This window comes from Streptomyces sp. JK94, assembly GCF_053613315.1.
This window is the reverse complement of record NZ_JBSICH010000005.1, coordinates 55,047-108,658: the sequence shown is the minus strand read 5'-3', so window position 1 is coordinate 108,658 and position 53,612 is coordinate 55,047. Positions and strand designations below refer to the sequence as shown.

General features: G+C 72.3%; 41 protein-coding genes, 2 tRNA genes and 1 pseudogene (1 of these 44 only partly in view). 29 read left to right on the top strand and 15 right to left on the bottom strand.

Features of this window, described 5'->3' with window-relative positions; translation table 11 throughout:
- The first annotated feature begins 141 nt into the window (after window positions 1-141).
- From ACVV2G_RS04860 to moeZ, 5 genes and pseudogenes are all read left to right on the top strand, one after another.
- Window positions 142-1,854 (top strand): DUF3492 domain-containing protein, encoded by a 1,713-nt coding sequence (locus tag ACVV2G_RS04860; RefSeq protein WP_453841316.1) that lies wholly within the window; start codon window positions 142-144, stop codon window positions 1,852-1,854.
- Between the two features lie 590 nt (window positions 1,855-2,444).
- Window positions 2,445-3,626 carry a hypothetical protein gene (locus tag ACVV2G_RS04855; RefSeq protein WP_453841323.1) on the top strand — a complete coding sequence of 394 codons (1,182 nt, stop codon included), beginning with the start codon at window positions 2,445-2,447 and terminating at the stop codon, window positions 3,624-3,626.
- Between the two features lie 107 nt (window positions 3,627-3,733).
- Window positions 3,734-4,780, top strand: coding sequence for an SDR family oxidoreductase (locus tag ACVV2G_RS04850; RefSeq protein WP_453841315.1), 1,047 nt, complete (start codon window positions 3,734-3,736; stop codon window positions 4,778-4,780).
- Window positions 4,781-4,859: 79 nt separating this feature from the next.
- Window positions 4,860-5,150 (top strand): annotated as a pseudogene (locus ACVV2G_RS04845) (spherulation-specific family 4 protein); the annotation flags it as partial.
- A 63-nt stretch (window positions 5,151-5,213) separates the two neighbouring features.
- On the top strand, window positions 5,214-6,392 hold the full coding sequence (gene moeZ / locus ACVV2G_RS04840; RefSeq protein ID WP_453841314.1) for an adenylyltransferase/sulfurtransferase MoeZ: 1,179 nt from the start codon (window positions 5,214-5,216) through the stop codon (window positions 6,390-6,392).
- 71 nt (window positions 6,393-6,463) lie between these two features.
- Here the strand turns inward: moeZ and ACVV2G_RS04835 are convergent, their stop codons facing one another.
- From ACVV2G_RS04835 to ACVV2G_RS04825, 3 genes are all read right to left on the bottom strand, one after another.
- Window positions 6,464-7,954: an alpha/beta hydrolase gene (locus ACVV2G_RS04835; RefSeq protein ID WP_453841313.1), complete on the bottom strand. Its 1,491-nt coding sequence runs from the start codon at window positions 7,952-7,954 to the stop codon at window positions 6,464-6,466.
- A 148-nt stretch (window positions 7,955-8,102) separates the two neighbouring features.
- Window positions 8,103-9,662, bottom strand: a complete 1,560-nt coding sequence (locus tag ACVV2G_RS04830; RefSeq protein ID WP_453841312.1) for an alpha/beta fold hydrolase — start codon at window positions 9,660-9,662, stop codon at window positions 8,103-8,105.
- A 93-nt stretch (window positions 9,663-9,755) separates the two neighbouring features.
- Entirely contained in the window at window positions 9,756-12,542 is a 2,787-nt protein-coding gene (locus ACVV2G_RS04825; RefSeq protein ID WP_453841311.1) for a lysylphosphatidylglycerol synthase domain-containing protein, read from the bottom strand.
- A gap of 185 nt (window positions 12,543-12,727) precedes the next feature.
- On the opposite strand from ACVV2G_RS04825, the gene ACVV2G_RS04820 reads away from it, so the two are divergent.
- The 6 genes from ACVV2G_RS04820 (at window position 12,728) to ACVV2G_RS04795 (ending at window position 24,468) form a co-directional block, all read left to right on the top strand.
- Window positions 12,728-13,114, top strand: coding sequence for an MGMT family protein (locus tag ACVV2G_RS04820; protein WP_453841310.1), 387 nt, complete (start codon window positions 12,728-12,730; stop codon window positions 13,112-13,114).
- A gap of 266 nt (window positions 13,115-13,380) precedes the next feature.
- Window positions 13,381-17,070 (top strand): ATP-dependent helicase, encoded by a 3,690-nt coding sequence (locus ACVV2G_RS04815; RefSeq protein WP_453841309.1) that lies wholly within the window; start codon window positions 13,381-13,383, stop codon window positions 17,068-17,070.
- Between the two features lie 241 nt (window positions 17,071-17,311).
- Window positions 17,312-20,959, top strand: coding sequence for an ATP-dependent helicase (locus ACVV2G_RS04810; protein WP_453841308.1), 3,648 nt, complete (start codon window positions 17,312-17,314; stop codon window positions 20,957-20,959).
- Between the two features lie 10 nt (window positions 20,960-20,969).
- Complete coding sequence (locus ACVV2G_RS04805; protein WP_453841307.1) at window positions 20,970-22,373, top strand: dipeptidase; 1,404 nt, start codon at window positions 20,970-20,972, stop codon at window positions 22,371-22,373.
- Window positions 22,374-22,530: 157 nt separating this feature from the next.
- Window positions 22,531-23,475 carry an NAD(+) diphosphatase gene (gene nudC, locus ACVV2G_RS04800; protein ID WP_453841306.1) on the top strand — a complete coding sequence of 315 codons (945 nt, stop codon included), beginning with the start codon at window positions 22,531-22,533 and terminating at the stop codon, window positions 23,473-23,475.
- 267 nt (window positions 23,476-23,742) lie between these two features.
- A complete protein-coding gene (locus ACVV2G_RS04795; protein ID WP_453841305.1) occupies window positions 23,743-24,468 on the top strand; it encodes a class I SAM-dependent methyltransferase in 726 nt (241 codons plus the stop codon).
- A gap of 94 nt (window positions 24,469-24,562) precedes the next feature.
- Here the strand turns inward: ACVV2G_RS04795 and ACVV2G_RS04790 are convergent, their stop codons facing one another.
- Window positions 24,563-24,820: a mycoredoxin gene (locus tag ACVV2G_RS04790; protein ID WP_453841304.1), complete on the bottom strand. Its 258-nt coding sequence runs from the start codon at window positions 24,818-24,820 to the stop codon at window positions 24,563-24,565.
- Window positions 24,821-24,985: 165 nt separating this feature from the next.
- Here ACVV2G_RS04790 and ACVV2G_RS04785 point away from each other — a divergent pair, with 165 nt between their 5' ends.
- The 4 genes from ACVV2G_RS04785 to ACVV2G_RS04770 all read left to right on the top strand — a co-directional run bounded on the left by ACVV2G_RS04785 (window position 24,986) and on the right by ACVV2G_RS04770 (window position 28,557).
- Complete coding sequence (locus ACVV2G_RS04785) at window positions 24,986-27,187, top strand: ATP-dependent DNA helicase UvrD2 (protein ID WP_453841303.1); 2,202 nt, start codon at window positions 24,986-24,988, stop codon at window positions 27,185-27,187.
- Between the two features lie 165 nt (window positions 27,188-27,352).
- Window positions 27,353-27,685: a hypothetical protein gene (locus tag ACVV2G_RS04780; protein WP_453841302.1), complete on the top strand. Its 333-nt coding sequence runs from the start codon at window positions 27,353-27,355 to the stop codon at window positions 27,683-27,685.
- A 174-nt stretch (window positions 27,686-27,859) separates the two neighbouring features.
- A complete protein-coding gene (locus tag ACVV2G_RS04775) occupies window positions 27,860-28,228 on the top strand; it encodes a WhiB family transcriptional regulator (protein ID WP_453841301.1) in 369 nt (122 codons plus the stop codon).
- Window positions 28,229-28,233: 5 nt separating this feature from the next.
- The gene (locus ACVV2G_RS04770) at window positions 28,234-28,557 is read left to right on the top strand and encodes a hypothetical protein (protein ID WP_453841322.1); all 324 of its coding nucleotides are present in this window, start codon (window positions 28,234-28,236) and stop codon (window positions 28,555-28,557) included.
- A gap of 136 nt (window positions 28,558-28,693) precedes the next feature.
- Here ACVV2G_RS04770 and ACVV2G_RS04765 read toward each other — a convergent pair whose 3' ends face one another.
- Complete coding sequence (locus ACVV2G_RS04765; RefSeq protein WP_453841300.1) at window positions 28,694-30,085, bottom strand: ABC1 kinase family protein; 1,392 nt, start codon at window positions 30,083-30,085, stop codon at window positions 28,694-28,696.
- Entirely contained in the window at window positions 30,078-31,292 is a 1,215-nt protein-coding gene (locus ACVV2G_RS04760; RefSeq protein WP_453841299.1) for a TOMM precursor leader peptide-binding protein, read from the bottom strand. Before ACVV2G_RS04760 ends, ACVV2G_RS04765 begins: the two co-directional genes overlap by 8 nt.
- 271 nt (window positions 31,293-31,563) lie before the next feature.
- Between ACVV2G_RS04760 and ACVV2G_RS04755 the strand changes: the two genes are divergently transcribed.
- The 4 genes from ACVV2G_RS04755 to ACVV2G_RS04740 all read left to right on the top strand — a co-directional run bounded on the left by ACVV2G_RS04755 (window position 31,564) and on the right by ACVV2G_RS04740 (window position 35,501).
- Window positions 31,564-32,157 (top strand): M48 metallopeptidase family protein, encoded by a 594-nt coding sequence (locus ACVV2G_RS04755; RefSeq protein ID WP_453841298.1) that lies wholly within the window; start codon window positions 31,564-31,566, stop codon window positions 32,155-32,157.
- Window positions 32,158-32,303: 146 nt separating this feature from the next.
- Window positions 32,304-34,034, top strand: coding sequence for a TerD family protein (locus tag ACVV2G_RS04750; protein WP_453841297.1), 1,731 nt, complete (start codon window positions 32,304-32,306; stop codon window positions 34,032-34,034).
- Between the two features lie 13 nt (window positions 34,035-34,047).
- Window positions 34,048-34,728 (top strand): AIM24 family protein, encoded by a 681-nt coding sequence (locus ACVV2G_RS04745; protein ID WP_453841296.1) that lies wholly within the window; start codon window positions 34,048-34,050, stop codon window positions 34,726-34,728.
- 17 nt (window positions 34,729-34,745) lie between these two features.
- The gene (locus tag ACVV2G_RS04740; protein ID WP_453841295.1) at window positions 34,746-35,501 is read left to right on the top strand and encodes an AIM24 family protein; all 756 of its coding nucleotides are present in this window, start codon (window positions 34,746-34,748) and stop codon (window positions 35,499-35,501) included.
- 55 nt (window positions 35,502-35,556) lie between these two features.
- Here the strand turns inward: ACVV2G_RS04740 and ACVV2G_RS04735 are convergent, their stop codons facing one another.
- Window positions 35,557-36,072, bottom strand: a complete 516-nt coding sequence (locus tag ACVV2G_RS04735) for an NUDIX hydrolase (RefSeq protein WP_453841294.1) — start codon at window positions 36,070-36,072, stop codon at window positions 35,557-35,559.
- Entirely contained in the window at window positions 36,069-37,520 is a 1,452-nt protein-coding gene (locus ACVV2G_RS04730; protein ID WP_453841293.1) for a zinc-dependent metalloprotease, read from the bottom strand. The genes ACVV2G_RS04735 and ACVV2G_RS04730 overlap by 4 nt, the downstream gene beginning before the upstream one ends.
- Window positions 37,521-37,712: 192 nt before the next feature.
- On the opposite strand from ACVV2G_RS04730, the gene ACVV2G_RS04725 reads away from it, so the two are divergent.
- From ACVV2G_RS04725 to ACVV2G_RS04710, 4 genes are all read left to right on the top strand, one after another.
- A complete protein-coding gene (locus ACVV2G_RS04725) occupies window positions 37,713-38,834 on the top strand; it encodes an SDR family oxidoreductase (protein ID WP_453841292.1) in 1,122 nt (373 codons plus the stop codon).
- A 126-nt stretch (window positions 38,835-38,960) separates the two neighbouring features.
- Entirely contained in the window at window positions 38,961-39,422 is a 462-nt protein-coding gene (locus ACVV2G_RS04720; protein ID WP_453841291.1) for a molybdenum cofactor biosynthesis protein MoaE, read from the top strand.
- Window positions 39,423-39,544: 122 nt separating this feature from the next.
- A complete protein-coding gene (locus tag ACVV2G_RS04715) occupies window positions 39,545-39,709 on the top strand; it encodes a hypothetical protein (protein ID WP_310871327.1) in 165 nt (54 codons plus the stop codon).
- Window positions 39,710-39,761: 52 nt separating this feature from the next.
- Entirely contained in the window at window positions 39,762-40,856 is a 1,095-nt protein-coding gene (locus ACVV2G_RS04710; protein WP_453841290.1) for a YlbL family protein, read from the top strand.
- A 55-nt stretch (window positions 40,857-40,911) separates the two neighbouring features.
- On the opposite strand, the gene ACVV2G_RS04705 is transcribed toward ACVV2G_RS04710, so the two are convergent.
- A complete protein-coding gene (locus ACVV2G_RS04705) occupies window positions 40,912-41,454 on the bottom strand; it encodes a PPA1309 family protein (protein ID WP_453841289.1) in 543 nt (180 codons plus the stop codon).
- A gap of 164 nt (window positions 41,455-41,618) precedes the next feature.
- Here ACVV2G_RS04705 and ACVV2G_RS04700 point away from each other — a divergent pair, with 164 nt between their 5' ends.
- From ACVV2G_RS04700 to ACVV2G_RS04685, 4 genes are all read left to right on the top strand, one after another.
- Window positions 41,619-44,603: a UPF0182 family membrane protein gene (locus tag ACVV2G_RS04700; protein WP_453841321.1), complete on the top strand. Its 2,985-nt coding sequence runs from the start codon at window positions 41,619-41,621 to the stop codon at window positions 44,601-44,603.
- Between the two features lie 164 nt (window positions 44,604-44,767).
- Window positions 44,768-44,841 (top strand) — tRNA-Met (locus tag ACVV2G_RS04695).
- A gap of 239 nt (window positions 44,842-45,080) precedes the next feature.
- Window positions 45,081-46,910, top strand: a complete 1,830-nt coding sequence (locus ACVV2G_RS04690; RefSeq protein WP_453841288.1) for a tetratricopeptide repeat protein — start codon at window positions 45,081-45,083, stop codon at window positions 46,908-46,910.
- Between the two features lie 218 nt (window positions 46,911-47,128).
- Window positions 47,129-47,202 (top strand) — tRNA-Met (locus ACVV2G_RS04685).
- Between the two features lie 127 nt (window positions 47,203-47,329).
- On the opposite strand, the gene ACVV2G_RS04680 is transcribed toward ACVV2G_RS04685, so the two are convergent.
- Window positions 47,330-47,746, bottom strand: a complete 417-nt coding sequence (locus ACVV2G_RS04680) for a Fur family transcriptional regulator (RefSeq protein WP_453841287.1) — start codon at window positions 47,744-47,746, stop codon at window positions 47,330-47,332.
- A gap of 144 nt (window positions 47,747-47,890) precedes the next feature.
- On the opposite strand from ACVV2G_RS04680, the gene ACVV2G_RS04675 reads away from it, so the two are divergent.
- On the top strand, window positions 47,891-49,342 hold the full coding sequence (locus ACVV2G_RS04675) for a catalase (protein WP_453841286.1): 1,452 nt from the start codon (window positions 47,891-47,893) through the stop codon (window positions 49,340-49,342).
- A 136-nt stretch (window positions 49,343-49,478) separates the two neighbouring features.
- Here ACVV2G_RS04675 and ACVV2G_RS04670 read toward each other — a convergent pair whose 3' ends face one another.
- A complete protein-coding gene (locus ACVV2G_RS04670; RefSeq protein WP_453841320.1) occupies window positions 49,479-49,886 on the bottom strand; it encodes a CBS domain-containing protein in 408 nt (135 codons plus the stop codon).
- A gap of 154 nt (window positions 49,887-50,040) precedes the next feature.
- On the bottom strand, window positions 50,041-50,841 hold the full coding sequence (gene hisN, locus ACVV2G_RS04665; RefSeq protein ID WP_453841285.1) for a histidinol-phosphatase: 801 nt from the start codon (window positions 50,839-50,841) through the stop codon (window positions 50,041-50,043).
- Window positions 50,842-51,274: 433 nt separating this feature from the next.
- Here hisN and ACVV2G_RS04660 point away from each other — a divergent pair, with 433 nt between their 5' ends.
- Window positions 51,275-51,889: a TetR/AcrR family transcriptional regulator gene (locus ACVV2G_RS04660; RefSeq protein WP_453841319.1), complete on the top strand. Its 615-nt coding sequence runs from the start codon at window positions 51,275-51,277 to the stop codon at window positions 51,887-51,889.
- Between the two features lie 75 nt (window positions 51,890-51,964).
- On the opposite strand, the gene ACVV2G_RS04655 is transcribed toward ACVV2G_RS04660, so the two are convergent.
- The 3 genes from ACVV2G_RS04655 to aroA all read right to left on the bottom strand — a co-directional run.
- Window positions 51,965-52,288: a DMT family transporter gene (locus ACVV2G_RS04655; protein WP_121749126.1), complete on the bottom strand. Its 324-nt coding sequence runs from the start codon at window positions 52,286-52,288 to the stop codon at window positions 51,965-51,967.
- A gap of 120 nt (window positions 52,289-52,408) precedes the next feature.
- Complete coding sequence (gene rsgA / locus ACVV2G_RS04650; protein ID WP_453841284.1) at window positions 52,409-53,422, bottom strand: ribosome small subunit-dependent GTPase A; 1,014 nt, start codon at window positions 53,420-53,422, stop codon at window positions 52,409-52,411.
- A gap of 12 nt (window positions 53,423-53,434) precedes the next feature.
- Window positions 53,435-53,612: the final stretch of a 3-phosphoshikimate 1-carboxyvinyltransferase gene (gene aroA, locus ACVV2G_RS04645; RefSeq protein WP_453841283.1), read on the bottom strand. Its footprint extends 1,139 nt past the window's final position; 178 of the gene's 1,317 nt are visible here — the last part of the coding sequence; the start codon falls outside the window, past its right edge; the stop codon is at window positions 53,435-53,437.

Sequence of the window (53,612 nt, the reverse complement as noted above, 5' to 3'; positions counted from 1 at the left end):
GAGGGTTTTTTTTCCCCCCCCTTTTTGTGTGCGTAGCGCCCCCCCCCCCCCCCCCTCCACCGCCTTGTCCGCATACGTTCGTCCCGCTGCGAGCTGCCGGACCAACGGCGGCTCCCCAGACGGGAGATCGGGGGTGCGCGCGTGCGCATCGGACTGCTTACGGAGGGTGGCTATCCGTATGTGAGCGGTGAGGCCGGGCTCTGGTGCGACCGGCTCGTGCGCGGGCTTGAGCAGCACGAGTTCGACGTCTACGCGCTCAGCCGCAGTGAGCGGCAGGAGGCCGACGGATGGGTCCCGCTGCCGCCGCAGGTCAGCCGGGTGCGCACCGCTTCGTTGTGGGAAGCCGAGGACGACGGCGTCGGGTACGGACGGCGCGCGCGCCGGCGCTTCGCCGAGTGCTACGGCGAACTGGCCGCGGCCCTGTGCGCGGCGGCCCCCGGCGTGCCGTCCGGGTCCCCCGAAGAGGCGTCCGCCCTTGAGGCGGACCGTTTCGCCAACGCGCTCTACGGGCTCGCCGAACTCGCCCGCGACGAAGGAGGACTGCCCGGCGCCCTGCGCTCGGAGACGGCTGTGGGCGCCCTGGAGCGCGCCTGTCGTGCGCCCGGCGCCCACCGTTCCGTGCGCGAGGCGCGCGTTCCCGATCTGCTCGTCGTCGCCGCGCGCCTCGAACGCGCGCTGCGCCCCCTGTCGCTCGACTGGTACGAGGACGACGGCCTCGGCGCGGCCGACCTGTGCCACGCGGCCTCCGGCGGCACGGCGGCGCTCCCGGGCCTGCTCGCCCGGCACTTCGCCGACGTACCCCTGCTGGTCACGGAGTACGGCGTGCGGCTGCGGACGCACTACCTCACGGAACCCGACTCCTCTCCCGCGATACGGTCCCTGCTGGCCGCCTTCCACGGCCGGCTGGCGGCGGAGACGTACCGGCGCGCGGCCGTGATCACGCCCGGCAACACCCACGCCCGCCGTTGGCAGGAGCGCTGCGGGGCCGACCGCTCCAGGATCCGCACGGTCCATCCGGGCCTGGACGCGGCCCCCTTCGCCGAGGCCGGGGAGTCGCCGGAGTGCGCCGACCCCCGCACCCTGGTCTGGGTCGGCCGCGTCGAACCCGCCAAGGACCTCGTCTCGCTGCTGCACGCCTTCGCGGAGATCCGCAGGGCGGAACCCGGGACACGCCTCAGGATCGTCGGCACTCCCGCCGGGCCCGAGGGCCCGGCGTACCTCGCCCACTGCAGGGGACTGGCCGCGCAGCTCTTCCCCGACGAAGCCGACGGCCCGCACGCCGTCGGCCGCAACCCGGTGTCCTTCGAGGAGACCGGAGGGCCCGAACTGCCGTCCCGCGCCGACGCGTACGCCTCCGGCGTTCTGGTGGTGCTCTCCAGCCTCGTCGAAGGGTTCCCGGCCGGGCTGGTCGAAGCCATGTTCTGCGGTCGCGCGACGGTCTCCACGGACGTCGGTGCGGTGGTGGAGGCCATCGGCGGCACCGGACTCGTCGTGCCCCCGCGCAACCCGCGGGCGCTCGCCGAGGCGTGCGTGGCCCTGTTGCGCGACCCCGAGCGCCGGGAGCGTCTGGGCGCCGCCGCTCGCGCCCGCGCGCTGGAACTGTTCACCGTCGAGCAGAACATCGCGGCATTTCACGGCATTTACCTGGAGATCCTTTCGCGCACACCAGTGCGCCGCGTAGTCCTCGACGAGGCCGGCGAGCCCCTGCCGTTCGCCGTCCCCGCCGAAGCCCATCTCCCCGGCCGCTGGAGCGAACCCACGTCCCGAGTCGGATCCCGGGGCGGCCCCGGCTGGGCGACCGACGCCCCCGTCCGTGCCACGACGCCGGTCTGCGCGAACGAGGGGGCCCGATGAGCGGCCTCGGCGAACTGGACCGCCCCGAGACCCCGAGCAGTCCCGGTTGCTGGGACGAAGGCTCGCGGGAGTCCCTGACCGAGGGAACACCGCACGCGGGCGGCGCGCCTGCGGACCGGCACGCGGACCGATGGTGCGGCGGGGGCGGGGCCCCCGAAGGGTGCGGGTCTTCGCGTGGGGGCGCGGACGCCCTGGCGCCCAGCGGTGGCGGGGCCCCCGCGGAGGGCGAGGCGGTCGTCGGCGGCGGCCCGGCTGTCGGTGCCGGGCCGGCTGTCGGTGCTGGGCCGACCGCCGGTGACAGACCGATTGCCGGTGGCCGGCCGGGTGCTGGTGGTAAGCCCCTCGTCGGTGGTGGAGCAAGTGCTGGAGGTGCGGTGGTGGTCGGCAGGGATGCGGCGGCCCGTGGCGAGTCGGTGGCCGGCGGGGGAGGGGGTGCCGAGGGTGACGGGGCGATCGGCGGGGACGCGGTCGCCGGTAGCGAGTCGCTCGCCGGTGGCGGACGGTGTGCCGAAGGCCACGCGGTGGCCGTCGGCGAGGCGGCCGTCGGAGGTGGCGTGGTCGGGGGCGGCGGCGCGGTCGTCGGAGGTGGCATGGATGGGGGCGGCGGCGGGGTCGGGCGCGGCGGATCGGTCGCCGGAGGCGGCGCGGCCCGGCGCGGCGGATCGGCCGCCCGTGGAAAGCAGGCGCCGTCCGCTGCTCGCCGTACCGGCGCGGACCCCGTGAAGGCCCTGATGCACCGGCACCGCGAACTGTGCGAACGCGCCGTGGACCCGCTGGAGATCGCGGCCGGCCTGGAGGCACACGGCGTCACCGACCGGACCGCCGCACGCTTCCGTCACCGGGACGTCTTCTCCCTGGCGGAGGAGATGTACGCGCGCGTCCCGCGTGACGCCGACACCCCGCGCCCCACCGACCTGCCGGCCCCCCGGGTGCGCACCGCCTGGATCGTTCTCGCCCTGCTGCCCGGCGTGCTCTGCGCCGCCACCGTGACCTGCCTGCGCCTCACCGACGGGCGACCGCGCCTGACCACGGCCGCCGTCGGCGTCCTCGCGGTGACCATGGCCCTGCGTGCGGCACTGCGCCGGGGCCCGCTGAGCACCACCGCGCGCACCACGGGCACGTGGACCTGCTGGCTCCTGGGCTACGCCCTTCTCGGCGACGGACTCCTCCGCGCCGCTCTCGGCGGCGGCCCGGACGGACTGCCCGACGGCACCGCCGACGGCCCGTGGCCCGTCGCCGTCGCCCCCGTCCTGGCACTCGCCCTCGCCTGCGCGCCCGCCGCCGCGAGTGCCCACCTCTTCGCCGCGCGAGCCCGCCGCAGACTCACGGTCAGCCGCGGCCTCGCCGACTTCTCCGCCTCCGTACGCCCCCTGCTGTTCGGCACGTTCGCCCTGTTCATGGTCGCCCTGACGGCCCTGACCGCGCTCACCGGCGCGGTCCTCGGCGAGCCCGCCGCCCACCCTCAGGCGCTCACCCTGGGCGCCCTGCTCCTGCTGGCCCGTCTGCTGACCGTGCACGGCCACACCTACGCCCCCACGCTCGTCCTCAGCGCCGCGGCCGTCACCGAGGCAGCCGCCCTGGCCACACTCTTCGCCGGCCGCCTCCCCGGCTGCGGCTTCCTGGCGGTCCCCGTGGAGGCCCTGGCCGCCACCTGGGGCCCGGCCGGCGTACCGACGATCGCCTGCGGCATCGGCGCCCTGACCCTCCTGGCCCACGCGAACCGCCGTCTGACCAGGGCGTCGGCCCACGCATCGACGGCGCAGCCGCGGTGAGCACGCCCCACCGGACGCCCCCCCCCACGTACATCCGTACCACCCCTCAGAAGGAGCCCCCAGATGACCACCTCCCGACCCGACGCCTCGGCACCGGGAGCCGCCCGATGAGAGTCCTGCTGATCGGAGCCAACGGCTACATCGGCCGTTTCGTCGCCGACCGTCTGCTCGCCGACCCGGCCGTCCAGCTCACCGCCCTCGGCCGCGGCGACGACGCCGACGTGCGCTTCGACCTCGCCACCGGCAGCCCCGGCGCCCTCACCCGCTTCCTGGACGCGGTCCATCCCGGCGTCGTCGTCAACTGCGCCGGTGCCACCCGGGGCGGCGCCCGCGAACTCACCCGGCACAACACCGTGGCCGTCGCCACCGTCTGCGAGGCCCTGCGCCGCAGCGGCTGCGGGGCCCGCCTCGTACAGGTCGGCTGCAGCGCGGAGTACGGTCCCAGCCAGCCCGGCTCCTCCACCGCGGAGGACGCGGTGCCCCGTCCCGGCGGCCCCTACGGCGTCAGCAAACTCGCCGCGACCGAGCTGGTCCTCGGCTCGGGCCTGGACGCCGTCGTGCTCCGCGTCTTCTCGCCCGCCGGTCCCGGCACCCCCGCCGGCTCCCCGCTGGGCCGGCTCGCCGAGGCCATGCGCCGCGCGATGCAGTCCGGCGACGGCGAGCTCCGCCTCGGCGGCCTCGGCGCCCAGCGCGACTTCATCGACGTCCGCGACGTCGCCCGAGCCGTCCACGCCGCCTCCCTCTCCGCGGCGCAGGGCGTCATCAACATCGGATCCGGCCGTGCCGTGCGCCTGCGCGACGCCGCCGCCACCCTCGCCCGCGTGGCCGGCTACGGCGGCGCCCTGCACGAACTCGACGGACCGCCCGGCGCGCTCCGCCCGACCATCGGGCACCCCCGCACCGAATCCCTCGGCCACCGCGTCGACGCCCTCGGCCACCACCGCGACGGCCTCGGCCCGCACCGCCCGGAACCCCTCGGGCACCGCGGAGAGGCCGAGCACGCCGGCCCCGTCGCCTACCCCTACCCGGACGGCTGCGGCAACTGGCAGCAGGCCGACGTGCGCACCGCCCGCGACCGGCTCGGCTGGCGGCCGCGGATCGCCCTCGAAGAGTCCCTCGCCGACATCTGGATGGAGGCGGCATGCCGTATCTGACCAGCGCCCGGACAGGCACCGCGAGTACCGGCGTCCGGACCGGCCTCGTTGTCCCGGGGCTCGCCCACCCCCTCGTGCCCCCGACAACGCCGACCAACTCGTCACCTTCTCCGGCACCTGGAGCGACTACCGCTAATCCCAGGCGGCGGAATGGAGCGCCGACCACCCGCCCGAGCGCTTCTGTCACGTCGTCCACGGCGTCCCGCGCGGGCACCTGAAGGAAGCGCTGCGCATCGCCCGCTGACAGGGGGCCGCGACGGTCCACTTCACCGACCGCACGGACCGGGACGGTCGAGTCGACCTCTGGGAGACGATGCCCGGTTACTGGGACGAGATCGTCTCGCGGGTCGGGACGGGTGTCTCGGAATGAAAAAGGTCGTGGCAGTGTTGCGAGGAGAACAACCGTAATCACTGACCGACAAACGGAGTCCCCGTGTCGCTGCCACCCCTGGTCGAGCCGGCCGCCGAGCTCACCGTAGACGAGGTCCGCAGGTACTCCCGCCACCTGATCATCCCCGATGTGGGGATGGACGGGCAGAAGCGGCTGAAGAACGCCAAGGTGCTCGCCGTGGGTGCGGGCGGCCTCGGTTCGCCGACCCTGATGTACCTGGCGGCAGCCGGTGTCGGCACCCTCGGCATCGTGGAGTTCGACGAGGTCGACGAGTCGAACCTGCAGCGGCAGGTCATCCACAGCCAGGCCGACATCGGCAGGTCCAAGGCCGAGTCCGCCCGCGACACCATCAAGGGCATCAACCCTTACGTGGACGTCGTCCTTCACGAGGAGCGGCTCGAGGCCGACAACGTGATGGACATCTTCCGTCAGTACGACCTGATCGTCGACGGCACGGACAACTTCGCGACCCGTTACCTGGTCAACGACGCCTGCGTGCTGCTGAACAAGCCGTACGTCTGGGGCTCGATCTACCGCTTCGACGGCCAGGCCTCCGTCTTCTGGTCCGAGCACGGTCCCTGCTACCGCTGCCTCTACCCGGAGCCCCCGCCCCCCGGCATGGTCCCGTCCTGCGCCGAGGGCGGCGTCCTGGGTGTGCTGTGCGCGTCCATCGGTTCCATCCAGACCAACGAGGCCATCAAGCTCCTCGCCGGCATCGGTGAGCCGCTGGTCGGCCGCCTGATGATCTACGACGCCCTGGAGATGCAGTACCGCCAGGTCAAGGTCCGCAAGGACCCCGACTGCGCGGTGTGCGGCGAGAACCCCACCGTCACCGAGCTCATCGACTACGAGGCCTTCTGTGGCGTCGTGTCCGAGGAGGCCCAGGCGGCGGCCGCCGACTCCACGATCACTCCCAAGCAGCTCAAGGAGTGGATCGACGACGGTGAGGACATCGAGCTCATCGACGTCCGCGAGCCGAACGAGTTCGAGATCGTCTCCATCCCCGGCGCCCGGCTGATCCCGAAGAACGAGTTCCTCATGGGCTCGGCCCTCGAGAGCCTCCCGCAGGACAAGAGGATCGTCTTGAACTGCAAGACGGGTGTCCGCAGTGCGGAAGTCCTGGCGGTCCTGAAGTCCGCGGGCTTCTCCGACGCCGTCCACGTCGGCGGCGGCGTGATCGGCTGGGTCAACCAGATCGAGCCGGCGAAGCCCGTCTACTGACCGGATCCACACCCTTTTTCGGGGGGGGGGGGGGTCGAGGGGATGGAGGAAAAGAAACCCCCCCGCCGCCGTCATGAGCAGAGGGTGCCGTCCTGCGGCACCATCCCCTTCAGCAGATAGCCGTCCACCGCGGAGTCGACGCAGGCACTCCCGCTCCCGTACGCACCGTGCCCCTCGCCCTTCCAGGTGAGCACCACACCGACGTCCTTGCCCAGCTCGTCCGCCATCTCGCGGGCGCCCTCGTAGGGCGTGGCCGGGTCGCCGGTGTTGCCGACCACCAGGATCGGAGCCGCACCGGGCGCGCTCACCTCCGGAGTCTCGCGCTGGCCGGCCACCGGCCAGTCGTGGCACCAGCCGGCCGTGTCCCAGCCGAGGAAGGCCCCGAACACGGGGGAGACCCTCTCGAACGTCGGCAGCAGCTTCTTCGTCTCCGCCACGGTCGGCCGCTGCTTGTCGTCCAGGCACGATATGACCCGTTGCGCGTGGGTCGTCGTGCCGTAGTGCCCCGCGGAATCGCGCTCGTTGTATCCGTCGGCGAGGGCCAGCAGCTCCGAGCCGTCGCCCTCCTCGGCCGCCTCCAGCGCGCTGGTCAGGGCCGGCCAGCCGTCCTTGCTGTACAGCGGCAGCACGATCCCGGTGAGGGCCAGCGTCTGCGTCAGCTCCCGCCCCGGCGTCGACGTCGGCAGTGGCTTCGCGTCGAGCCGCTGGAGCAGGTCGACGATCTCCTGCGACCCCCGCTCCGGGTCCTGACCGGTGGACTCCAGGTAGTCGTCGAGCGCGCGCTGGAAGCCCCTGGCCTGGTTCTCGGCGTGGCCCATCGTGTCGGCGGCCGGGTCCACGACCGCGTCGAGCACCACGCGTCCCACGCGCTTCGGGAACAGGTGGGCGTAGACGCCGCCGAGTTCGGTGCCGTAGGAGATGCCGAAGTAGTGCATCTTCTCGTCGCCCAGGACGTCCCGCATCAGGTCCATGTCGCGAGCGGCGTCCGTGGTCGAGACGTGTTCCATCAGTTTGCCCGCGGCCTTCGCACAGCCCTCGCCGAAGTCGGCGGCGTCCTTCAGGTAGGCCTGCTCCTCGGCCGCGGTGTCCGGTGTGGAGTCCACGGACTCGGCGTCCTCGATCGCCTCGTCGTCGCGGCAGCGGATGCCCTCGCTCGACGCCACCCCGCGCGGGTCCCAGCTCACCAGGTCGTAGCGCTCGCGCAGGGAGGAGACGGTGTCGCCGTAGGACGGCATAGTGGAGACGCCCGAGGCGCCGGGGCCGCCGAAGTTGAACAGCAGCGAGCCGATGCGCTCGTCGCCGGTGGCCCTGGCCCGGACCAGCGCGAGGTCGATCGTCTCGCCGTCCGGCTCGGCCCAGTCCAGCGGCGCCCTGAGCGTGGCGCACTGCCAGTCGCCGCCCGGCGCGGGAGCGTCCGCGGTGCCTTCGCAGCGGCCCCAGTCGAGGGTCTGGGAGGCCGGCGGTTCGTCGTCCTTGTCCGCACCGGACGAGCCGCTGCCGCAGCCCGCCGTCAGCAGTGCGGCGGCGGCCGTCAGAGCCGTCCACCGTACGAGACGTGCCATGTGCTCTCCCCCCTCGCATGCCGTCCGCGCCGTGCGGCGGATGGCGGTCATGCCATGGTAGGCGGACCGCACCATGCCCGCCCGAGCCTGTGGATAACGCTCTGAGCTGCTATTTTCCCGGGTCTCGGGGTGCTGTGGGTGCGGTGGGTCAGGAGCAGACGGTGTCGGCCGGCGGCACCTTCCCGTCCAGCAGGTAGCCGTGCACGGCGTTCTGTACACAGGCGTTCCCGCTGTCGTAGGCGCCGTGGCCCTGCCCTCTGTAGGTCAGTTCCACGCCCACGCCCTTCCCCAGCGCCTCCACCATCCTTCCGGCGCCCTCGTAGGGCGTCGCCGGGTCGCCGGTGTTCCCGATCACCAGGATCGGTGGCGCTCCGGGTGCGCTGACGTCGGGGTGCTCGGCGGCGCCGGCCACCGGCCAGTCGGTGCAGCCGAGCATCGACCAGGCGAGGTACTCGCCGAACAGCGGGGAGGCCTTCCGGAAGTCGGGAAGCTCGCGCTCCACGTACGCCGGGTCGTACCGAGGGTTTTCGTCGGCGCAGTTGATCGCCACGTTGGCCGCGGCGATGTTGCTGTACCGGCCGTTCTCGTTGCGTCCGTTCAGCGCGTCCGAAAGCACCATGAGGACCCGGCCGTCACCGTCGTACGCCTGTTGCAGGCCATCCGTGAGGTACTCCCAGAGGTCCTTCGAGTACAGCGCCTGCGCGATGCCGCCGGTGGCGGCGGTCTGGGTGAGTTCGCGCGGGAAGAGGCCGGGGATCGGTTCCTGGTCGAGTTCTCCCAACAGCCGGGCGATACGGTCCTCGACGTCGCGGGCGTCGGCCCCGATGGGGCACTCCTCGGCCTTCGACGTGCAATCCTCGGCGAAGTTGTCGAGCGCGAGCTGGAATCCCTCGGCCTGTGCCAGCGAGCCCTGTGCCGGCGTCTTCGTCGGGTCCACGACCGCGTCGAACACGGCCCGCCCCACGTGCTTCGGGAACAGGTGGGCGTAGACGCCGCCGAGTTCGGTGCCGTAGGAGAGGCCGAAGTAGTACAGCTCGTCGTCGCCGAGGACCTGGCGCATCAGGTCCATGTCGCGGGCGGTGTCGGTGGTGGCCACGTGCGGCAGGACCTTCTTGGAGCGCCTCTCGCAGGCCGCGTTGAACCTCTCCGTGCTGTCCAGCAACGCGGTGCGCTCGGCCGCGTCGTCGGGGGTCGCGTCCTGCTGGAAGTAGGTGTCGAGCTGCTTGTCGTCCAGGCACTCCACGGGGGCGCTGCGGCCGACACCGCGAGGGTCGAAGCTGACCAGGTCGTAGCGGGTGCGCAGTTCCGCGTAGTCCTGGCCGAAGGCGGGCAGCGTGGTGACGCCCGATCCGCCCGGGCCGCCGAAGTTGAAGACGAGCGAGCCGATCCGCCGGTCCGCCCCGCCGTCGGCCTCGGCCCGGATCAGTGCGAGGCCGATCGTCTCCCCGTCGGGCTCGTCCCAGTCGAGCGGCGCCTTCATGGTGGCGCACTGCCACTCGTCGCCGTCCGGCAGCGGGGAAGGGGCGGCGCCGCCCCCTTCGGCCTCGGACGGGGCTGGGCAGTCCTTCCACCCGAGCCTCTGGGTGGTCAGGTCCGTGTCGTCGCTCGAGCCGCCCCCGGGGCCGTCGCTGCAGCCTGCCAGCAGCGCGGACAGCGCTACGGCGGTGGCGGTCAGGGCGGAGGCGCGCAACCGGGGAGCATTCGGCATGCCTCCATCGTGCGGTCGCGCGCGGCCGTGTGCTCGGGGCACGAGCCGTCCGAGGTACCCGGTCGGCTCGAACCACTGTCCGTCAGGAGGGCGTCACAGCGCCTCTTTCCGTGTCAGGTGGTTGAAGACCAGCCAGCCCGGCAGGACCGGCAGCCACAGTGTGAGCAGCCGGTACAGCAGTACGGCGGGTGCGGCGACCTCCTTGGGGAGGCCGACGGCGATCAGGCCGACCGTCAGCGTCGCCTCCACCGCGCCCACACCGCCCGGCGTCGGTGCCGCGGAGCCCAGCGCGTTGCCCGCGAGGAAGACGACCGCGACGCTCGCCAGGCTGATCGACGTCGTCTCGTCGCCGAAGGCGCGGATCGAGGCGTCCAGGCACATCACGAAGCAGGCGGTGAGCAGCAGCATGCCGCCGATGCCGGTGATCAGCTTCTGCGGCCGCTGCAGCACGTCCAGCATGCGCGGCACGACACCGGCGAACAGCGACCGCACGCGCGTGACGACGAACTTCCGCAGGAACGGCACCGAGGTCACCACGAGCACGAGCACCGCAACCGTCAGCAGACCCGCGATGACCGTCCGGGACGGCGACAGCGACGGCGTCTTCTCGGTGCCGGTGAGATAGCCGAAGGACAGCAGCATCAGGATGTGACAGCCGAGCCCGAACAGCTGCGACGCGCCGACACTCGCCACCGCGAGCCCCGGCCGTACACCCGCGCGCTGCAGGAAGCGTGTGTTCAGGGCGACGCCGCCGACCGCGGCCGGGGCGACGATCTTCACGAACGACCCGGCGACCTGCGCCGCCACGGTCCGCATGAACGGCACCCGCTCGGGCACGAACCCCAGCAGCGCCATGGCCGCCGCGACGTAGCTCGCCGCCGAGAACAGCACCGCCGCGGCGACCCACCCCCACTCGGCGTTCGAGATCAGCGGCCCGAACTCGATGTGGGTGAGCTGCGTCAGCAGGAAGTAGGCGCCGATCGCGCCGGCCATGAAGCTGATCAGCGTGCGTGGCCGTACCCGCTCCAGACGGGCCGGCTCGACGGGGGCCTGGGGCCTGATCCGCAGCACCGCATGGCGGATCAGGGTGAGCAGGTCTTCTTCGCGCGCCTCCTCCAGCGCCTCGTCCACGGCCCGTTTCTCCGCCCGCTGCTCGGCGCGGGCGGCCTTCTTCTCGGACTTCTCCGGCCTGCCCGGCCTGTCGGGTTCCTCGGGAGCGGGGTACCGGTCGTCGCCGCCGGTCGCCTCCGCGCGGGCCGATTTGGCCTGCCGGGACGACTCCAGGACCGCCTCCCGCTCGCGCTGGGCCCGCTCCCGGGCCAGCTTGCGCAGGGTCGCGCGCGTGGAGCGGCTGAGGGCGATGGGCTGGAGCATCGGCAGGCAGTCCGCCACCGTGTCGGGGCCCAGCACGGCGACGGCGGAGGCGACCGCGCGTTCGGCACCCACCCGCAGACCGAGCGTGACGAGGAGCTGGGAGACGTCCATGCGCAGCAGCAGGTCGCCGGCGGCGATCTCGCCGATGCGCAGATCCGTGAGGATCACCGTGCCGGAACGATCCACCAGGATCGCGTCCCCCACCAGCCTGCGGTGCGCGATCCGCCGGGATTGGAGGGCCCGCACCTGTTCCCAGGTGCCGCGCAGCAGTTCGTCGGTGATCTCCTCGTCCGCCAGCGAGTCGAGAGTGCGGCCACCGGTGTGCTCGTAGACGAGCATCACGGCGTCGGGTCCCAGCTCGGACGTCGCGATCAGCTTGGGCGCGTTGGCGCCGGCCCCGATCGCGGCGTAGGCGAGCAGCGCCTCCTGCTCCAGGGCCTGGCGCAGCGACGGGAGACTGCTGCGGGTGGCGAAGCCGCGCAGTGTCAGGTTCCGCCACGCGCGGTAGAAGAAGCCCTGCGCCTGCTGCTCCCGGTCCACCACCGTCACGTCCAGCGGCCGGCCGTCCTCCAGGGTGACGAAGTAGCGGCGGCCGCGGTCTCCGGTCTCCGCGGTGTCCGCCGGCGCCTCCTCGCGCGCGGCGGTCACCGGGCGGAAGCCGACGTGCCGCAGGCCCGCCATCAGCGTCCGCCCGGTGGGGCGGACGTTGGGGGAGCCGACCGCGTACAGCGTTCCGTACGCCACGGTCCAGCCGATGAGGACCGTGAGAATGATCGAGAACGGCGTCGTGTAGCCCGTGACGAGCATCGAGAAGGCGTCCAGCAGCAGCACGATCCACAGCACCGCGCGCCAGCGGGGTCTGCGGGACATGCCCACGGCCGTCATGTACGCGATGACCGGCGCCAGATAGCCGTGCACCGGGTCGGTCAGGGAGTGGATGTCGCCCGGCGACGGCTGGGTGAGCGCGTCCTGGATGGAGCCGGGGGCGGCCTTGGCGACCCACAGGTCGGTGGCGAGGGTCACCCCGTGGGCGAGGACCGCCGCGAGCACGCCGTCGGCGATCCGCAGCCCGTCCCGTTTGATCAGCCGCTCGATCGCGAACGCGACCGGCACCAGGAGGATCGCGATGCTGGAAGCGAGCCCCGCGATCTTGATCAGCAGATCGGGTGCCTGCCCCGTGCCCTTGTTGATGTCCTGTTCGAGGCCCGAGGTGGTGCCGTGTGCGAAGGCGGCGACGGCCAGCAGTACGGCGACGGCGAGTGTGCCCACCAGGAGCCGCATCAGGTCGGACGGACGGTGCACGCGCGCGGGGAGCAGCGGTTCGTCGCCCTCCACCTCGTCGATGTGCGCGACGTCCGCGGGGTCGGCGGCCGTCGCCGAACCGACCGCGCCGGGTCTCCGGCCGGGCGTCCCGGCGCCTGTGTCCCCCGTGTCGGGGCGCGACGAGGAGTCAGAGGTGCCCTCGGCGTCCTCGGCGTCCTCGGGTTGCGCACCCTGCTGCTTCATCGCCTCTTCTTGCTCTCGTATCACTGGTCACCGCCCGCACGATGGTGGCACGTCGCGGCGGCCCCGGCAGGCATCAGGGTGCCCGTGCGGGCCGCACAGTCTGCCCGAAGCGCCGCTGCCGGGCGAGGCGCGGGCACCGCCGGGAGGGCGTGGCGTTGTCGGTGGGGTGGGGCAGGATGGGACGGATGAGCGAGCAGAACCTGCCGGACGACGTCCGCCCGGAGCCCGCGGACGCGCTGCCCGAATACGCCGAGAGGGTTCTCGACGTGGCCGAACTGATTCCGCCGGGCCGCGTCATGACGTACGGGGACGTCGCCGAGTACCTGGAGGACGGGGGACCCCGGCAGGTCGGGCGGGTGATGTCCCTCTACGGGGGAGGCGTGCCGTGGTGGCGCGTCGTCCGCGCGGACGGGGTCCTGCTCGCGGGGCACGAACTGGAGGCGCTCGGCCGCTACCGGGAGGAGGGCACGCCCATGAGGGAGGCGCACAGAGCCGCGGAGGACCACCTGCCGCGCCTCGACCTGAAGCGGGCGCGGTGGGACGGCGGCGAACGCGCACAGGGTCACACCTGACAGCTTGCGCCATCGGGCCGACCGAGGTGTGACCTGTGATCCATGTGAGGGAAACGGGGCACTTCGGGCACGCACGGTGCATGACGTACGTTCGTGGGGCGGGGGACGCAGGCTCCGTGAGCGACCCGAGGGAAGAAGAGGAAGCTCTCCTTCCGTCTCGTCCGTCGGCGTAGCGTCGGCCGCACGCGTCCCCCTCATCCCGGGGCCACCGCCGTACCCGCAGCGCGGACGGCCCACCAGTACACCCACCAGGACCGGCGAACCACGTGAGCTCCTCTTCCTCCACCGGACATCCGTCGCACCCCCAGGTGCGACGGGGGAGCCGTGGCGCTTACCGACTGGTGCGTACCCCGCCGTCGCGCACGGACCCCCCTCGTCTGGACGCCGCACAGCGCGCCGTGGTTGACCACAGGACCGGACCGCTGCTCGTCCTCGCGGGCCCGGGCACCGGCAAGACCACCACGCTGGTCGAGTCCGTGGCGGAAATCGCCCGCGGCGGAGACCCCGAGCGGATCCTGGTACTGACCTTCAGCCGCAAGGCGGCCGTCGAACTGCGGGACCGGATGGCGCTCCGCATGGGTGCCGCGCGTGCCCCGCGGGCGACGACCTTCCACTCCTTCGGTTACGCCCTGGTCCGCGCCCACCAGGACAGCGAGCTGTTCGTGGAGCCGCTGCGGCTGCTGTCCGGCCCGGAACAGGACGTGACGGTACGGGAGCTGCTCGCCGGGCAGGTCGACCTGGAGCGGCTCGGGCTGGCCCACGTGCGCTGGCCCGACGAACTGCGCGCCTGCCTGACCACCCGCGGCTTCGCCGACGAGGTCCGCGCGGTCCTCGCCCGCAGCCGCGAACTGGGTCTGTCCCCGGACGCCCTGGGGGCCTTCGCCCGGCGCATCGGCCGCCCGGACTGGCGGGCCGCCGCCGTCTTCCTCGCCGAGTACCTCGACGTGTTGGACCTGCAGGGCGTGCTCGACTACGCGGAACTCGTGCACCGCGCGGTGCTCCTCGCCCGCCGCCCCGAGATCACCGCGCAGCTGGCCGCCCAGTACGACGCGGTGTACGTCGACGAGTACCAGGACACCGACCCCGCCCAGGTCAGGCTGTTGCACGCCCTGGCCGGCGGCGGGCGCACCCTCGTCGCCTTCGGCGACCCCGACCAGTCGATCTACGCCTTCCGAGGCGCGGACGTGAACGGCATCCTCGACTTCCCGGCCGCCTTCCCGCGTACCGACGGCCGGCCGGCGCCGGTCGAGGTGCTGCGAACCGGGCGCCGGTCCGGGGGCTCCCTGCTGGCCGCCACCCGGCTGCTGACCCAGCGCATGCCCCTGACCCGTCTCCCCGCCGACAAGGTGCGCGCCCACCGCGAACTCGCCCCGGTACGGGACGGGGGACGCGTCGAGGCGTACACGTACCCGACATCCGGCACCGAGCTGGACAACATCGCCGACATCCTGCGCCGGGCGCACCTGGAGGACGGCGTGCCCTGGGGCGAGATGGCCGTGCTGGTGCGCGCCGGCGCGCGCACGATACCGACGGTCCGCCGCACCCTCACCGCGGCCGGCGTCCCCCTGGACATCGACGGCGACGACCTCCCGCTGCGCCACGAGCCGGCGGTGGCGCCCTTGCTGACGGCGCTGCGGGCCGTGGCACAGGCCGAGGAGGGGGAGCGGCCCGGGGCGGGGCTCGGTGACGCGGGTGATGCCGCGGGCGGGGACGGGGAGGACAGCGGTGCGGCGGGGGAGGCCGGTCCTGAGGGGGACGTGGATGCGGCGGAGGGGGAGGCCGGTCCTGAGGGGGACGTGGAGGTGCGGGCGGAGGCCGGCCCCTCGGTGGACGCCGATATGGAGGCTGGGCAGGACGGACCCGAGCCCGAGGCCGGGGGGGCGGGGCCGGACGGTTCCGAGGACGGCACGGAGACGGCTGGGCGGCATGGTTCCGAGGACGACACGGAGACGGCTGGGCGGCATGGTTCCGAGGACGACACGGAGACGGCTGGGCAGGACGGACGTCAGGCGGACACCGAGGTGCCGGCGGAGCCCGCGCCCGGCTCGGGGGCCCACCGCGCGCCGGAGCCGTGCTGGCTCCCCACCGAGACCGCCCTCACCCTGCTCACCTCGCCCCTCGCGGGCATGGACGCGGCCGATCTGCGCCGCCTCGGTCGCGCGCTGCGCGAGGAGGAGCGTGCCGCCGGCAACCCGCTGCCGCCGCCCTCGGACCAACTGCTCGCACGGGCGCTGGCCGAGCCCGAGCGGCTGGCGGTGCACGACCCCGCGTACGCGCGCGGTGCCCAGCGCCTGGGCGCGTTGCTCCGCAAGGCCCGTGAGCGCCTGGCGGGCGGCGGCAGCGCCGAGGAGGCGCTGTGGGACCTGTGGGAGGGCACGCCGTGGCCCACCCGCCTGGAGCGCTCCGCCCGGCGCGGCGGCGCGGCCGGCCGCAACGCCGACCGCGACCTCGACGCCGTGTGCGCGCTCTTCGCGACGGCAGCCCGCGCGGAGGAGCGCAACGGCGGCCGGGGCGCCCTGAACTTCCTGGAGGAGATCGACGCCGAGGACATCGCCGCGGACACCCTCACGCAGCGTGCCGTACGCCCCGACGCCGTCCGTCTGATGACCGCGCACCGCGCGAAGGGGCTGGAGTGGCGGCTGGTCGTCGTCGCCGGCGTCCAGGAGGGCCTGTGGCCCGACCTGCGCCGCCGGGGCTCCCTGCTGGAGGCCGACCGCATCGGCCGCGACGGACTCGCCGAACCGCTCACCCCCGGAGCGCTGCTCGCGGAGGAACGCCGCCTCTTCTACGTGGCCGCCACGCGCGCGCGGGAACGGCTCGTCGTGACCGCCGTGAAGGCACCTGCCGACGACGGCGACCAGCCTTCCCGGTTCCTGACCGAGCTGGGCGTCGAACCCGCCGACGTCACGGGCCGGCCCCGCAGGCCTCTCGCCGTCGCGGCGCTCGTCGCCGAGCTGCGCGCCACCACGGTCGACCCCCGCGTCTCCGAGCCGCTCCGGGAGGCCGCCGCCCGCCGCCTGGCCCGCCTGGCCGCCCTCACCGACGAGGACGGACGCCCCCTGGTGCCGTCCGCCCACCCCTACCGCTGGTGGGGCATGTGGGACCCGACCGAGAGCAAGGTGCCGCTGCGCGACCGCGACCTGCCCGTCACGCTGTCCGGCAGCGCCCTCGACCAGCTGGCCAACACCTGCGCCCTGCAGTGGTTCCTCGGCCGCGAGGTGAAGGCCGATGCCCCCGCGACCGCGGCCCAGGGCTTCGGCAACGTGGTGCACGTCCTCGCCGACGAGGTGGCCTCCGGGCACACCCCGGCCGACCTCGCCGTCCTCATGGAACGTCTGGACTCCGTGTGGAACGCGCTCGCCTTCGACGCGCCGTGGAAGTCGGCGCAGGAGAAGGCCAACGCGCGTGTGGCGCTCGAACGCTTCCTCAAGTGGCACGTCATGGACCGTGCCGGACGCACACCGGTGGCCAGCGAGCACGACTTCGACGTGACGCTGGCGGCGGGCGACTACGAGGTACGCATCCGCGGACAGATGGACCGCGTCGAGACCGACGGGGACGGCCGTGCCTACGTCGTCGACTTCAAGACCGGCAAACAGGCGCCCACCTCCGCCGAGGTGGCGCGCCACCCCCAGCTCGCCGTCTACCAGCTGGCCGTCCGCGAAGGGGCCGTCGACGAGGCGTTCGACGGCAGCCGTCCCGAACCGGGTGGCGCCGAACTGGTCCAGCTTCGCCAGGGCGCGTCCAGACGGGACGGCGGCGAGACCCTGCCCAAGGTGCAGGCGCAGGAGGCCGTGGAGGGACCGGCGGGCGAGTGGGTCGGGGACCTGCTGGCCACGGCCGCCGGCAAGGTCCTCGACGAACGCTTCACCCCGACCGCGGGTCAGCACTGCACCCACTGCGCCTTCCGCGCGTCGTGCAGCGCGCGGCCCGAGGGACGGCACGTCGTGGAGTGAGCTGCCACCGGACTTCCGCAGCGGGCGCCCGGTGCGAGGGCGCCGGCGCGAGGGGCCGGAGCCGGCGCCCCGCAACGGGCTTCCGGTGCGGCAGCGCCGGGTCGAGGGGGCCGGTGTGATGAGCGGTGCTGGAGTGAGGGACCGGTGTGATGAGCGGCACCACAGGTGCTGACCTGCGCTTCTCCTCACTCCGGGGGCGATCCGGCACCCGCTGTCAGTGGCCGCCGCTAGCCTCTTTCACGTGCCCGCCCATCTCACGGACCCCGATCAGCTCAAGGAGCTCCTCGGCATCCCCTTCACCCCGGAGCAGACGGCCTGCATCATCGCGCCGCCCGCACCGCAGGTGATCGTGGCCGGCGCCGGATCGGGCAAGACGACGGTGATGGCGGCGCGGGTGGTGTGGCTGGTCGGGACCGGCCAGGTCGCCCCGGAGCAGGTCCTCGGCCTCACCTTCACCAACAAGGCGGCCGGTGAACTGGCCGAACGCGTCCGCAAGGCGCTGATCAAGGCCGGCGTCACCGATCCGGACGTGATCGACCCGGACAACCCGCCGGGCGAACCGGTGATCTCGACCTACCACGCCTTCGCGGGCCGCCTCCTGACCGACCACGGACTGCGCCTCGGGCTGGAACCGACCTCCCGTCTCCTCGCCGACGCCACCCGCTACCAGCTCGCCGCGCGGGTCCTGCGCGAGGCCCCCGGCCCCTACCCGTCGCTCACCCGCTCCTTCGCCGACCTGGTCAGCGACCTCCTCACCCTGGACGCCGAACTCGCCGAGCACCTCGTACGTCCGGAGGAGCTGCGCACCTGGGACGCCGGCCTCCTGGAGTCCCTGCGGAGCGTCAAGCTGAGCAACGCCGATCTGCGCAAGGTCCCCGAGGCCGCCGCCGCGCGCCGTGAACTCGCCGACCTGGTGATCCGCTACCGGGCCGCCAAGCGCGAACGCGACCTGCTCGACTTCGGCGACCAGATCGCCCTGTCCGCGCAGCTCGCCGGCCTCCCGGAGGTGGGCCGCGTGCTGCGGGACGACTTCCGGGTCGTACTGCTCGACGAGTACCAGGACACCTCGGTGGCCCAGCGCGTCCTCCTGGCGGGCCTGTTCGGCGGCGGCACCGGGCACCCCGTGACCGCCGTGGGCGACCCCTGCCAGGCGATCTACGGCTGGCGCGGGGCTTCCGTCGCCAACCTCGACGACTTCCCCGAGCACTTCGCCCACGACGACGGGCGCCCCGCCACCCGCCAGGCACTCAGTGAGAACCGCCGCAGCGGCGGCCGGCTCCTCGACCTCGCCAACGACCTCGCCGGGCCCCTGCGCGCCATGCACGCGGGCGTTCAGGCCCTGCGCCCCGCCCCCGGCGCCGAACACGACGGCATGGTCCGCTGCGCCCTGCTGCGCACCCACGCCGAGGAGATCGACTGGATCGCCGACTCCGTCGCCCACCTGGTGCGCACCGGCAAGGCGCCCGGCGAGATCGCCGTCCTGTGCCGTACGGCGACCGACTTCGCCGGGATCCAGGGCGCGCTGGTCGCCCGTGACGTTCCCGTCGAGGTCGTGGGCCTGTCCGGACTGCTGCACCTGCCCGAGGTGGCCGACCTGGTCGCCGTCTGCGAAGTCCTCCAGGACCCCGGCGCCAACGCCTCCCTGGTCCGCCTGCTCACCGGGCCCCGCTGGCGCATCGGCCCGCGCGACCTCGCCCTCCTCGGGCGGCGGGCCCGGCTGCTCGTCGCCCACGCGCGTGTGGACGGCGGCGACGACCCCGACCGGCGGCTCGCCGCGGCCGTCGAGGGTGTCGACCCGTCCGAGGTGATATCCCTCGCGGACGCCCTCGACACCTTCCTGGAGACGCCCCTGGACGGCACCGGGGACGACGACGGGCTGCCCTTCTCGCCCGACGCGCGGGTGCGGTTCGCGCGGCTGGCCACCGAGCTGCGCGACCTGCGCCGGGCTCTGTCCGACCCGCTCATGGACGTGCTGCACCGCGTCCTCGCCGTCACCGGCCTGGAGGTCGAGCTGTCGGCGTCCCCCCACGCCCTGGCCGCCCGCCGCCGCGAGACCCTGTCGAACTTCCTCGACGTCGCCGCGTCCTTCGCCGCCGGCGACGGCGAGGCGACCCTGCTCGCCTTCCTCGGTTTCCTGCGCACGGCCGCCCAGTACGAGAAGGGCCTGGACAACGCCCTGCCCGGCGGCGAGAACACCGTCAAGGTGCTCACCGCGCACAAGTCGAAGGGACTGGAGTGGGACGTCGTCGCCGTGCCCGGTCTGGTCACCGGAACGTTCCCCAGCGGCCAGGGCCGCGAGAAGTGGACCGCCCAGGGCAAGGTCCTGCCGCACCGCCTGCGCGGCGACGCCGACACCCTGCCCGACGTGGACTCCTGGGACTCGCGCGGCCTGAAGTCCTTCCACGAGGCCATGAAGGGGCATCAGCACACCGAGGAGCTGCGTCTCGGCTACGTCACCTTCACCCGGCCCCGGTCCCTGCTGCTGGGCTCCGGCCACTGGTGGGGCCCCAGCCAGAAGAAGCCCCGCGGACCGTCGGACTTCCTCACCGCCCTGTACGAGCACTGCGCCGCCGGACACGGCGAGATCGAGGCCTGGGCGGACGAACCCGCCGAGGACGAGGAGAACCCGGCCCTGCTCCGCGCCACCGCCGACCAGGCCTGGCCCCTCCCCCTGGACGACGAGGCTCTCGCCCGCCGCCGGGCCGCCGCGGAGACGGTCCTCGCCCACCTGGAGGACCTCGCCTCCCACGAGGACGACGCCCGGGAGGTCGCGCACGCCCCCGACACCTACGGCGACCCGGACTGGCCGCCACCCCCCGGGGACGACGAGGCACCCCGGGAAGCGGAGGAACCGGGCTGGACGGAAGACCCCGCCGGCTGGGACACCTGGACCCCGGACCGCCCCACCACACCCCCGGACCGCGCTCCCGGGTCCCCGGACCGCACCGCCGTGCCCCCGGACCGCACCCCCGTGCCACCGCCCGGCCGCCCCACCGTCCCGCACCAGGCGACACCTCCGGAACAGCCCGGCGAGGCCCTGCCGGAACAGCCCGGCGGGGCCCTGCCCGGACAGCCCGGCGGCACCGGCCTGCCCAGCCCCCACCCCCACGAGCCGGAGCCGGCCGCCGCCTCCCGCGCCCCCGACGCCCCCGCCCGCCTCACGCCGGAGGAGGCCCGCACCGTCGCCTCCTGGGACCGCGACCTCGACGCTCTCACCGGCGAACTCCTGCGCGCCCGCGAGAGCGTCACCGAAGTGCGCCTCCCGGCGTCGCTGACCGCCTCGCAGCTGATGAGCCTGGCCGCGGATCCGGACGGCTTCGCTCAGGAGCTGGCCCGGCCCATGCCCCGCCCGCCCCAGCCGGCGGCCCGCCGCGGCACCCGCTTCCACGCCTGGGTCGAGGCCCGCTTCGAACCGCTGACACTGCCCTTCCTCGAGCCCGAGGAGCTGCCCGGCAGCGACGCCGAGATCGCCGACGAACGCGACCTGGAGTTCCTCAAGGACGCCTTCGAACGCACCGGGTACGCCCGCCGCACCCCCTACCGTGTCGAGGCGCCGTTCCAGTTCTCGCTCGCCGGCCGGGTCGTACGCGGCCGCATCGACGCCGTCTACAAGGAGGGCGACGGGACCTCGGCGACGTACGAGATCGTCGACTGGAAGACCAGCCGTGCCGGCACCGCGGACCCGCTCCAGCTCGCGCTCTACCGCCTCGCCTGGGCCGAGCAGCAGCGCGTCCCGCTGGAATCCGTGACGGCCGCCTTCCTCCACGTACGCACCGGCGAGATCGTCCGGCCCGACGACCTGCCGGACCGCACCGCGCTGGAGAACCTGCTGCTGACCGACCCGGTCGGTGACGAACCGCACGGTCAGGGAGTCCGTGCGGGCCGATAGGCTCGTGAGCATGAGCGAGACCCCGGACAGCGCTGTCCGTACGTACATCGAGCACCACCGCGCCGCCTTCCTCGACGACCTCGCCGAGTGGCTGCGCATCCCGTCCGTGTCGGCACAGCCCGAGCACGCGCCCGACGTACGCCGCAGCGCCGACTGGCTCGCCGCCAAGCTCAAGGAGACCGGCTTCCCGACCGCCGAGATCTGGCCGACCCCGGGAGCCCCCGCCGTCTTCGCCGAGTGGCCCTCCGGCGACCCGGAGGCCCCGACGGTCCTCGTCTACGGCCACCACGACGTGCAGCCGGCCGCCCGCGAGGACGGCTGGCACAGCGAGCCCTTCGAACCCCTCGTCCGGGAAGGCCGCCTCCACGCGCGCGGGGCGGCCGACGACAAGGGCCAGGTGTTCTTCCACACACTGGGCGTCCGCGCCCACCTCGCCGCGTCCGGCCGCACCGCCCCGGCGGTCAACCTCAAGCTGCTGATCGAGGGCGAGGAGGAGTTCGGCTCCCCGCACTTCCGCGCCCTGGTCGAGCAGCGGGCCGCGCGGCTCTCCGCCGACGCGGTGATCGTTTCGGACACCGGCATGTGGTCCGAGGACACCCCCACGGTGTGCACCGGGATGCGCGGCCTCGCCGAGTGCGAGATCCGGCTGTACGGCCCCGACCAGGACGTCCACTCCGGTTCGTTCGGCGGCGCGGTGCCCAACCCGGCCACCGCCCTCGCCCGGCTCGTCGCCGCCCTGCACGACGAGCACGCGCGGGTGGCGATCCCGGGCTTCTACGACGGCGTGGTCGAACTCACCGACCGTGAACGCGACCTCTTCGCCGAGCTGCCCTTCGACGAGCGGCAGTGGCTGCGCACGGCCAAGTCGTACGCCGCCCACGGCGAGGCCGGGCACACCACCCTGGAGCGCGTCTGGGCCCGCCCCACCGCCGAGGTCAACGGCATCGGCGGCGGTTACCAAGGTCCGGGCAGCAAGACGATCATCCCGTCGTCCGCCATGGTGAAGCTCTCCTTCCGGCTGGTCGCGGGGCAGGAACCCGACCATGTGGAGAAGGCCGTGCGCGACTGGGTCGCCGAGCAGGTGCCACCCGGTGTCCGCTGCGAGGTCGCCTTCGGGTCGGCGACGCGCCCGTGCCTGACACCGCTGGACCACCCGGCGCTGCAGTCCGTGGTCCGCGCCATGGGCCGGGCTTTCGGGAAACCGGTCCGCTTCACCCGCGAAGGCGGCTCGGGACCCGCCGCCGACCTCCAGGAGGTCCTCGGCGCCCCGGTGCTCTTCCTCGGCATCTCCGTCCCGTCCGACGGCTGGCACGCCCCGGACGAGAAGGTCGAGCTCGACCTCCTCCTGAAGGGCGTCGAGGCCTCCGCCCACCTGTGGGGTGACCTGGCGGAGCACTGGCGCCGCGCGCCCTGAGCGCCCTGCACGGTGGTCCGGACCGGTGTCGCGGGCGCGGCACACTGGTGAGGCCGCCCCGCGCCGCCGAGCCCTCCCGGCCCCGGACACCACCCGCCGTACGAACCGCTGAACCGCCTGAGAACCGAACCGCTCACCGGGGGAGTTGGAAGCACCCGTGACCACCTGGACCGACCACACAGCCGACCGTCCCATCTCGCTCACCGCCCCGAGCGGCATCGACCGTGCCGCCCACCACCGCCTCGACGAGGCCTGGCTCGCGGCGGCGTGGAGCCATCCTTCGACACGCTGCTTCGTGGTCTCCGGCGGTCAGGCCCTCATCGACGAGACGCCCGACGGGCGGACCGAACTCGTCATGACCCCCTCCTTCGAAGCCCCGCTCACGGAGGCGCACCGCTACTTCCTGGGCACCGACGAGGAAGGCGTCAGCTACTTCGCCCTCCAGAAGGACTCCCTGCCCGGCCGCATGGACCAGTCCGCCCGGGCGGCGAGCCTGCGCGAGGCCGGACTTCTCCTGTCGCCCCGGGACGCCGGACTCATGGCCCACGCCGTCGCTCTGGAGAACTGGCAGCGCCTGCACCGTTTCTGCTCCCGCTGCGGTGAACGGACCGTCATCGCCGCGGCCGGCCACATCCGACGCTGCCCCGCCTGCGGCGCCGAGCACTACCCGCGTACCGACCCCGCCGTGATCATGGCGGTCACGGACGGGGACGACCGCATCCTGCTGGGCCGCCAGGTGCACTGGCCCGAGGGCCGCTTCTCGACGCTCGCCGGTTTCGTGGAGCCGGGCGAGTCCATCGAGCAGTCGGTACGCCGTGAGGTGCACGAGGAGGCCGGCATCACCGTCGGCCCCGTCGAGTACGTCGCCAGCCAGCCCTGGCCCTTCCCGTCCAGCCTGATGCTGGGCTTCATGGCGCACGCCACCTCGACCGAGATCAACGTCGACGGCGACGAGATCCACGAGGCCCGCTGGTTCTCCCGCGACGAACTGGACGCGGCCTTCGAGTCCGGCGAGGTGCTCCCGCCCTACGGCATCTCGATCGCGGCCCGCCTGATCGAACTCTGGTACGGCAAGCCACTGCCGACGCGCAGTTTCTTCTGAGGCACGACGTCGTAGAAAGGTGGCCCTCCCCGCACGGGGAGGGCCAGGGCAAACGAGGATCACCCCCTGCGAGGGCCGCTCCGACGGGCCCTGAAACCGTGGCAGGATTCCAGCCGGCAGACCCGGCGGTCGGCAAACGCCGGTCACGGAGTCGTGCCCCGCCCCTCCGCCAAGCTCTGGCCTGCTCTGCCGTGCGGTGCCGCCGTAGGGGAACCGTCGACGAAACCCAGTGGTTGTTCGGCCCCGGCTCTGCATACGTTCGGCCGCATGGCTGACGACTGCTTCACCCATCCACGACTCGCCGCCATCCACGATCCCCTCGATCCCGACCGCAGCGACCTCGATGCGTACCTGGAGATGACAGAGGAGTTCGAGGTGCGACGCGTACTGGACATCGGCTGCGGCACAGGAGTGTTCGCCCTGCTCCTGGCCGACCGCGAGATCGAGGTCGTCGGCGTGGATCCCGCCCGGGCGTCCATCGACGTCGCTCGGGCCAAGCCGGGAAGTGAGCGAGTGCGCTGGATCTGCGGTGACGCGACAGACCTCCCAGCACTGCAGGTCGACCTCGCGACGATGACAGCGAACGTCGCCCAGGCCATCACTGATCCGCAGACCTGGCGGAAGACGCTACGGGGAGCCCGTGCAGCACTGCGGCCCGGCGGACATCTGGTCTTCGAGACGCGCGATCCGGCCAGACGAGCCTGGGAGGAGTGGACCCGCGAGAACTCCTACCGCGTGACCGAGATCCCGGACGTCGGCCCGGTCGAGAGCTGGGTGCAGCTGACTGAGGTGAGCCTGCCCCTGGTCACGTTCCGCTGGACCTACGGGTTCGCAGTGGACGGGCGGGTGCTGACGTCGGAATCGACGCTGCGTTTCCGCGAGCGGGAGGAAGTCGAGCGGGACCTGGTCGCGCACGGATACGTGGTGGACGGCGTTCGCGAGGCGCCCGACCGCCCAGGAAGGGAGTTCGTCTTTCTGGCGCGACGTCCGTGATCTTCGAGGTGTACGGAGTCTGGCGCCGGAGTCTCCGGGACACACGAAACCCCCGATCGGCGTCAGGCCGGTCGGGGGCTGCGTCCCGCGGGAGTCAGGCGCCGAGCGCCTGCTTCACCTGGGCGAGGCTCGGGTTCGTCATCACGACCTCGGCGCCACCACCGGAGGGAACCACCTGCACCGTGGGCACCGTCTGGTTTCCGCCATTGGCCTTCTCCACGAACGCGGCGGACTCCGGGTCGTGCTCGATGTTGATCTCGGAGTACGCGATGCCCTCGCGGTCCATCTGGCTCTTCAGCCGGCGGCAGTAGCCGCACCACGTGGTGCTGTACATCGTCACAGTGCCCGGCATGTCTTTCGCGCTCCTTCGGCGGCTCGGGGATGAGGTCGCACCGGGGGAACGTCTGCGGTGGCGCCACCATTCCCGTCACGTGACACCGGTCGCATCGTATGACCATCGGTGCGTGCCTGTGGACAACGGACTCACCTGTCTCCCGCGACCTGGCAGCATGGCTGTGTGACAGCAGCAACGCACTCCACCCTCTTCCCGCAGGTACCGGACTCGGCAGACGCGGTGCTCGAAGGGCTCGACCCCGAGCAGCGCGAGGTGGCCACCGCCCTGCGCGGTCCGGTGTGCGTGCTGGCGGGCGCCGGTACCGGCAAGACCCGGGCGATCACCCACCGCATCGCCTACGGGGTACGCGCCGGGATCCTCCAGCCCTCCAGCGTGCTCGCCGTCACCTTCACCAACCGCGCCGCCGGGGAGATGCGCGGCCGGCTGCGCCAGCTCGGTGCCGCGGGGGTGCAGGCCCGCACCTTCCATTCGGCGGCGCTCCGCCAGCTCCAGTACTTCTGGCCGAAAGCGATCGGCGGCTCCCTGCCCAGGCTCGTCGACCGCAAGATCCAGCTCGTCGCCGACGCGGCCGCCGCCTGCCGCATCCGCCTCGAACGGGGTGAGCTGCGTGACGTCACCGCCGAGATCGAGTGGTCCAAGGTCACCCAGACCGTCCCCGCCGACTACGCCCTCGCGGCGGCCAGGGCCGGTCGTGAGGTGCCCCGCGATCCGGCTGAGATCGCCCAGCTCTACGCGGCCTACGAGGACCTCAAGCGCGGACGCTCCGTCATCGACTTCGAGGACGTGCTGCTGCTCACCGTGGCCGTCCTCCAGGACCGGCACGACGTCGCCGAGCAGGTCCGCGCCCAGTACCAGCACTTCGTGGTCGACGAGTACCAGGACGTCAGCCCCCTCCAGCAACGCCTGCTGGAGCTGTGGCTCGGGGACCGCGACGACCTGTGCGTGGTGGGCGACGCCAGCCAGACGATCTACTCGTTCACGGGCGCAACCCCCGACCACCTGCTCGACTTCCGGGCCCGTCACCCCGGCGCCACCGTCGTCAAACTGGTCCGTGACTACCGCTCCACCCCGCAGGTCGTCCATCTCGCCAACGGCCTGCTCGCCCAGGCCCGGGGCCGCGCCGCCGACCACCGCCTGGAGCTGATCTCCCAGCGCCCCGCGGGTCCCGAGCCCCTCTACACCGAGTACGCCGACGAACCGGCCGAGGCCGAAGGGGCCGCCCGCCGTATCCGGGAGCTCGTCGATTCGGGCGTTCCGGCCGCCGAGATCGCGGTCCTGTTCCGCACCAACAGCCAGTCCGAGACCTACGAGCAGGCCCTCGCCGACGCCGGGGTTCCCTACCAGCTGCGCGGTGCCGAGCGCTTCTTCGACCGCCCCGAGGTGCGCAAGGCCGGCAGTTCCCTGCGGGCCGCAGCGCGCTTCGGCGGCAACGACTCCCTCCTCGACGACGCCGTCGACCTGCCCTCGCAGGTGCGTGCGGTGCTGTCCGGGGAGGGGTGGACCACACAACCCCCGGCCGGGTCGGGCGCCGTGCGGGAGCGCTGGGAATCGCTGGCCGCGCTGGTCAGCCTCGCCCAGGACTTCGCCGCGGCCAGAGCGGGTGCCACGCTGAGCGACCTCGTCTCGGAACTCGACGAGCGGGCCGGCGCCCAGCACGCCCCGACGGTTCAGGGCGTCACCCTCGCCTCCTTGCACTCGGCCAAGGGACTGGAGTGGGACGTCGTCTTCCTGGTGGGCGTCGCCGAGGGCATGATGCCGATCACCTACGCAAAGACCGACGAGCAGATCGAGGAGGAGCGCCGTCTCCTCTATGTCGGTGTCACCCGCGCGCGCGAACGTCTGCACCTCTCCTGGGCCCTCGCCCGCTCGCCCGGCGGCCGGCCGAGCCGCCGCCCCAGCCGCTTCCTGAAGGGACTGCGGCCCGGCTCGGGCGGGTCGGGCGGGCGTACGGCCGCGGGCGGCTCCGCAGGTGTGGAACGCGGTGTCGGGAGCGGGGCCACCGTGGCCGCCGTCCCGAGACGGACCCAGCGGACCCCGGCCCGCTGCCGGGTCTGCGGGCGCACGCTCACCGACGCGGGCGAGTTGAAGCTGATGCGCTGCGAGGACTGCCCGTCCGACATGGACGAGGGCGTCTACGAGCGGTTGCGCGAGTGGCGCGCGATCCAGGCGGGACGCAGCGGGCAGCCAGCGTTCTGCGTCTTCACCGACAAGACGCTGATGGCGATCGCCGAGTCCGTCCCCGAGGACGAGCGCGAGCTGGCCCGGATTCCGGGAGTCGGGGCACGCAAGCTGAACCGCTACGGAACCGACGTCCTGGCCATCTGCGCAGGCCAGAACGGAGCGGGGCTTGACGACGACGCCTGATACGAACTCGTCGGAAAAATAGTTTGCGCATGCCCCGGGAATCCCCATAGGTTCTTGGTCACGGGGAACGGCGGCCTTCCCGGAGGCCCCGGACCCGTGTTGTACTTGCATATCCGCGGACTGGTTCGTCCCAGTCCCCCGAGACGCCGAGAGGAGGCGAGCCCAGTGATCAGCATCGACTTCAGCTCCATCGTCAGCTCCACCGCCAAATTGACCGATCGCTCGGCCGTCTCCCTGTGCACGCTCGGCGCCTCGAACTCGGGCACCGGTGTGTCCGGCATTGACGCCGTGCGTCCGGCCTCCGCCTCCGTTGTCCCCGCGGGCCTTCCCGTCCGTGAGCGCAATGAGCGACCGACCAAGGCACTGGAAGCAGCAGTAGAGGCACAGGCGCAGGCCTATGCCTTTGCCGCGACCGGTGCCGGATTCCGGAAGCAGACGACGCAGCACCACCTGATGTGGGCCTTCCGTGGGCCAGAACCCTGGAGTGATCCAGCCTGATCTCGATCAGGCCGGCGCCTTCAGGGCCGCGGAACCCCACCCGGGATCCGCGGCCCTTCTGTTTGTCCTCGAACGGGGACGACGGCGCGAAGGAGCCTCGGGACAAGAAAAGAACCCGGTACCAAGCCGCCAACCGGCCGACCGGCCGGAACGACCAGACGAGGAAGACCACCCGTGCAACTCGAAGCGCACGCCCCGTCCGTACCACCTTCCGACACGATCCCCAAGCCCGTCCCCACGGAGGACCCCGCCTTGACCCCGCTCATCCCGCTCACCGCGCTCGACGACGCCATCGAGAACCTCGGCGTGCCTGTCCCGTGCCGTTCCTACGACCCGGAGGTCTTCTTCGCCGAGTCGCCGGCGGACGTGGAGTACGCCAAGTCCCTCTGCCGCACCTGCCCGCTGGTCGAGGCCTGCCTCGCCGGTGCCAAGGAGCGGCGTGAGCCCTGGGGCGTCTGGGGTGGCGAGCTGTTCGTCCAGGGTGTCGTCGTCGCCCGGAAGCGGCCCCGTGGCCGCCCGCGCAAGAACCCGGTCACAGCATGAACACCATGAACACCGCAGGAACGATCGACCGCCCCCTCACGCACGACCCCAAGAAGCAGGCCCCGATGAAGCCGTCCACCTACGACATCGCAGGCACCACGCCTGAAGACTTCACCACCAGCGGTGCGAAGGACTCGCGCCAGAACAGGACCCGAGAGATGCAACTCATCCCAGAAGCCCTGGCTCGTGCGCATATGCACGATCGCCTGATCGAGGCCGAGCGGGAGCGCCGGGCGCTGCGCCTGGCGACCGCTCGCCGGATGCAGCGCCGGGCCGAGCGCGCCTCGATGCGTGCCCGGCGCGCGCTCGCCATGGCGGTCATGCAGTGACCGACTTCCCGCAGCGGTGACCCCGCAGCGGTGACCTCGAAGCGGTGACCTCCCTGCTCGGGAGGCGAGCTGTTCCCCGTGGGGGCCGGGTCCGTCGGACGGACCCGGCCCCCACGGGGCGTTCAGCGCCGGTGGCTCAGGCTTCCGCCGCCGTCCCCTCCGTGTCGTACACGTCCTTCTCTTCCTCTTCCTCCTTCTCGGGGCTGAACCCGAGGAGCCACTCCTCCAGCTCATCGCGCAGCCGCACCGTCGCACCCAGCTGGCACAGCACACCGATGGTGCTCAAGGTCACGCGGTGAATCAGGAGGTAGGCGGGCGGCAGGTTGAGCTGCTTGGCCAACTGGTACGCGGGGGAGCGGGGGTCGCCGATCCGGGCCGCCTGGCTCCGCATCCAGCCGCGGGTGAAGGTGAACTCGTCGACCCGGGCCGGTTCGATGATCGGCAGAAGGTAGTCGAGGACCGCGTCGGGCTCCAGCTCTATGGACTCCTTGACGAAGCCCTCCGCGCAGAGCATCTCGTAGACGGCCTCCGCCTCGCCGTCCAGTGTCATCCGCAGGGCCTCCCCGATGGGCTCGGGCAGGCCGCCCGGGAGACGGTCGACCGTGCCGAAGTCCAGGACACCGAGGCGCCAGTCGTCCTCGCCCTCCGGCCCACCGGGCAGCAGACGGAAGTTGCCGGGGTGCGGGTCGGCGTGCAGAAGACCGGTGCGTGCCGGGCCCGAGAAGAGGAAGTGGGCCAGGAGCTGACCGGCCCGGTCACGCTGCCGGGCCGTACCGTCCGTGATGATCTCCGACAGCGGGACACCGTCGATCCACTCGGTGACCAGCACCTGCTCACGCTGCTCGACGACGTCCGGCACCACGATGTCCGGGTCGTCCGCGAACTCCTCGGCGTGAGCCCGTTGGGCCTGCGCCTCCAGGCCGTAGTCCAGCTCCTCCGAGACCCGGTCCTTGAGCTCGGTGATCAGCGGTTTGATGTCCATGCCGGGGACCAGCGGGCCCAGCAGGCGGGCGAAGCGGCTGAGCTGGTTCAGGTCCGACAGCAGGGCCTCGCCGGCACCGGGGTACTGCACCTTGACCGCCACCTCGCGGCCGTCGTGCCACACCGCCCGGTGCACCTGACCGATCGAGGCGGCGGCGGCGGGCTTGTCCTCGAATTCCAGAAACAGGTCCTGCCAGTCCTCTCCGAGCCGCTCCGCGAGGACGGCGTGCACCGTGCGCGTCGGCATCGGCGGCGCCGCTTCCTGCAGTTTGGTCAGCGCCGCCCGGTAGGGACCGGCGACCTCCTCGGGCAGTGCCGACTCGAAGACGGACAGGGCCTGCCCGAACTTCATCGCCCCGCCCTTGAGCTCGCCCAGCACCTTGAACAGCTGCTCCGCGGTGCGCTGCTGCAGCTGTTGGCCGACGATCTCCGCGGACTCGCCCACGATTCGCTTGCCGAGCCCCCAGGTGGCCCGCCCGGCGAAGCCGAGCGGAAGCGCGGCGAGCTTGGCGGTCCGGGTGACCGCCTTGCGCGGAAGATCAGACATGCGCCCTCCAAGTCCCAGCCGGCCGCGCCGGTGCTGCCTTACGGCGTACTCCCGCTGACGGCCCTTGCCCAGCCATTGTCGCGCGCTCCTCCCCGTCCTCGGGGGTGTGTTCCCGCCCACCTTTTCCGGCGGCACCGCACGGACACGCCGGGTGCGCCCGGACCGGGCGTGAGTGCCACCGCAGACCGGGCAGGGAGACCTCCCATCGCGCGCCTGCGCTGGAGGGTGTCCGGCCGTCCAGGAAGGCCAGCGCGTGGGCCGCCGCGAGCCCGGCGACCGTCGTGGCCAGGGTGAGGTCGCAGGGCCGTACCCGGCGCTGTGTGCCGGAGCGCCACTGCGCCACCAGGCGGGGCCAGGCCGGGTCCCGGTCGGTGCGGTCCGCGTGCAGACAACCCGCGCAGCCGGTCTCGCCGGGCAGGACGAGAGGACCGACGACGCCGGTGCCCTCCACCACCCCGGCGTACAGGTGGGGCGTGCCGGAGGCCATGAGGGACTCCGCGGCGGCGGGGTCGGGGGTGTGCACCGCGACGTCGTCGCGCGGGGCGAGAACCACCAGCGAGAACGACGGGGCGGAATCCTCGGACGCGGCCGTGGGACGCCGGCGGGGCGGCCGGTCGGGAGCGGCCCGGCGTACGACCCGGCGGGCGGTCTCGTCCCGGCGGTCGCCGACGGACTCGGCGGGGAGCCCGCCCGGGGCGACGTCCCACGGCTCGACGCGTCCGCCGTCGAGCACGTCGGTCTCGCCGACGCCGGCGCCCGACAGCAGGCCGGACAGCACCGCGCCCACCCGGCCAGCGCCCACGACCCGCACTCGCAGGGCTCGCCGGGCGGCGAGGTGTCTGATCGCGTCACCCGGTTCGGTGGTGGTCAGGGACAGCGAGGCCAGGTCGGGACGGAGCCGGTCGAGAACCTCCTTCTTCCCCCGCAGGGCGTCGGCGTCCGGCCCGCCGCCCCGGGAGTCGTCGAGCAGTCCGGCCCGGGCCAGCCGCTCCAGCACCCGGTCGACGTGCCCGTCCGGCAGGTCCATGCGGCGTCCCTCCTCGCGCAGGAGCGTCGGCCCGCGGGTGCCGTTGAGCAGTTCGAGGAAGCTGCCCGTGGCCGTGTCCACCGGGCCGAGCGTCAGCGCGTGCGCCGGTGTCATCCCGAACTGCACGGTGTTGAGGTCGCGCCAGCCTCGCCTGAGCGCGGGCTTCACCATCGGATGCATATCAGGTCCCCCGTAGTCTCCGGTCTTCGCGGACGGTCGAGCGACACCGCTCACCCGGTCGTGGCCGGGTACGTGCCGGTTCGTGCGGTCGGTCGCGAATCCGCCGTCGAGTGCCAGCATGCCCGGATGTGCGACCGGGCGTCGAAAGTTGTCCACAGGGGTGGGTATTCGTCGTACGAATCAGCCGTCCACCTCGCAGGAGGGGCGGCGGATCGGCGCCGAAGCCTTCCGGAGCCGGGACTTCCGCGGGTGCAGCGGGTAACGTCGTGGCGTGTCCGCCGACCCACTGCACCGCGCCGGGGCGCCCCAGCGCACGCCGAAGAATCCGCCGAACGGCTCGGGGACGAGCGCGATCGAGGTCCGCAGGAGCACCCGGCGACGCCGTACGGTCTCCGCGTACCGGGAGGGTGACCGCACCGTCGTGCTGATTCCCGCCCGGATGTCCGAGGCGGAGGAGCGACGCTGGGTGAGCGTCATGCTGGACAAGCTGGCCGCCCAGGAGAGCAAACGCGTCCTCGGCGACGCCGAACTGGCCGAGCGGGCGGAGCGACTGTCGGGCCAGTACTTCGACGGGCGGGCCCGGCCCGCCTCGGTCCGCTGGGTCACCAACCAGAACACGCGCTGGGGCTCGTGCACCCCGTCCGAGGGGAGCATCCGGCTGTCGCACCGCCTCCAGGGCATGCCCGAGTACGTCGTCGACTACGTCCTCCTCCACGAACTGGCGCATCTGCTCGTCCCCGGACACGGGCCCCGGTTCTGGCGGCTGCTGGACGCCTACCCGAGGACCGAGCGGGCCCGTGGATACCTCGAGGGCGTGGTCTCCGCCGACCGCCTGCCGCACGTCCCCGACGACCGCGGCGAGTAGGGCGCGCCCCGGGCGTCCCCGGCGGGAGGTTCCGCGCGGTCCCGCACGGGTTCTGTACCGGGTGTGTACCGACTTCTTCCGGTGTCCGGGATTGCCGTTAGCCTGGCGCGACGCACTCACATTCGGATGGGGGACGGTCGTAACGCATGGCCAGGGAATTCCAACGCGGCCACAAGGCCAGGATCAGTGACCTCACCGCGGGCACGGATCTGTACGTAGGCGTGCAGATCTCCGCCCCCGGGCTGGGCTTCGACATCAGCTGCTTCGGTCTCGACGCCGAGGAGCGGCTGTCGGACGACCGGTACTTCGTGTTCTTCAACCAGCCGAAGACCCCCGAGGGGTCCATCCAGCTCCTGGGTGCACAAGCGGGCGACACGGAGTCCTTCCGGGTCACCCTCGACCGGATTCCGCCGCAGATCCAGAAGCTGTCCTTCACGGCGACGATCGACGGCACCGGGCAGATGTCGCAGGTCGCCTCCGGTTACCTCCGGATCGTCGCGGGCGGCGAGGAGGTGGCCCGGTACCCGTTCAGCGGATCCGAGTTCTCCACCGAGCGCGCTGTGATGCTGGGCGACTTCTACCTGAAGGACGTGTGGCGGTTCGCCGCCGTCGGCCAGGGCTTCGACGGCGGGCTGGACGCGCTGCTGCGGAACTTCGGCGGCGAGGTGGCCGAGGAGGAGGCGCCCGCGCCCCAGCAGGCGCAGGCCGGCGCCGCCCCGGGCTTCGCCCCGCCCGCCCAGCCGGCGGCGCCTCCGGCGTTCGGCGCGCCCACCGCGCCCGCGCCCGCACCGGCCCCTGCGCAACCTGCCCCGCAGGGTTTCGCCGCGCCGCCCGCGCAACCTGCCCCGCAGGGTTTCGCTCCGCCGCCCGCGGTCCCCGCTCCCGGGCCCGACGTGCACGCCGCGCAGACCATCGTCGCGCCCATGCATACTCCACCGGGCGGCTCCCCGGTGCCGCCACCGGCCCCGCCGCCCGGTTACGGCCAGCCCGGCCGGCAGCAGTCGCCGTACGGCCAGGTCCCCGGTCAGACCGCCCCGCCGCCTCCCGGCTACGGCCAGCCGCCGGCCCCCCACGCCCCGGCCCCGCCGCCCGGGTACGGTCAGCCGGGCGGGCCGACCCCACCTCCGGGCCACGGCCAGCAGACACCGCCCCCCGGCCCTGGCCCGCAAGCCCCCTATGGAGTTCTGCAGGGGATGCCGCAGGGCGCGCCGCAGGGCGCCGGTGTGACAGCGGCGCTCCAGCAGTTCCGCGAGACGGCGACCGGGCAGCGCTGGACCCAGCAGAACAAGAAGCTGGTCCGCGTCGACCTCGGCGCGGAAGGCCTGCCCGTACTCGCCCGGCAGGGCAGCATGGTGCTCTACCAGGGCAAGGTCGACTTCAGCTACAAGGGCGCCGGATTCGCCGGCCGGGTCGTGGGCAACGCCACGGGCCAGGAGATGCAGCTGATGCGCTGCACCGGCAAGGGGCAGGTGTTCCTCGCCGACAACTCCGCGATGCTGCACCCCATCGAGCTCCAGGGCGACGCCGTCTGCGTCTCCGCGGAGAACGTCCTCGCCTTCGACGAAAGCCTCCAGTACGAGGTCCGCCGCATCGAGGGCCACGGCATCCCCGGGGGCGCGCTGTTCACGATGCAGTTCCAGGGCACCGGCACGATCGTCGTCAAGACGCACGGCGTGCCCGTGGTGCTGCCGGTCACGCCCACCACGTTCGCCGACTGCAACGCGGTCGTCGCCTGGTCCGCCGCCGCCCAGGTGGTCGTCTCCAGCCAGGTGCGGATGCGCCGCAACTCCTACGCGGGCGACACGGGCGAGAGCGTCAACCTGCAGTTCCGGGCGGCGCCCGGCAACTTCGTCGTCGTCCAGCCGTACGAGATCTGAGGGAGAGCCCGACATGAACCAGCCGCTCGCGGGCTACGCTCCCGCACCGGTCACCGCCCGCATGGAGAACCACGGCAACCACATGCTGAAGGTCGCCATGCAGACCGGGAACGACCTCCTCGCGCGCGTGGGCTCGATGGTCGCCTACGAGGGCTTCGTCCAGTACGAGCCCAATCCGCCGGCCGTCCGCCAGATCGCCCGCGACTGGGCCACCGGTGAGGGCGCGCCCCTGATGAAGTGCTCCGGCGACGGTCTGCTCTACCTCGCCGACTACGGCGCGAACGTCGTCGTCATCAACCTCAACGGCGACGGCATCTCCGTCAACGCCACCAACCTGCTCGCCTTCGACGCCCACCTGACGTGGGGTGTCGAACGGGTCAAGGGCCTGGCGAAGTTCGCCGGCCAGGGCCTGTGGAACACCCGGATCTCCGGCCAGGGCTGGGTCGCGCTCACCTCCCGGGGCAAGCCGATCGTCGTCGACTGCGGCGGCGGCGAGGACGAGACGTACGTCGACCCGGACGCGCTCGTCGCCTGGTCCCCGAACCTCAAGGTGAAGGGCAAGCGCAGTTTCAAGGCGCAGTCGCTGATCGGCCGCGGCAGCGGCGAGGCCTACCAGATGGCCTTCTCCGGTCAGGGGATCGTCGTCGTCCAGCCCAGCGAGGACAGCACCGACCGCCTCCGGGTCCGGGGCTGAGGGGGAGCGAGAACACCATGCAGAGCCCGCTTTTCGCCCACAACGACCAGCAGACCCAGGAAGCCTGGAGCCTGCAGAACAAGCACATGCTCCGCGTCGCCCTGGAGGGCCACGACGACGTGCTCGCCCGCAAGGGCACGATGGTCGCCTACCAGGGCCTCGTCGAGTTCGACGCCGAGTACCAGAGCAACAACCAGTCGCGCTCGCGCGCGCGCACGGGTGAGGGCCTGGACCTGATGCGCTGCCACGGGCAGGGCACGGTCTTCTTCGCCAACCTCGCCCAGTACATCCACGTGATGGAGGTCGAGCAGGAGGGTCTCACCGTCGACAGCAGCTACGTACTGGCGATGGACTCGTCCCTGCACCACGAGGTCATCGCGGTCGACAGCCTGTACGGCATCTCGGGCTCGGGGAAGTACCAGCTCAACATCACCGGCCGGGGCAAGGTCGCCCTGATGACCTCCGGCGCCCCGCTGCTCATGCAGGTGACGCCCGACAAGTACGTCAACTGCGACGCCGACGCGATCGTCGCCTGGTCCACCGGTCTGCGCGTGCACATGCAGGCCCAGACGCACTCCTCCGGGGTGTGGCGGCGCCGTGGCAACACCGGCGAGGGCTGGGAGCTGAGCTTCATGGGCAGCGGTTTCGCGCTCGTCCAGCCCAGCGAGCTGCTGCCGCCGCAGAACGCGCAGATCGGCTCGGGCCTGTCCGCGCAGTACGGCATGGGGCAGCAGGGAGGGCGCGGTCAGAACCAGGGCAACGTCTGGAGCTGAGCGGGCGCGGTGCCGACCGGTAAGGGGTGATCGCCAGGCGGTCACCCCTTACGCGTCAGAGCCGGGCCCGGGTCGCCTCCAGCAACCGCACGACCGACTCGTCGGCCACGTCCGGGACCTCGGCGTACGGGAACCAGCGCAGGTCGAGGGACTCGTCGCTGATCGCCTCCACGGCCCCGTACGCAGCCGTCGCCGCGTACTGGACGTCCAGGTGCCAGGCACAGGGCGTGCGGTGGCGGTCCAGCCGCACCGGACCGCCGGAGAGCAGGGTGAGTCCGGCGATGCCGGACTCCTCCGCACCCTCGCGCAGAGCAGCCCCCGCCAGGGTCTCGTCGACCGGCTCGCAGTGGCCGCCCGTCTGCAGCCACATGCGCAGCTTCCTGTGGAGGGTCAGCAGGACCCGCCCGCGCGCCGGGTCGATCACCAGGGCGCTCGCCGTGATGTGCCCGTCCCCGCAGGCCTTCCACATGCCGTCGGGGTGAGCCGCGAGATGCTCCAGGTAGACCCGGCGCAGCTCGTCCTGGCCCTCGTACCCCTCGAGCACCAGGACCGCGTCGTCGTGGAGGCTCACTCGGCGTCGCCGCTCCCGCCGTCGGCGTCGGTCCCGTCCTGACCCTTCTCGTCCTTCTTCTTCAGGTCGGGGCCGCCGGCCGCCTCGCCGAGCATCTTGTCCAGCTCGGAGAAGTCGAGCTGCTCACGGTGCACGAAGCCGTCCGGGTCGTCCAGGTCGGTCGCGGTCGGCAGCATGTCCGGGTGGGCCCACAGGCCGTCCCGGCCGTCGACACCGCGCGCGTCCGTCAGGGACGCCCACAGGCGGGAGGCGTCGCGCAGACGGCGCGGGCGCAGCTCCAGACCGATCAGGGTGGCGAACGTCTGCTCCGCCGGACCGCCCGAGGCGCGACGGCGGCGCAGCGTCTCGCGCAGCGCGTCGGCGGAGGACAGGCGCGGCTTGGCGGCGGCGTGCACCACCGCGTCCACCCAGCCCTCGACCAGCGCCAGAGCCGTCTCCAGACGGGCCAGGGCCGCCTTCTGCTCCGGGGTGTCCTCCGGCTGGAACATGCCCTGCTGGAGGGCTTCCTGCAGCTGCTCGGGGTTCTGCGGGTCGAACTGGCCGACCACGTCCTCCAGCTTGGCCGTGTCGACCTTGATCCCGCGGGCGTAGCCGTCGACCGCGCCGAACAGGTGCGAGCGCAGCCACGGCACGTGCGCGAACAGGCGCTGGTGGGCGGCCTCGCGCAGGGCGAGATACAGCCGCACCTCCTCCTGCGGCACGCCGAGGTCCTTGCCGAACGCCTCGATGTTGACCGGCAGCAGCGCGGCCTTCCCGGCCGGGCCCAGCGGCAGGCCCACGTCGGTCGAGCCGACGACCTCACCGGCGAGCACCCCGACGGCCTGTCCGATCTGGGTGCCGAACATGGCGCCGCCCATGGAACGCATCATGCCGATCAGCGGGCCGGCCATGGCCTGCATCTCCTCCGGCAGCACGTCGCCCATGGCGGTGCCGACGCGCTCGGCGACCGGGTCGACCAGCTCGCGCCAGGCGGGCAGCGTCGCCTCGACCCACTCCGCGCGGCTCCAGGCCACCGCGGTGCCGGCGCCGGAAGGCAGGGCGGTGGCGTCGTCCAGCCACAGGTCGGCCAGGCGGACGGCCTCCTGGACGGCATTGCGCTCGGCGGGGCCGACACTGGCGTCCTTGGTGCCGTCCGCCGTCCCCTGGGAGACCGTCTGGCGGGCGATCTGCTTGGCCATGTCCCAGTTCACCGGGCCGCCCTCGTAGGAGAGCATCTGGCCGAGCTGCTGGAACGCGGCGCCCAGGTCGGTGGGGTTCATGGAACCGAACATGGCGGCGAACGGGTTGTCCGCACCGGGGCCGCCGAAACCTCCGGCTCCGGGCGTCCCGAATCCGAACGGGTTGGCCGGTCCCTGACCACCGCCGCCCTGCTGGTCCTTCTTCTTGCCCTCGTCGCCGTCGTCCGGCTCCTCCGGCGGAAGGCCGAATCCGAATGGGGTGTCACTCACGGGGTTCCTCGGCTGGTAGGGCCGCCGGTTCTTTCCGGCGGCACGGCTGCCCGACTTCACCACCCAGCGTAGACACCCGGGGCGGTTCGGGCCTCGGTGCTTCGCCGACTGACGGCCTGCGGCAGGATGGATGCCACCTGGTACGTACGCGTCGAGCGCGCCCGTACTGAAGACAACCGCTGGAGACGCCCGGTGAGTTCCCCAGATCCGCAGGTTCGCGCAGCGCGAAACCAGTCAACCAGTTCCGGCCGCTCCGGCGCGCGCGGACCCGTCGTCGCGGTCACCGGTGCCGCGTCCGGGACCGGGGCGCTGCTCACCGAGCGGCTGGCCGCGTCCGACGAGGTCAGACAGGTCGTGGCCATCGACGAGCGGCGCGGTGAGTGCGCGGCGGCACAGTGGCAGATCCTGGACGTACGGGATCCGGCCATCGCCGAGAAGCTGCGCGGCGCTGACGTGGTGGTGCACCTGGCGCTCGACCTCGATCTGGAGACCGACGCGGCCGCCCGGACGGCTTACAACGTCCGGGGGACGCAGACCGTCCTGACCGCGGCCGCGGCGGCCGGCGTGCACCGGGTGGTGCTGTGCACGTCGGCGATGGTCTACGGCGCCCTCCCGGACAACGAGCTGCCGCTGTCCGAGGACGCCGAGCTGCGTGCCACGGCCGAGGCCACGGGCGTCGGGGACCTGCTGGAGATCGAGCGGCTCGCGCGGCGGGCGCCGCGGGCGCATCCGGGGCTCAACGTGACCGTCGTCCGCCCGGCGGTGCTGGTCGGGGGCGTGGACACCGCGCTGACCAGGTATTTCGAGTCGCCTCGGCTGCTGGTCGTGGCCGGATCACGGCCGGCCTGGCAGTTCTGCCACATCGAGGACCTGTGCAGTGCCCTGGAGTACGCCGTCCTGGAGAAGGCCGACGGGGAACTGGTCGTCGGGTGCGACGGGTGGCTGGAGCAGGAGGAGGTCGAGGAGCTCAGCGGGATCCGGCGGATGGAGCTGCCGTCGACGGTCGCGCTCGGCGCGGCGGCCCGGCTGCACCGGATCGGGCTGACGCCGTCCCCGGCCGGTGACCTGGCGTACACGATGTACCCCTGGGTGGTGAGCGGCAGCCGGCTGCACGACGCCGGATGGCGGCCGAAGTACACCAACGAGGAGGTGCTCGCCCAGTTGCTGGAGGAGGTCGCCGGGCGGCACACGGTCGCGGGGCGGCGCCTCGGCCGCAAGGACGCGACGGCGGCGGGTGCCGCGGGAGCGACGGTGGCGCTGCTGGGCGCGGCCGCGGTGGTGCGGCGGGCGCGCAAGGCGCGGCGCCGGATCTGAGGCCCGGGCGGCCCGACCCGGCCGTCCTGCGCCGGCCCGCCCTGTAGGAGGCTCCAAAGGGGCACACGCGCGTGCCGGGTGATGACGCCATTCCGCGCCGTCCGCGCCGTGGGGCACGATGGACGCATGGCAACCACGAACGAGCACCCGGGTGAGTCGGCCGCGCCGAACCCCGTCAAGCTGATCGGCATCCGGGAGACCCCCCTGTCCGTGGACGAGGTCTTCCGGGCCGTCGGGGACGACGCGGCCGGCGGTACCGCGCTGTTCGTGGGGACGGTGCGCAACCACGACGGGGGGACCGACGTCGACCGGCTCGGGTACTCGTGCCATCCCAGCGCCGAGGCCGAGATGCGGCGGATCGCCGAGAAGGTCGCCGCGGACCACCCCGTACGGGCGCTCGCCGCCGTCCACCGTGTGGGGGACCTGGAGGTCGGGGATCTCGCCGTGGTCGTCGCCGTGTCCTGCCCGCACCGGGGCGAGGCGTTCGACGCGTGCCGGAAGCTGATCGACGACCTGAAGCACGAGGTGCCCATCTGGAAGCACCAGACGTTCTCCGACGGGACCGAGGAGTGGGTGGGCGCCTGCTGACGGGCCCACCGCCACCGCGCGCCTCCGGTTGCGTAACCGGCCCCCCGGCGTGAGCGTTGTCACTGCGGATGGTTAATCTGTTGATCAGTCAGTCGCGGAGCTCATGGGGTTGGGAGGTCGGCATGGCAGCGCTCGCCTGGTTGTTGATTCCGCTTGTTGCCGCTGTCGGCGCGGGTCTGTGGGGCAGCTGGGCCAACCGCACTCGCAAGGCACGGAGCGACGGCCCCGAACTGGACGGATACGCCCGGTTCCGCGAGGCCATGGAGAGGCCCCGTACCGGCGCCTGACCGGACGCCGCCCTGACGGTGTTCCGACAGCCACGTCCCGTACTGTCGTGCCATGCCACGCCGCACCGCGACGATGCTCGCCTCCACCCTGATGCTGATCGCGCTCCTGTGCGCGGGTGTGTTCATCCCCGTGCCGTACTCGGAGATGTCCCCGGGGCCGACGGTGAACACCCTGGGCGATCACGACGGCGAGCCGGTGCTGCAGATCTCCGGACACCAGACCTACGAGGCGAGCGGGCATCTGAACATGACCACCGTCCGGGTCACCAGCGCCGACTACAAGATGAACCTCGTGGAGGCGGTCTACGGCTGGCTGGCGCACGACAACCGGGTGGTGCCGCACGAGACGCTCTACCCGGAGGGCAAGACGGAGGAGGAGGCCACCCAGGAGAACGCCGAGGAGTTCAGCCAGTCTCAGGAGAGCGCCAAGGTCGCCGCCCTGGAGGCACTCGACATCCCGGTGACGTCCTGGGTGGTCGTCTCCACGGTGGTCAAGGACTCCCCGGCCCAGGGCAGGCTGCACGCCGGCGACGTGATCAAGGCCGTGGACGGGACGAACGTCGAGAAGCCCGCGGACGTCGCCGAGCTGGTGACCGAGCACGAGCCCGGACAGGACGTCGTCTTCACGATCGTGCCCGCCGACGAGCAGGCCGCCGCGGAGAAGGAGGGCCGGACGCCGACCAGCACCCAGGAGGTCACGGTCACCACCGCTACCTCCGACGACGAGGGCGAGAAGCGCGCCGTCGTCGGCATCTCCGCCGGGACCGACCACACCTTCCCGTTCTCCATCGACATCAAGCTGGCCGACGTCGGCGGCCCGAGCGCCGGCCTGATGTTCGCCCTCGGCATCTACGACAAGCTCACCCCGGGCGACCTCACCGGCGGCGCGTTCGTCGCCGGCACCGGCACGATCGACGACACCGGCAAGGTCGGCCCGATCGGCGGCATCGGGATGAAGACCATCGGCGCGCGCGGCAAGGGCGCCACGTACTTCCTGACGCCCGCCGAGAACTGCGCGGCCGCCGCCGAGGACACCCCCGACGGGCTCACCCTCGTGAAGGTGGGCACCATCGACGACGCCCTCGGCGCGCTCGAGGACATCCGCTCCGGGAAGACCGCCGACCTGCCGACGTGCGCGAAGAGCTGACGGGGCCGGACACGCGCTGACGGTGACGGGTCCGAGTCGCCGGCGCCCGGCGGGGCTACTCCTCGAAGGTCGCCGTCAGCGCCTGCGCCAGACCCGGCACCAGGTCGGAGCCCGTGAGGACCTCCGTGGCCGTGTCCTTCTCCCGCAGCCGCAGGGCCGAGTCGCGGGCGCCGTCGCGCAGGACCGCGACCGTCATGCGGACCTCCTGACGGTCCGGGTGCTCCGCCACCCACTGCGCCAGCTTCGCCTCGTTCAGGCCCGCGGGGACCTGGGCCTCGGCGGACGGCGGGAGCATCAGGCGTTCCACGGCGAGGGCGCAGCCGACCACCGCGTCGGGCCAGGCGATGGTGCCCAGGAACTCGTCGAGCGGCTGGTCCGTTGGGATTTCGTCCTGCTCGATCGGGGTGAGGCCGGTGCTCTCCGGTTCGTCCTGCAGACCGAGCCGGTCCGCGAGCGAGGGCTGGTCCGCCCTCAGGCGTGAGGTGTCGACAAGTGCAAAGAGGCGTGCGGGCTGGTCCCAGCCGAGGCCGGAGACGTACTCGTCGATCTCGAGTACGGCCCGGGTGAGGGGGCTCGCTGCCATGGGGGTGTTGGACATGGTCACAATCCTGCCTCGTTACTGGCCCGAATCGGGAACCGAGTAAACGATGAGTAAGTTGCATATGTGTGGGCCCGCGATATCGGGGGCGCACGGGGGGCCCACGAACCCGAGGGCCTGACGAATCGACAGCGAACTTCGAGGTGCGCACCTTGGCTTTCCAGATGCCGGACCGCGGCGGAGGCCCCCCGACGGGGCCGCGGATCAGAGTGGGCCGCCCGTCCCGGCGTGTCCGAACCCTCCTGATGACACTCGGTGTCCTGGCCGTGCTCGGCATGGCGTTCACCATGTTCGCGGGATTCTGGACGGACTGGCTCTGGTACCGGTCGGTCCACTACTCGTCGGTGTTCACGACGACCCTGTGGACCAAGATCGGGCTGTTCTTCGTGTTCGGTCTGCTGATGGCACTCGCCGTCGGGTTCAACATCTGGCTGGCCCACCGGCTGCGACCGCCGCTGAGCGCCATGTCGATGGAGCAGCAGAACCTCGACCGGTACCGGATGGGCATCGCCCCGTACAAGAAGTGGCTGCTGCTGGGCGTCACCGCCCTGGTCGGCCTGATCGCCGGCGCCTCGGCGTCCGGTCAGTGGCGTACCTGGCTGATGTGGGTCAACGGCGTGCCCTTCGGCCAGAAGGACCCCCAGTTCAAGCTGGACGTAGCCTTCTTCGCCTTCGACCTGCCCTGGTACCGGTTCCTGCTCGGCTTCGGCTTCGCCGCGGTGATCCTCTCGGTGATCGCGGCCGCGCTCACCCACTACCTGTACGGCGGGCTGCGCGTCACCAGCCCCGGCGCGCGTGCCACGGCCGCGGCCACCGGGCACCTGTCGGTGCTCATCGGCATTTTCGTCGCCCTCAAGGCCGTCGCCTACTGGCTCGACCGGTACGGGCTGGCGGTGAAGTCCAGCGACTTCAAGGCGACCGACAACTGGACGGGTCTGCGGTACGTCGACGCCAACGCCTATCTGCCGGCCAAGACGATCCTGTTCTGCATCGCGGTCATCTGCGCCCTGCTGTTCTTCGCCACGATCTGGCGGCGCACGTGGCAGCTGCCCTTGATCGGCTTCGGCCTGATGGTCCTCTCCGCGATCCTCATCGGCGGCCTGTACCCGGCGCTCGTCCAGAAGTTCCAGGTCCAGCCGAACGAGCAGGCCAAGGAGGCGCCGTACGTCGAGAAGAACCTGACGGCGACGCGGGACGCGTACGGCATCGAGGGCACCCAGGTCGCCGAGTACCCGGGCAAGAGCGAGACGAAGGACAAGACCAAGCTCCGGGACGACGCGGACGGCGCGGCGTCCATCCGGATCATGGACCCGAACATCATTTCGCCGACGTTCCAGCAGCTCCAGCAGATCCGTAACTACTACGCGTTCCCGACCAACCTGGACGTCGACCGCTACGCCAAGGACGGCAAGGACCAGGACACGGTCATCGGTCTGCGTGAGCTGAACCTCGCCGGCATCCCGAAGAAGAACTGGATCAACAGCCACTTCCGCTACACCCACGGCTACGGCGTGGTCGCGGCCAAGGGCACCGAGGTCGACTCCGAGGGCCGCCCGGTCTTCACCGAGTCCGACCTGCCGTCCGAGGGCGACCTCGGCTCGTACGAGCAGCGGATCTACTACGGCGAGAAGACCACCACGTACTCGATCGTCGGCGGTCCCCAGAAGGAGATCGACTACTCCGACGACACCGGGGAGAAGACGTTCAGCTACAAGGGCGACGGTGGTGTCGACCTGTCCAACCCGGTCAACCGGGCCGCGTACGCGGCGGCGCTCAGCGAACCGCAGATCCTCTACTCCGGCGCGATCGGCGAGGGCTCGCGGATCCTGTACAACCGCACACCCAAGCAGCGCGTCGAGGCGGTCGCCCCGTGGCTGACCATCGACGGTGACGCCTACCCGGCGGTGGTGGACGGCCGTATCCAGTGGATCATCGACGCGTACACGACGACGAACGGCTATCCGTACGCGTCCCGTACGACGCTCGGCGACACCACCGCCGACTCGCTGACCGCCAACAACAACTCGCGCGCGGTGGTGGCCCAGCAGAACCAGGTCAACTACATCCGCAACTCCGTGAAGGCGACCGTCGACGCGTACAGCGGTGACGTCAAGCTCTACCAGTGGGACACCGAGGATCCGGTCCTGCAGACCTGGATGAAGGCGTTCCCGAACACGGTGAAGGACAAGAGCGAGATCTCCGACTCCCTGATGGCGCATCTGCGCTACCCGCAGGACTTGTTCAAGGTCCAGCGCGAGCTGCTCACGCGCTACCACGTGAAGGACGCGACCACGTTCCTCAGCGGCAGCGAGGTGTGGCAGGTGCCGGACGACCCGACCAACAAGTCGGGCGACGCGGTACCGCCGTACTACCTGAGCATGAGGATGCCCGACCAGGAGCAACAGGCGTTCTCGCTCACGACGACCTTCACGCCCAACGGACGCGACAACCTGAGCGCCTTCATGGCGGTCGACGCCGAAGCGGGGACGGAGGGCTACGGCAAGATCAGAATCCTGAAACTGCCGACGAGCACGACCGTCGACGGACCCAAACAGGTCCAGAGCCAGTTCAACTCCGAACAGGACATCGCCGAGTCCATCAGGCTGCTGAGAGGCGGCGACTCGGAGGTCGAGTACGGCAACCTGCTGACGGTGCCGCTCGACGGCGGACTGCTGTACGTGGAGCCGGTCTACGTACGCGGTGGCGACCTCAAGTACCCGCTGCTGCGCAAGGTGCTGGTGAGCTACGGGGGCAACACCGCCTTCGAGGACACGCTCGACGAGGCCCTCAACAAGGTCTTCGGGGCGCAGGCGGCCGAGACCGAGCCGCCGGCGGACGAGGGCGAGGACACGACCGATCCGCCACCGACGTCCGACAACCCGACGGTCCGGGAAGCGCTGAGCGATGCGCAGAAGGCCTTCGAGGCCGGCCAGCAGGCCCTGGAGCAGAAGGACCTGGCCGCGTACGCCGAGGCGCAGAAGGACCTGGAGGAGGCGCTGCAGCGGGCCGAGGACGCACAGGCCAAGGCCGACCAGAGCGCCGGTGACAAGAACGGGGACGACAAGAGCGGCGACGAGGGGTCGGGCGGCGAGGCCGACCCGAGCTCGTCCCCGTCCGGTGACGCCGGCGAGGACTCGGCCAGCGGCTGACCGCGCTGTCCCGAGCCGGCCCCGAGCCGGCCCCGAGCCGGCCCCGAGCCGGCCCCGAGCCGGCCCCGAGCCGGCCCCGAGCCGGCCCCGAGCCGGCCCCGGACCTGGTCGTTCGAGCTGGTCAGAGCCCACCCCGCGCCGTGATACGGTAGTGAACACAACGGCGCGGGGTGGAGCAGCTCGGTAGCTCGCTGGGCTCATAACCCAGAGGTCGCAGGTTCAAATCCTGTCCCCGCTACTGAAGTCGTGAGCTACGTGCGAACGACCACGAAGGCCCGGATTCCACAAGGAATCCGGGCCTTCGTGATGTGTGAACGCATGTGCCGAGGGGGTCGACGGCCGCGCCGTCAAGGGGAGTTGGGCGGTTCCGTGTTTGACTTGTCTCCCTGTGGGCATGTCGACAAAACGCTGAAGTGACCTCACTGGCTGCGGTATACCGGATGTACCCAGGTTGCAGGTGGTGCGACGATGGACGTTATGGGGGACATGGCAAATCTGTTCGGGACAGGGCGTTTTGCCCAGCCGTCAGGTCAGGAGGAGACCGCGGACGAGGCTCAGGAAGTCGCCGACGAGGCCGCCGAGGAAGTACGCCGGCGGATCGCCGCCGACGCCGGTGACGTCGAGGCGATGAGTGTCCTCGGCGCGATGCTGCTGCGCCGCGGCGACTTCGACGGCGCCGAGTCCCATCTGCGTGCCGCCACCGCAGCCGGTGACCGAGCCGCCGCCAACAACCTGGGCGTCCTGCTGCACCAGCGTGGATACGCCGACGAGGCCGCCGGGTGGTGGCGGGTCGCCGCCGTCGCCGGGTCCGCGGCGGCCGCGCACGCGCTGGGGCGGCACTTCCGCGAGCGCGGGGACGAGCCCGCCGCCGAGTACTGGCTGTGCCAGTCCGCCGAACAGGGCCATGTGCTGGGTGCCTACGCGCTCGCCGACCTCCTGGAACACCGCGGTGACGGCGCTGGTTCCCAGCGGTGGATGCGGGCCGCGGCCGAGCGCGGACACCGGGAGGCCGCCTACCGGCTGGCCCGGGCCCTGGACCGCGGCGCCGGGCCGGACCGGCGCGGCGCCGGGCCGGACCGGGAATCCGGCGACGCGCCGGCCGCCCCGGCGGCCGAGCAGTGGTACCGGCAGGCCGCCGCACGCGGCCACCGGCGAGCCGCCCTGCATCTCGGGACGATCCTGGAGAAGCGCGGCGAGCTCAAGGAGGCCGGCCGCTGGTATCTCACGTCCGCCAAGGACGGTGAGGCCCGCGCGGCCTGCGCGCTCGGCTTCCTGCTGCGCGACGCCGGAGACACGGAGAGCGCCGCCGTGTGGTGGCTGCGGGCCGCCCAGGACGGCGACGGCAACGCCGCCAACGCACTGGGCGCGCTGCACGCCGAGCGCGGTGAGACACAGACCGCCGAGCGCTGGTACCGCGCCGCGATGGACGCCGGTGACGACAACGGGGCGTACAACCTCGGCCTGCTCTGCGCCGAACAGGGACGCACCTCGCAGGCCGAACAGTGGTACCGGAGGGCCGCGTACGCCGGACACCGGGAGGCCTCCAACGCGCTGGCGATCCTGCTGCTGCGCGGCGGGGACGAGACCGGTGCCGAGCCGTGGTTCTCCAAGGCCGCCGAGGCGGGCAGCGTGGACGCCGCCTTCAACCTCGGCATCCTGCACGCCGGGCGGAACGAGGAGGGCGCGGCCCTGCGCTGGTACGAGCGGGCCGCCGCCGCCGGGCACACGGAGGCGGCCCTGCAGGTCGGGATGGCGCGCCTGCGCGGCGGGGACGAACGCGACGCCGAGCGGTTCCTGCGGTGCGCGGCGGGGGGCGGCAGCGCGGAGGCCGCCTACCGCCTGGCGACGGTGCTCGACGCCCGCCGGCCACCCGCGCCCGCCCACGAGCTGGGGGAACCGGCGCACGAGAAGTCCGAGTGCGAGGAGTGGTACGAGCGGGCGGCTTCCCAGGGGCACCGGCGCGCCCAGGTGCGGGTCGGGATGCTGGCCGCGGCGCGGGGCGACGTGGTGGAGGCGGCGCGGTGGTACCGGGAGGCGGCCGAGGCCGGGTCCCGCAACGGTGCGTTCAACCTGGGGCTGCTGCTGGCGCGGGAGGGGAGCGAGCCGGAGGCCGTCGTGTGGTGGCGCCGTGCGGCCGAGGCGGGGCACGGCAGGGCGGCGTTGCGGCTGGCGTTGGTCTGTGCGCGGCGGGGGGAGCTGGCCGAGGGGCAGCGGTGGGCCGACCAGGCCGTGTCGCTGGGTCCGCGGGAGGTGGCGGAGCGGGCGGCCCGGTTGCGGGACGCGCTGCGGCAGGAGCTGTCGGCGTGAGGCGCGAGGCGCGAGGTGCGGCGCGTGACCCGTACGCCCTGACGTGTGACGTGTGACGCGTGATGTACGACGCCGGGCTCGGGTGAGAGGGCCGGCGCCGGCGGGGCGTGGAGCGGGTGGGGGAGGCGCGACTGCCCGCAGCTCGGTGGCCTGCGGCCACGGGAAGGTCAGGCAATTTGCTTCTGGTCGCGGGGTTGACGTAATGTTCCATTCATCGCCGCGGGGTGGAGCAGCTCGGTAGCTCGCTGGGCTCATAACCCAGAGGTCGCAGGTTCAAATCCTGTCCCCGCTACTGAAGGCCGAGGGCCGGAATCCGAAAGGGTTCCGGCCCTCGGTGCGTTGGGGCGCGGCATGCGGCCGTCGCACGAGTGAGCCCCGGCATCCACGGATGCCGGGGCTCACTCGTGCGACGGCGGGGCTTACACGGCCGCGCAGTTCGGACAGGTGCCGCGGTACGTCACCTCGACGTCCGAGACGGTGAAGCCGAAGCGCTCCGAGTCGGGGAGGTCGGCCATCGGGTTGCCGATCGGGTGGACGTCGCGGATCGCGCCGCACTGGGCACAGACCAGGTGGTGGTGGGGCCGGTGCGCGTTCGGGTCGTACCGCTTGGCGCGCTTGTCCGTCGCGACCTCGAGCACCTCACCCAGCAGGACCAGTTCGCCCAGGGTGTTGTAGACGGTCGCCCGGGAGATCTCGGGCAGCTTGTCCACGGCTCGGGCGTGCACCTCGTCGGCCGTCATGTGGACGTGTTCGCCGTCGAGGACCTCGGCCACCACGCGTCGCTGCGCGGTCATGCGCCATCCGCGTCCACGCAGCCGTTCCAATAGGTCACTCATAGAGGCCAGCCTAACAGCAAGGGGAACCAGGTCCCGAACGTGTGTGACTTTGGAGTCTTACTTGACTTAGACAATGTCTATTGTAGGATCAGGCTCGGCATTAGCCAAGGGACAGATTTTGCAGGATTGGCGCAGGAGGCGTACGTGACTCAGGGACCGCTTACTACGGAGGCCGGTGCTCCGGTAGCCGACAACCAGAACAGCGAGACCGCGGGTGCCGGCGGCCCCGTGCTCGTCCAGGACCAGCTCCTTCTGGAGAAGCTGGCCCACTTCAACCGTGAGCGCATCCCGGAGCGCGTCGTGCACGCCCGTGGTGCCGGCGCCTACGGCACCTTCACGGTCACCGCCGATGTCACCCGGTACACGCGCGCCGCGTTCCTGTCCGAGGTCGGCAAGGAGACGGAGACCTTCCTCCGCTTCTCGACCGTGGCCGGCAACCTGGGCGCGGCGGACGCCGTCCGTGACCCGCGTGGCTTCGCGCTGAAGTTCTACACCGAAGAGGGCAACTACGACCTCGTCGGCAACAACACCCCGGTGTTCTTCATCAAGGACGCCATCAAGTTCCCCGACTTCATCCACACCCAGAAGCGCGACCCGTACACGGGCAGCCAGGAGGCGGACAACGTCTGGGACTTCTGGAGCCTGTCGCCGGAGTCGACGCACCAGGTGACCTGGCTGCACGGCGACCGCGGCATCCCCGCCTCGTACCGCCACATGGACGGCTTCGGTTCGCACACCTACCAGTGGAACAACGAGGCCGGCGAGGCCTTCTGGGTGAAGTACCACTTCAAGACGGACCAGGGCATCAAGAACCTGACCGCCGAGGAGGCCGCCAAGCTCGCCGGTGAGGACCCCGACTCCCACCAGCGCGACCTGCGGGAGGCCATCGAACGCGGCGAGTTCCCGTCCTGGACGGTCGGTGTGCAGGTCATGCCGGTGGCCGACGCGGCGACCTACCGCTTCAACCCGTTCGACCTGACCAAGGTGTGGCCGCACGCGGACTACCCGATCGTCTGGTTCGGCAAGCTGGAGCTGAACCGCAACCCGCAGAACGTCTTCGCCGAGGTCGAGCAGTCGATCTTCTCTCCGGCGCACTTCGTGCCCGGCATCGGCCCGTCCCCGGACAAGATGCTGCAGGGCCGCCTCTTCGCGTACGGCGACGCCCACCGCTACCGCGTCGGCATCAACGCCGACCACCTGCCGGTGAACCGCCCGCACGCCACCGAGGCGCGCACCCACTCCCGCGACGGCTTCCTGTACGACGGCCGCCACGGCGCCGCGAAGAACTACGAGCCGAACAGCTTCGGCGGCCCGTTCCAGACGGACCGGGCGCTGTGGCAGCCGGTGGCTCTCACCGGCGTCACCGGCAACACCGAGGCGCCGGTGCACGCCGAGGACAACGACTTCGTCCAGGCGGGCAACCTCTACCGCCTGATGTCGGAGGAGGAGAAGGAGCGCCTGGTCGCCAACCTGGCGGGCGGCATCTCCCAGGTCTCGCGCGAGGACATCGTCGAGCGCGCGATCAACAACTTCCGTCAGGCCGACGGTGACTTCGGCAAGCGGCTGGAGGCCGCGGTCCAGGCCCTGCGCGGCTGATTCCAGCACTGGACCGCTTGTCGGATCGGCGGGCCGGATCCCCGGGAACGGGGGTCCGGCCCGTTCGTCGTGGTCGCGCGGCCACCTTGGGCGGCCCGCCGCCGGTGTCACGTCGGGCGGTCGCCGCCGGTTCACGTCAGGCGGTCACCACCGGTGCCTCGTGCCGCGGTCGCGCCGGCGTCCAGCAGCGGATGATGTCGCGGACCGAGACGATGCCCGCGGGCTCGCCGCGGTCCAGGACGATGAGGTGGCGGAAGCCGCCGTGCACCATCGCCCGGGCGGCCTCCTCCACGGTCCAGGACGGGGTGGCGAACACGACGTCGGTGGTGGTGTGGGCGTGGGCGCGTTCGGTGTCCGGGTCCTGGCCCAGACCCACGGAGACCAGGACGTCGCGTTCCGTCAGAATGCCGATGCCGCCGGCGTCGGGGTCGTGCACCACGGCCGCGCCGACGCGGCGCGCGGACATCAGTGCGGCGGCCTGGCGGAGGGTGTGGGCGGGGCCGATGGTGAGGACGACCGTGCTCATGGCTTCGCGGACGAGCATGGGTGGAGCCACCTCCTGCCGGTGATCCATGAGTTGGTTCATGGATTCACACGTTCACAAGTGGGGGACCCTCCGAGAGTGGCAGGTAAAGCACGAGTCAACAAGAGGGCGCGAGGGACGCGGGGCGGGGCGTGGAGGGCGCGCCGGGGGGTGTTCAGTAGCGCTGGTTGAGGTAACCGAGCAGCTCGTCGTGGAGTCGGCCGTTGGACGCCGCCGCGTTGCCGCTGTGCGGGCCGGGACGGCCGTCGAGGCCGGTGAAGGTGCCGCCGGCCTCCGTGACGATGATCGCGTTCGCCGCCATGTCCCAGAGGGACAGCTCCGGCTCGGCGCAGAGGTCGACCGATCCCTCGGCGACCATCATGTACGGCCAGAAGTCGCCGTACGCGCGCGTGCGCCACACCTCGCGGGTCAGGTCCAGGAAGCCGTCCAGCCGGCCCTGTTCCTCCCAGCCGCTGAGCGAGGAGTACGCGAAGGAGGCGTCGGAGAGCGCGGAGACCTGGGAGACCTGGAGCCGGGAGGCCGAGGTCAGGCTGCGGCCGGTGAAGGCGCCGTGGTCTTTGACGGCCCACCAGCGGCGGCCGAGGGCCGGGGCCGAGACGAGACCGACGACGGGCTGGTAGCCGCCTTCCGAGGCTTCCGTGAGGGCGATGAGCGTGGCCCAGACGGGGACGCCGCGCACGTAGTTCTTGGTGCCGTCGATCGGGTCGACGATCCAGCGCCGGGGGCCGGTGCCGGCCGCGCCGAACTCCTCCCCGTGGACCGAGTCGCGGGGGCGGGCGCGGGCGAGGTGGCCGCGGATGAGTTCCTCGGCGGCCTTGTCCGCCTCGCTCACCGGGGTCATGTCCGGCTTTGTCTCGACCTTCAGGTCGAGGGCCTTGAAGCGGTCCATCGTCGCAGCGTCGGCGGCGTCAGCGAGGACGTGGGCGAGGCGGAGGTCGTCGAGGTAGTCCGGCATGCGTTCACGGTATCCGCCGGGGACGGGACGGGGCCACCAGGGTATTTCGCGGGGCGGGCGGTCGGTGGGGGCGGCGGTGGTGTCGGGGTGGTCCCACGGCCCGGGTCTGAGGTTCCCCCGTTGCTCGGGAGAGGGCGCGCCGGTGCCGGGCGGGGCGGGGGTGCGCCCCGGCCGTCCGGCTGGGCGCGACCCGGCGGGATGCCTTCCTCCGCTCGCGCGGGGCGGCGCGGGGCATGGCGGGCCGGGCCGGGCTGGGCTGCGCTGGGAGGGCGCCCCCCGCCGCCCGCCACCCCGCCGCCCCGGAGCCGCGCCCGTCCACCCCTGCCGCGGCTCGGCCGTCCGCCGGTGTACGCATGCGGTGCGAGGACCCTTGACAGTGCTCCCATACCGGTCAAATCTGGGCACCGAGTCGCTCGCCCCGAGGGAGGCGATGATGCCCGCAGCCCGGGAGTCCCTGCTCGATGCCGCCGGTGCGGCGCTGGCGCGCCGGTCCTGGTCCGCCGTGCGGATGGTGGACGTGGCGGCGGCCGCCGGGGTGTCCCGGCAGACGCTGTACAACGAGTTCGGGAGCAAGGACGGGCTTGCGAGGGCCCTCGTCCGCAGGGAGGCGGACCGGTATCTGGCCGGTGTCGAGAGCGCGCTGTCCGGCGGGCCGGGCGACCTGCGTGAACGGCTCGCCGCCACCGCCGAGTGGACCGCGTCCGCCGCGCGCGACAACGCCCTGGTACGGGCCCTGCTCACCGGCTGCTGGAGCGAGCGGCTGCCGGCCCCGCCCCTGGCGGCGGTGCCGTCCGTCTCCGCCGTGCCGGCCCAGCGCCGGGCCGACGGTCCGCTGCCCTCGCCCGGCGACTTCGTCGCCCTCGTCCGCGACCGTGCCGTCGCCGTCCTGAACGGCGTGGACCCGCCCCCGCCGCCGGGCACCGGAGAGTTGGCCCGCCGCTGCGAGCTGGCCGTACGGATCGCGCTGTCCTGCGTCGCGGCGCCGCTCGACGAGGGAGGGGTCGCGGACCTCGTACGCACCGCGCTGCCGCGTCCGTCGACGGCGTAGCGGGAGACGGGTCTGTGTGCCGAGCCGGACAGCGGGAGACGGGTCTGTGTGCCGAGCCGGACAGCGGGAGACGGGTCAGTGTGCCGAGCCGGACAGCTGGAGCCCGATCACGCCGATGATGACGAAGCTGATCGAGACGATCTTCAGGGTCGAGACCAGGTCGCCGAGGAAGACCATGCCGTAGATGGCGGTGCCGGCCGCGCCGATGCCGGTCCACACCGCGTACGCGGGTCCGACGTCCAGCTTCTTCAGGGCCAGGGTCAGCAGGCCGAAACTGCCCAGCGCGAACACGCAGAAGGCGATGGTGGGCCAGAGCCGGGTGAAGCCGTGCGACAGCTTCAGACAGACGGCGAAGCCGGTTTCGAGCACTCCGGCCACTATGACCAGCAGCCACGCCATGTCATGTCCTCCCGTGTCCCCACGTACCGTGACCGCTGTGTCCGGCGTTGCTCGGGCTTGGATCCGGCTTGGTGCGATTATGCACTTACCGGTCCCACGGCACGCCAAACAACGCGAAGGTCAGTCGCCTTCCTTCCGCTCCCGGGTCGAGAGCAGCCGGCGCAGGGAGTACAGCCGGGCGGGGTCGGCGTGTCCGTCGGCGACCCACGCGTCCAGCGCGCAGTCGGGCTCGTCGTGGCTGCACGCGCGGGGGCAGCCCTCCGTGCCGGGCACCAGGTCGGGGAAGGCGTTGATCACTCGGGACGGGTCGATGTGCGCCAGCCCGAACGACCGTACGCCCGGGGTGTCGACGACCCAGCCGCCCGCCGCGGAGGACAGCGGCAGGGCGAGGGCCGAGGTCGTGGTGTGCCGGCCGCGGCCCGTCACCGCGTTCACGTGGCCCGTCACGCGACGGCGGTCCTCGGGCACCAGCGTGTTGACGAGGGTCGTCTTGCCGACACCGGAGTGGCCGACGAAGGCCGTGATCCTGCCGTCCAGGTGCTCCCGGACGAGGTCGGCCGCGGCGCCGTTCTCCAGTCCCTCGCGGCTGGTGACGACGTACGGGATGTCCAACGCGCCGTACAGCTCCAGGAGTTCGTCGGGTGGCGCGAGGTCGGACTTGGTCATCACCAGCAGCGGGGTGAGGCCGCCGTCGAACGCCGCGACCAGGCAGCGGTCGATCAGGCGGGGGCGCGGCTCGGGGTCGGCGAGGGCGGTGACGATGGCGAGCTGGTCGGCGTTGGCGACGACGACGCGCTCGTACGGGTCGTCGTCGTCCGCGGTCCGGCGCAGGACGGAGGTGCGCTCCTCGATGCGGACGATGCGGGCGAGCGTGTCCTTCTTGCCGGACATGTCACCGACCAGTGCCACCCGGTCGCCGACGATCGCGGCCTTGCGGCCCAGTTCGCGGGCCTTCATCGCCATGACGACCCGGTCCCCGACGAGGCAGGTCAGCCTGCCCCGGTCCACGGTGAGTACCAGGCCCTCGGCGGCGTCCTCGTGTTTGGGCCGCGTGTGGGTGCGCGGCCGGTTGCCCTTGCGGTTGGGCCGGGAGCGGATGTCGTCCTCGTCGGTGTGCTTGCCGTAGCGGCGCATGGCGAACCGTCCCTACGCCCCGAGCATCCCGGTCCACAGGTTGGGGAAATCGGGCAGGGTCTTGGCCGTCGTCGCCACGTTCTCGATCTCCACGCCCTCGACTCCGAGGCCGATGACGGCGCCGGCCGTGGCCATGCGGTGGTCCTCGTAGGTGTGGAAGACCCCGCCGTGCAGCCGGCGGGGCCGGATG

Bases quoted from the DNA above. Each gene is read 5' to 3' on its own strand.
- ACVV2G_RS04855 (WP_453841323.1), top strand. From the start codon at position 2,445: ATGGATGGGGGCGGCGGCGGGGTCGGGCGCGGCGGATCGGTCGCCGGA.
- ACVV2G_RS04850 (WP_453841315.1), top strand. From the start codon at position 3,734: ATGAGAGTCCTGCTGATCGGAGCCAACGGCTACATCGGCCGTTTCGTC.
- ACVV2G_RS04835 (WP_453841313.1), bottom strand. From the start codon at position 7,954: ATGGCACGTCTCGTACGGTGGACGGCTCTGACGGCCGCCGCCGCACTG.
- ACVV2G_RS04830 (WP_453841312.1), bottom strand. From the start codon at position 9,662: ATGCCGAATGCTCCCCGGTTGCGCGCCTCCGCCCTGACCGCCACCGCC.
- ACVV2G_RS04825 (WP_453841311.1), bottom strand. From the start codon at position 12,542: ATGAAGCAGCAGGGTGCGCAACCCGAGGACGCCGAGGACGCCGAGGGC.
- ACVV2G_RS04820 (WP_453841310.1), top strand. From the start codon at position 12,728: ATGAGCGAGCAGAACCTGCCGGACGACGTCCGCCCGGAGCCCGCGGAC.
- ACVV2G_RS04805 (WP_453841307.1), top strand. From the start codon at position 20,970: ATGAGCGAGACCCCGGACAGCGCTGTCCGTACGTACATCGAGCACCAC.
- ACVV2G_RS04795 (WP_453841305.1), top strand. From the start codon at position 23,743: ATGGCTGACGACTGCTTCACCCATCCACGACTCGCCGCCATCCACGAT.
- ACVV2G_RS04790 (WP_453841304.1), bottom strand. From the start codon at position 24,820: ATGCCGGGCACTGTGACGATGTACAGCACCACGTGGTGCGGCTACTGC.
- ACVV2G_RS04770 (WP_453841322.1), top strand. From the start codon at position 28,234: ATGAACACCGCAGGAACGATCGACCGCCCCCTCACGCACGACCCCAAG.
- ACVV2G_RS04765 (WP_453841300.1), bottom strand. From the start codon at position 30,085: ATGTCTGATCTTCCGCGCAAGGCGGTCACCCGGACCGCCAAGCTCGCC.
- ACVV2G_RS04760 (WP_453841299.1), bottom strand. From the start codon at position 31,292: ATGCATCCGATGGTGAAGCCCGCGCTCAGGCGAGGCTGGCGCGACCTC.
- ACVV2G_RS04750 (WP_453841297.1), top strand. From the start codon at position 32,304: ATGGCCAGGGAATTCCAACGCGGCCACAAGGCCAGGATCAGTGACCTC.
- ACVV2G_RS04745 (WP_453841296.1), top strand. From the start codon at position 34,048: ATGAACCAGCCGCTCGCGGGCTACGCTCCCGCACCGGTCACCGCCCGC.
- ACVV2G_RS04740 (WP_453841295.1), top strand. From the start codon at position 34,746: ATGCAGAGCCCGCTTTTCGCCCACAACGACCAGCAGACCCAGGAAGCC.
- ACVV2G_RS04720 (WP_453841291.1), top strand. From the start codon at position 38,961: ATGGCAACCACGAACGAGCACCCGGGTGAGTCGGCCGCGCCGAACCCC.
- ACVV2G_RS04715 (WP_310871327.1), top strand. From the start codon at position 39,545: ATGGCAGCGCTCGCCTGGTTGTTGATTCCGCTTGTTGCCGCTGTCGGC.
- ACVV2G_RS04710 (WP_453841290.1), top strand. From the start codon at position 39,762: ATGCCACGCCGCACCGCGACGATGCTCGCCTCCACCCTGATGCTGATC.
- ACVV2G_RS04705 (WP_453841289.1), bottom strand. From the start codon at position 41,454: ATGTCCAACACCCCCATGGCAGCGAGCCCCCTCACCCGGGCCGTACTC.
- ACVV2G_RS04700 (WP_453841321.1), top strand. From the start codon at position 41,619: ATGCCGGACCGCGGCGGAGGCCCCCCGACGGGGCCGCGGATCAGAGTG.
- ACVV2G_RS04690 (WP_453841288.1), top strand. From the start codon at position 45,081: ATGGGGGACATGGCAAATCTGTTCGGGACAGGGCGTTTTGCCCAGCCG.
- ACVV2G_RS04680 (WP_453841287.1), bottom strand. From the start codon at position 47,746: ATGAGTGACCTATTGGAACGGCTGCGTGGACGCGGATGGCGCATGACC.
- ACVV2G_RS04670 (WP_453841320.1), bottom strand. From the start codon at position 49,886: ATGCTCGTCCGCGAAGCCATGAGCACGGTCGTCCTCACCATCGGCCCC.
- hisN (WP_453841285.1), bottom strand. From the start codon at position 50,841: ATGCCGGACTACCTCGACGACCTCCGCCTCGCCCACGTCCTCGCTGAC.
- ACVV2G_RS04660 (WP_453841319.1), top strand. From the start codon at position 51,275: ATGCCCGCAGCCCGGGAGTCCCTGCTCGATGCCGCCGGTGCGGCGCTG.
- ACVV2G_RS04655 (WP_121749126.1), bottom strand. From the start codon at position 52,288: ATGGCGTGGCTGCTGGTCATAGTGGCCGGAGTGCTCGAAACCGGCTTC.
- rsgA (WP_453841284.1), bottom strand. From the start codon at position 53,422: ATGCGCCGCTACGGCAAGCACACCGACGAGGACGACATCCGCTCCCGG.